The sequence below is a fragment of the Methyloversatilis discipulorum genome, assembly GCF_018780585.1.
Lineage (GTDB): Bacteria > Pseudomonadota > Gammaproteobacteria > Burkholderiales > Rhodocyclaceae > Methyloversatilis > Methyloversatilis discipulorum_B.
In genome coordinates, this window is sequence record NZ_JADMJL010000005.1 from 1 (window position 1) to 47,266 (window position 47,266).

The window sequence follows — 47,266 nt, forward strand, 5'->3', positions numbered from 1 at the left end:
CCTCGTGCCGGCCTGACTTGACCCAACGGGCCTCCTCGAAGGCCGCGACGGTTCATGCGACTGGCCCAAGTCTCGATCTTGTGCAGTCGATGCTGGAGTGCACGTCGGACACGTAGCCTTACCACTCGGCCAGATGCAGCACGGGACGGAAGAACTGGAGTGCGACATCGGTATCGAGCAGACCGTCGCGATTAATGTTTAAGACGGTGCGGCCGCACTCCATACCGTGCATACCCAGGGCAACGAACCAGCGGAACAGAAACCAAGCTTTTGGGGCTTCTCACCAATGTGTCAGGGATGGCCGGATTACTTGTCGGTTCGCGTGATGAATCGTCTCGCGGTTCATTGCTTTCTGCATATGGAGTGCACACCCGGCGTTGGGGCGGGCCCAAAGGAGGTCTACCCGATCCAACTTTCTTTGTAGTCGGCCCCTGTGGGTCGTGCACATTCTGGATACCGATGGGCAACGGTTTCGACTTAACATGACAGCGCGCGACCGATTGTTATTAATTTTTAATCCTAATGCGATCAATTTAAGTTCGCGACGAGATTAGATGCATGTGATGGCAGTGGCGCATATTCGACGGAGCTTGTGTTTGCGATTCGGGTTCGTTGTGTTGATTCCGATTTCGATCTTGAATGGATTGTAATATGAGGAAAGGGGTGGGGATGTCTTTCGACCTGCATTTGAAAATTGGTGAAAAAGTGGCGGGGCTTGGTTTTCTATCCGAGGGTGCTCGTTTTCTGTGCCGTCCCGCAGCTTTTAGCGGTCTTTGTGTTCTTGCGTCCGTGCTGTTTTCGGCTGGGTATTCGGCAGATTCAAAGGCTGCTGCGGATGCTTATAAGCAGAAGACCTTGCTGGCTGATGGTAATGACGCAGAGTGGTTGTTGCGCGGTCGCAACTACGCGGAGCAAAATTACAGTCCGCTAAGTCAAATCAACGATAAAAACGTTTCTAAGCTTGGGTTGCTTTGGTCGCTTGATATCCCAAGCAAAGACGGTTTGTCCGCGACACCAATCGTGGCCGACGGCATCGCGTATTTGAGCGCGCCCTTTTCGAAGGTTTATGCGATTGATGTTCGGTCTGGAAAGCTGGTTTGGAGTTACGATCCGAAAGTCAAGCTCGGAGGGAGCTTTTCCAGTACATGGTCAGCTCTTAGAAACCGAGGGGCCGCTTTTTGGGATGGCAAGGTATTTGTTGGAACTGCTGACTGCCGTCTTGTTGCAATAGATGCAAAAAGTGGAGCTTTGAAGTGGGAAGCGCAGGCGTGCGATCCGTCAAAAGAGAATGGGATTGCTGGTGCCCCAATGGTTGCAAATGGAAAGGTGTACATCGGTAACGGTGTGTCGGATTTCGGTGCTCGAGGATACCTTGCATCTTTTGATGTAAATACCGGAAAAGAGGTTTGGCGGTTCTACACTGTCCCAGATGATCCTGCGAAAGGGCCGCAGTCTAAAGCGCTCGAGTTTGCATCGAAAACTTGGAAGGATGGGTGGGCAAAAAACGGCGGTGCAGCTCCATGGGGGGCGATTGTGTACGATCCGGAAATGAATTCGGTGTATTTTGGAACGAACGCCGCAACCCCGATACACGCGGGTGTCAGGAACCCCTCTGGGCTTGAGAATCTTTTTGCAAACTCGATTGTAGCGGTTGATGCTGATACGGGAGAGTACAAGTGGCATTATCAAGTCGTCCCAAATGATGCGTGGGATTTCGATGCGACTATGCATATAATGCTGGGTGAGTTGGAGGTGGGTGGAAAAAAAAGAAAGGTGCTAATGCAAGCGCCGAAAAGCGGGTTTTTTTATGTAATCGATCGGGAGAGTGGTAAGCTGATCTCGGCCGATAATTATGTTCCCGTTTCTTGGGCATCTCATTATGATTCGCAGACGGGAAAGCCTGTGGAAAAGGAAGGTGCTCGGTACTATAACAACGCTGATGGCGCTGCGATAGTCTCGCCTGGAGTCTGGGGCGCTCGCAGTTGGATGAGTATGAGTACGAATCCTGCAACCGGGCTTGTCTACTTCAGTGCGTGGAATCTAAGCACTCGATTTGCGTCAGATCCTAACGCGCTGCTTGGGGGCGTTCTTGCGGATAATTACGCCGCCGGAACGGATCCGGAAACTATTAAAGGGCGGGGGAGTCTTGTTGCATGGGATCCTGTTCAACGTACTGCACGGTGGAAGATTCCACAGGACCTTCCGATTAACGGAAGTACCCTTTCGACGGGAGGAAATCTCGTTTTTCATGGCACTTCCTCTGGAAAGATAAATGCTTATCGCGCGGACAACGGCCAGATTTTGTGGTCGCAGCCAACTGGGTCGGGCGTGCTGGCTGCTCCGATTACCGTCACGGTTAATGGTCAACAGATTCTCCTCGTAACCGTTGGCGCACCGGCGTTGGTGAGGAGCGCCATGGTGGCGTACGGTGTAGGGAGAGAGTCTCGCGGGCCGAGCCGAATAATGGCTTTTTCTCTCGGTGGAACCGGGAAAATTCCTAAGGTGGATACCTCTCTCCCCAAGATTGATGAGCCGCCAAAGATGGAAGTTTCAAAAGCCATGCTTGAGAAGGGCTTCAATCTATATAATTCGGGATCGTGCTGGCTTTGCCATGGAGATAGAGCAGATAGTATCGGTGGGAGCGCTCCGGATCTTCGCCGTTCTCCGATCATTAAGTCCAAGGATGCGTGGTATCGAGTGATCGTGAAGGGCGCTTTAAAAGATGGCGGGATGTTGGGGCAGGACTTTTCTGCCGATGATGCGGAGGCGATTCGTGCCTTTGTAGTTGAGCAAGCTTGGAAAGAGTATCGCCAAGTGAAATCGGAGGAAAAAAAGAACTGAGTCGGAGTGGTTTAGATTTATTGTAATGGTAGTCAGTCGCTCCAATCATTTTCGTAATTTGCACGTACTTCTTGATTGCGAGCGGCTGGCGCCCAAAGTTTTTATTGTTTGCGTAATTGCCATACCCCATGTCGCGGACCTTCTAGCAGGCTGGTGTGAATCGCCCCGGGTTTTCTAGACACCAACCTGCCTCAGAATGAGGCTTCATGGAGGTGTCGATGGAAACGAAGCAGTCACAGCAACGCTTCACCGAGGAGTTCAAGGTCGAAGCGGTCAAACAGGTCACCGAGGAGGGCTTCGCAGTGGCCGAAGTTGCAGTGCGCCTGGGCGTGAGTGCCCATAGCCTGTACAGTCGGATCAAGCGGTATTCGGTGTCTGCGCCGGTCAGAGCTCAACAGGACAGCCAGGCCGATGAGATCAGGCGGCTGAAGGCTGAGCTTCGGCGCGTGACCGAGGAGCGCGACATCCTAACAAAGGCCGCCGCGTACTTTGCCAAGCAGTCCGGGTGAAGTACGCCTTCATTGACGAGCATGTCGAGCAGCATCCGGTGCGCCGTCTGTGCTCGGTCATGCAAGTACATCCGCGTGGTTACTACGCCTTGGAGCAGGCACCGTTGTGCGATCGGGTGAAGGAGTACGTACGGGTGTCCGCCCTGATCAGCCGAGCTGGGAAGGCAGCGGCCGGGTGTATGGCTATCGCAAGGTGGACAACGACCTGCGAGACATGGGCGAGCGTTGCGGCAAGCATCGGGTGGCGCGCCTGATGCGTCTGGCCGGGCAACGCTCGCACACGGGCTACAAGCGCCGCCCGGGCAAGTACGGTGGGCGTCCCGCGGTGGTGGTGCCCAATCATCTGGACCGTCAGTTCGAACCGGCTGAGCCGAACAAGGTCTGGGCGACCGACATCACCTACATCCGCACCCACGAAGGGTGGCTGTATCTCGCGGTCGTGCTCGATCTGTTCTCGCGCCAGGTGGTGGGCTGGTCAATGGGGGAACGCATGACCCGGGAGTTGGCGATCAGCGCGCTGCTCATGGCCGTCTGGCGGCGCAAACCGATGACCGGGGTGATGGTGCATTCGGATCAGGGCAGTCAGTACAGCAGCCATGACTGGCAGGATTTCCTGAAGGCGCACCGGTTACAGCCGAGCATGAGTCGCGGCGGCAATTACCACGACAACGCCGTGGCTGAGAGCTTCTTCCAGTTGCTCAAGCGCGAGCGCATCCTCCGCCAGATCTACACCACGCGCGCTCAGGCACGCTCGGACGTGTTCGACCACATCGAAATGTTCTACAACCCGAAACGCCGCCATGGATACACCAACCAGCTATCCCCGGTAGAGTTCGAACGGCAGTACTTTTTGAACAACAGAACCGTCTAGAAAACCCGGGGCGATGCAGCTTCAATGGGACAGCGATCAGTGCCTGCAGATGGCGCTGTCACAGCCGGGAAAACCTTGGCAGAACGACACCAATGAGCGTTTCAATGGCAAGTTCCGCGACGAATAACAGAGCCGGTCAATTCCATGCTGCGTCACCAAGAGGAGGTGGCGCAGCTCGGACGCGTACGGGCCAACCGCGGTTCACCACGCACGCGCCGCATTTGTGAAACGCTCTCACGGTTTGATCGCGATGCCACGCAGCGCTTCGCCGGAGCCGACCTTGCCGATACGCGTCGCCTTGCCGGTCTTCAGGTCGATTTCGTAGAACTGGGCGGCGGCGTCCTTTGCCGTGCCAAGTACCGCGAAGGCGGCGTTGTTCAGGTCGGCGATGTCGAAGTGGGCGTCGGTCAGTCCGGCGACGCCGAGCGAACCCACGGTGTAGAGCTTGCCCAGATTGGGCGATACGACGGGCTGTTCGCCCTCGACCGAGCCCTGGCGCACCAGTGCGCCGGTGGCGGCGTCGATCGCGTAGTTGGTGGTGATCTTCTCGTTGTCCTTGTTGTAGGTGTAGCCGGCAGCCAGCACCCGCGGCGTCACCTTCTCGTTTGCGTCGCCGGCGGCGTAATGCAGCGTGCCGTCCGCCTGCAGGCCCGGTGCATCGGGCGAGGCGTCGACCAGCGCGCCGGTGTCCGGGTGGGCGCGCAGGTTCTGCCGCGTGTCCGACACGATGCGTATGCGGTCGGCTGCCGGATTGAAGTCGAAGCCGAACTGCCCGCCGTTCAGCGGCTGCGCGAATTTCTCGTTGCCCACCGGCGTCAGCTGGCCGCTCGCGGTGTCGACCCGGAACACGCGCCCGCTGCTGCCGAGCGCGTACAGCTCGCCGCGGGCGACCCGGTAGTCGATGCCGAGCACTGTTTCGCCCGCCGCCAGACCCTTCAGTGCGACGTCGGACAGCAGCCGGCCGGGTTGCCCGGCGTTGAAGCTGACCAGATGGTGCGACTGCGTGACCGCGCGAACGATTTCCTTGCGCGGCGTACCGCCGGCGTCGGACAGACCGGCGCAGCCGGTGGCGAGCAGGGTGAGGCCGATCGCGGCTGCGGGAAAAGCAAGAGCATATTTCATCGTGAGCATCCGTATGTCGTTGTTCGAGTGCGGGGCGTCTCGGCGGCGCGATCCGCATGGTGTACCGGTCTGACCAAGGCTGTGCAGGCCCGGTCCTGAGACAGCTGTCTCGTCCGTCTCGCCCGGTCGGATGAGATGCCCGCCTCAAGGGGCCGGGGCGATGTCCGTTAATCAAGCAGTCATCGATCAAAGCGAACCGCCGTGCCCTGCGCCGTCATCGTGTTTCATCATTTCCGTCGTGTCCTGCTCGTCGCCGTCGTCCTGGTGGGCGCCGGCCTGCCTGCGCAGGCCGCCACGGTCACGATCAAGGCCGGCGACGGATCGGGCAATGCGCTGGACAGCGTCGTCGTGTCGCTGGTTCCGGTTTCGCGCGGCGGCATGCCTGCAGCCAGACCGGCGCAGATCGAGCAGCGCAACAAGACCTTCCTGCCGGCGATCAGCGTCGTGCAGACCGGTACCGCGATCGAGTTTCCGAACAACGACACGGTGCGCCATCACGTCTATTCCTTCTCGGCGGCCAAGGTTTTCGAGCTGAAGCTCTACGCCGGCAAGCCGGAAAAGCCGGTGGTGTTCGACAAACCGGGCGTCGTCGTGCTGGGCTGCAACATCCACGACAAGATGGCGGCTTACGTCGTCGTGGTCGATACGCCGTGGTCGGCGATTTCGCAGAGCGACGGCGTGGCCCGCATCGCCGACGTGCCGGCCGGCGACTATCAGCTTCAGCTGTGGCATCCGCGCCGCCTCGGCATGCCCGACGTTCCGCCACGGCCGCTGCGCGTCGCTGGCGACCAGACCGAAGTGGTCAAGCTCGAACTGAGGCCCTGAGTCGATGCGCTTCAGCCTCAAATGGAAGATCGCGGCCTGGTGTGCCGCGCTGCTGCTGGTCACGCAGATCGGCGGGCTGCTGCTGTTCGGCGAGATCGGCCGCGGCAGCGCGATGGCCGATGCCCAGGCGGACCTGAAGACGGGCGACCGCGTGTTCGCGCGCCTGCTCGACGAACGGGCGTCGCAGCTGACCCAGGCGGCGCGCGTGCTGGCGGCGGACTACGGCTTTCGCGAGGCGCTGCTCAGCCAGGACAGGGAAACGATCGAATCGGCGCTGGCGAACCACGGCGGGCGCATCCGTGCCGACGTGATGCTGCTGCTGGCGCTGGACGAGTCCATCGTTGCCAGCTCGTCCTTCAATCCGGGGCGCACGCCCGAGCGTCTGCGCCAGCTGATCGAGGGCGCGCGCAGCGGCGCACACAGCGGCGGCTTCGCCGTGGTATCCGGCATGCTCTACCAGCTGGTCGTGGTGCCGGTGATGGCGCCGGTGCCGGTCGGCTGGGTGGTGATGGGCTTCAGCGTGGACAAGAGCCTGGCCAATGACCTGAAGGGTGTGACCGGCCTCGAAGTCAGTTTCGTGCGACGCAGCGGCGACAAGGGCTGGATGCTGGCGTCGAGCACCTTGAACGAGCCGCTGCAGAGCGCGCTGCTCGGTGAGTTGTCGGCGAACGGCGCGCTGCAGGACGAGGCACTGACGCTCGGCGACCGCGATTACGTCAGCCTGATGCACGCGATCGACGCCGGCCCGCAGCAGCAGGTCGGCGCCGTGCTGCAACTGTCGCTGGAGCGCGCACTCGCGCCGTGGAACCGGCTGTACCGCGACTGGACCGGGCTTACGCTGATCGGCACGCTGCTGGCGCTCGCCGTCAGTGCCTTCATGGGCCGTTCGATCGCCTCGCCGGTGGTCCGGCTGGCGGAATTCGCGCGCCGTGTCGAATCCGGCGAGTACGGCGCGCCACCTGCAGTGGCACGCGGCGACGAGATCGGCCAGCTCGCCAATGCTTTCGTTCACATGACCGACGCCATTTCGCTGCGCGAAACGCGCATCAGCGAACTGGCCTACTACGACGTGCTGACTGGCCTGCCGAATCGCGCCTACTTCACCGAAAGGCTGGAAGAATCGCTGCGCACAGCGGCCGCCGACGGCAGCGACCTGGCCGTGGTGTGCCTGGACGTCGACCGTTTCAAGATGGTGAACGACACGCTGGGACACGAACTGGGCGATCTGCTGCTGCGCGAGGTGGCGCGACGGCTGCGCGAAACGCTGCGCGACGTGCGCGATCAGGTGGCACGACTGGGTGGCGACGAGTTCGCGGTCATGCTGCCGGGCGCCGACGCGTCGAAGGCGCTGAGCGTGGCCCACCGTATCGCCGAAGCGATGAACCGGCCGATGAATCTCGACGGCCAGATGGTCGACGTCAGCGCCAGCATGGGTGTGTCGGCCTGTCCGGCGCACGGCAACGATGCGCAGTCGCTGCTGCGTCATGCCGACGTCGCCATGTATCTGGCCAAGCGTCACAACACGATGGCCGAAATCTACGACCCCAGGCATCACGACCAGAACGTCGAGCGGCTGTCGCTGCTGAGTGAGCTGCGGCTGGCGGTCGAGCGCGACGAACTGGTGCTCTATTACCAGCCCAAGGTGTCGACCGCGCCGGACGCGGTTCATCACGTCGAGGCGCTGGTGCGCTGGATACACCCGACGCGCGGTTTCGTGCCGCCTTTCGAGTTCATCCCCTTCGCCGAGCAGACCGGCTACATCAAGGCGATCACGCTGTGGGTGATGAACGCGGCGATCCGCCAGTGCGGGCAGTGGCTGCGGCAGGGGCTGGAGGTGAACGTGTCGCTGAACATTTCCGCACGCGACCTGCTGAACCCCGAATTGCCGGCGCTGTTCGCGGGCATGCTGGAATGCCATGGCTGTCCGGCACGCCTGATCACGCTCGAAATCACCGAGAGCGCGGTGCTCGACGACCCGCTGCGCGCGCTGGCCAATCTGCAGGTGCTTCGCGAGACCGGCTGCGCACTGTCGATCGACGACTACGGCACCGGCTACTCGTCGCTGTCCTACCTGCGGCAGATGCCGGTCAGCGAAATGAAGATAGACCGCAGTTTCGTGATGCACCTGCTCGACAATCCGAACGACGAAATCATCGTACGTTCGACAATCGAACTGGCGCACAACATGGGCCTGAAGGTGACGGCCGAGGGGGTCGAGAGCGAAGGCGTGCTGGAGAGGCTGCGCCTGCTCGGCTGCGATCTCGCCCAGGGCTATCTCATCAGCAAGCCGATTCCGGCCGAAGCCCTTGAAAAATGGTTCCGCGAGTCGCACTGGGCGCAGGGCGCGGTCGGGTCCTCTGCTGCCGCCGTGATGTTGGACGAGCCGGTCGGCAGGGCTGCCACCCGGACCGTCGCAGTCTGAGTATTTCCGTGTCGTGGTTGCCGGCCCGATACATGCTTCAGGTTACAGTGTCGGGAACCTGCAGGAGCGAATAACAATGATGAAGCGTCACGGACCACTGGAAGTCATTACCCGCACGCCTCACGTCAGGTCGCGGCCGGTGCCGCTGCTGTTCGTGCATGGCGCCTACACGGCCGCCTGGTGCTGGGACGAGCACTTCCTGCCCTGTTTTGCCGAGGCCGGCTACGAGGCGCACGCGCTGTCGCTGTCCGGCCACGGCGGCAGCCCGGGGCGCGAGTACCTCGACCTGATCAGTCTCGACGATTACGTGCGCGACGTGCTCGAAGTGCTGGACCAGTTCGACACGCCGCCGGTGCTGATCGGGCATTCGATGGGCGGCATGGTGGTACAGAAGTGTCTCGAGCTGAGACAGGTGCCCGCTGCCGTGCTGATGGCGTCGGTGCCGCCGCAAGGCCTGTGGGCGTCGGCAGTTGGCCTGGTGATGCGCAAGCCGGACCTGATGTCGGAACTGAACAGCCTGCTGGCCGGCGGCGCGACCTCGCTCGACGCACTGCGCGAAGCCCTGTTCGCGCAACCGGTGTCGATGGAGCGCCTGCAGCAGATGGCCAGCCGCGTGCAGCCTGAATCGGCGCGGGTGATCTGGGACATGACGCTGTTCAACCTGCCGCGGCCGGCGCGCATGCATCGTCCGCCGTTGCTGGTGCTGGGCGCTGAGTGCGACCCCATCATTCCGCCGGCGCTGACCGAAATGACCTCGCGCGCGCTCGGTGTGCCGGCCCACGTCTTCCCGGGCATGGGACACGGCATGATGCTGGAGGCCGACTGGCGCAAGGTGGCGCAACGCATGCTCGACTGGCTGCCGGGCGCCCTGTCTGCGATTCAGCCAGAGGCCCAGGGCTGCAACGCCGGCGCCTGAATGGCTGACATCCGGTCCGTCACGCGGCGGACCGGATGTCAGAGCTTACGAACCCCGTGGTCCCGGTGCGGCGTACCGCTGCAGATAGGCGAGGATGTCGGGCAGGCGCAGCTGCGGTTCGCCCGGCATCGCCCGCGAGCCGACCACGCGGTTCATCCACGCCATATTCCTCTCCATCCGCGCCACCACGCGTCGCCACTCTCCAGCGGTGCGGCTCGACGGTTCCGGCAGCACGTGGCACTGGTCGCAGGCGTCCCGGAAGCTGCGACCGCGCGTATCGAGGTCGGGATAGCGCGCTGCATCGATCGGCTTCTGTGCATTACGTCGCAGGTAGCCGATCAGCATGTGTACTTCTTCCTCGTCCGGCGCCTTGACGCCGCCCATCATGTCCTTCATCAGCGCCCCACGGTTTCCGTGTCCGCGCATGCGCACCACCATGCGGTCGACGATCTTCGGCCACTTGTCCGGGTGATGCATCGCCGGATTCGGAACGTGGTGGCACTGAACACAGTAGCGCGCCAGCAAAGCGGCGCCGCGCGATCCGGGTTCCGGCAGCGAGGCGGCGTCGAGCGAGGGCGGCAGGATGCGCGCAAGCCAGCCGGCCTGCGGCGATCCTTCCCAGCGCGCACGTGCGGCGTCGATCGCCGCCTGGTTCGCCAGCGGACCGTCGCCGGCTGTAACGGTGCCGTAAGCAAACAGTGCGATCAGTAGCGCGATGCCGTGATGAAACATGTGTGCGGGGAGGAGGTCAGACCTCTCCAGAGTAGTCCAGCAAGACGGCCGACAAAAGCTTGCCACGAGCTTTTCACGAGGCCGCGAACGCAGGTGCTGCAGCATGGATTTGTGAAGTTTCGATGCATCTCTGCATCGGCCCTTCGGACGATTCAAGCCGGCAGTGCTGTCCGCCGTTAGCCAAGATGTCGGGTACGGGAAGAGAAAGATGGATCTGTTCGATTTCATGACCGGGAAGTCGCTGGGCCGCGCCCAGGACTACGGAGACGAAGTGCTCAACGCGGGCTGGTTGCCGCAGCTCGAAGCCGCCGCAGCCGGCCGTCGTGTGCAGGCGGTACGCCAGCGCAGCGCGGTGGCCGACCCCGACGCCTTCCTGCGCGACATCTACCGCAGCCAGGAGTAAGCGGGTCTGACCGGATGAGGTGCGAGACGCGTGCCCGAGGGCATGTGTCTTCACTTGCGCCGATACGCCGGTCCGCATTCCGATCCTGCATATTGCGCAGCCGGCGCAGGTAATATCGCGCTCATGGCCTGCACCCCTGTTCCAGTCTCCCGTCCGATGCCTGCCGCGCGCCGCGGCCTCCGCCCTGCGGAGCGGTCCGCATGAGCGATGCCGTGCGCAAGCTGGGGCGTTACGTGCTCGGCCGCGAAATCGGTCGCGGCGAGCGCGGCGCCGTATTCGAAGCCACCGAGGCCGGCAGCGGCCGACTGCTGGCAATCAAGACCTTCCGTACCGATCTCGCCGCCGACCCGGCGCACTATGTGCGCAAGCTGGGCGAAAGCCTGCTTGCCACGTCCTCGCTTCAGCACCCGGGCATCGTCCGCATCATCGAACAGGGCGTGGCCGACGACGGGCAGCCCTGGGCGGCGGTCGAGCGGCTGGACGCGCGCTCGCTGCGTCAGTTGCTCGATGCGCTGCCGCGCATGGCCTTCGACTGGGTACGCAGCATAGGCAGCCAGGCGGCCGACGCACTGGCTCATGCGCACGCAGCCGGCGTCGTGCACGGAGGATTGAAGGCGTCGAACATCCTGGTCGATGGCGACGGGCGCGTGTTCGTCACCGATTTCGCGCTGCCGTCGCCGTCGCCGGATGCGCTGCCGGCGATGCCGCAATACCTGTCGCCGGAGCAGGTGCAGGGCCTGCCGCCGGATGCGCGTTCCGACGTGTTCTCGCTCGGCGCCATCCTGTTCGAAATGCTGGCCGGCCGCCCGCCTTTCGGCTCGCCGCTGACCGGATCCTTGTCTACCGTGCTGGAGAACATCGCCTACGCGCCGACGCCGACGCCCAGTGCGATTGATCCCGACGTGCCGCCGGATCTCGACATGGTCGTGATGAAGGCGCTGGCGAAGTCGCCGATCGAGCGCTACGCTGACGCGTCGGCGCTGGCCGAAGCGCTGCGCGGCGTGCAAGCCGCGCCGGTCGCACGCGACGCAGACCCGCTGCCCGACGTGCTGTCGGTCGATGCCGGGCCGGCACCCATCCTGCGTCGCGGGCAGTCGGGCAGACCGAAGGCGCCGGTCGAGGACGTGCTGGCCGAACTGGCGGCCGACATCGACGCCTTCGCCGCGCGCGGCGCGCCGCAACCGTCGATCGGGCAGGCGGCGTCCGCCTCCGCGCAGCGACCGCTGCGCGAACAGGCGCCGCCTGCCGTTGCCTTCCCGACGCTGCACGAAGTGCCGGCGCCGCTGCAAGCGCCACCGACACCGGCGCCGGCCGTGCAACGCGCAGCGCAGGCGCCCGCCGATCCGCCGGCCGCGGCAGCGTCGTCGCTGCTGGCCGACCTTGCCGGCGAGGCGCAGCGCATCCGTGCGCACACGGCGCAGATGCAGCGTGGCGAGCGTGCAGTCCGCACCGAAGCGGAACAGGCGCTGTCCAACCGCCTGCTGCTGGTGCGCGACTACTTCACCCAGTTGAGCGCCCAGCTCAATGTGATCAAGCCGCAGGTGGCGCGCGACTATCCGCTGCTCGGGCTCGGCGTGCTGCGTGGCCTGGCCTGGCAGGCGTCGGATGTGAACACCCGCAACCGCGGCGCCGAGGCGCCCGACCAGCTGGTGCGCGTGTCCTTGTCCTGGCTGCTGCGCGGCCAGGCGGTGCTGCGCTGCGAGCGCGATCCGCTGGCGGCGGATGCGCTGCGTCTGGCGCTGCGCGAGCACGGTCTGCGCTTCGAGGAACAGCCGGCGCGCGACGAACTGAACCGGCTGCGCGCGCAGATTTTCGACGTCGCGCCCGAGGTGCGCGGCCGGGTCGAACTGAATGCCGACTACCGGACGCTGACGCTGCGCCTGACGCTGCAGAACGTCGAGCGCTTCGGCCTGGTCGATTACGTGCCGCCGGCCGAGGACCGCGGCAGCGAATGGCTGGACGAGCTGGTGCGACTGCTGCTCGGCCAGCCCAGCCGTTTCCCGACGCTGGCCAAGCTCATCGTGCCGTCACCGATGTGACGTGGCGCGGATGATGCTTCGTTTCAGTCGGGTGTGTGCCGGCCGTTCAGTTTCCGGTCGGCCGGGACGTTGAATCATGTGACGGACAGCAGGAGGCGAGCCATCATGGACGGGGCGGACATTCGGATTCCCCTGGCGGAATGTCGCGAAATCTACGACGTGGGTGATGTGGACCGGGCGATGGAGTCCGGCAGCGGAGCGCGCAACGAGGCGCTTACCGCCTTCTACGGAAAGATGAAGACGCTGGGCGGCGTGCGCTACGTGGTCAAGCCGTCCTCCTTCGACGGCCTCGATCCGCTGTATGCCCGCTGCCCGAACTTCACACCGGTGCTGGACGACCTTAAGCGCTATCTGGCGCTGGCGGTGGCCGGCAACGAGCCGATGAACTTCACGCCCATCCTGCTGCTCGGCGAGCCGGGCATAGGCAAGACCCATTTCGCGCGCCAGCTGGCCAATGTGCTCGGCACCGGCTTCGAATTCGTGTCGATGTCCTCGCTGACCGCCGGCTGGATACTGAGCGGCGCCTCGTCGCAGTGGTCGCACGCCAAGCCGGGCAAGGTGGCGCAGGCGCTGGTGTGCGGCGACTACGCCAACCCGCTGGTGGTGCTGGACGAGGTCGACAAGGCCGGCGGCGACGCGCGCTACGACCCGATGGGCGCGCTGTACGGCCTGCTCGAACAGGACACCGCGCGTCAGTTCAAGGACGAATTCGTCGAGGTCGACATCGACGCCAGCCACATCATGTGGGTGTCCACCGCCAACGACGAGCGTTCGATTCCCGAACCCATCCTGAGCCGGATGAATGTGTACACCGTGCCGCGGCCGGATCACGATCAGGCCTGCATCATCGCGCGCACGCTGTACGAGGAACTGGTGGCGGCGCACGACTGGGGCTTCGCGCCGGAGGCGCCGGAAGACGTGATCGACCGCCTGGCCGGCGTGCCGCCGCGCGACATGCGCAAGGTGCTGCTGGCCGCGTTCGGCAACGCCAAGCTGGCGCACCGCGACCACCTGCTGCCGGCCGACCTCGAAGCGGGGCGGGCGACGCGGCAGAAGAAGATCGGTTTCTGAGCGGCCGACCCTAGAGCGTGTGGCTGCGGTCGCCGCGCATGAAGCCGGTCAACGGCGCATCGATGTCGCGCGTCATGCAGATCACCTTGAACAGCTCGCCCATCTCGGCCGGCGAGGTGAGCTGATTCAATGCCGCGTTCTGCTTCGCCCGGCTCAGCGCGTCGGCGTCGCGGTCCAGCAGTTCGAGCACGCCACAATTCAGCAGGAAGTTCGCCTGGCTGGTGTAGCCGGCCAGCGACATGCCGGCGTCGAAGGCGGCCTGTGCGACGGCGGTGAAATCGACGTGCGCAGTCAGGTCGTTGAGTCCGGGCATCCACAGCGCATCGGTGTGCGCGTGATGGCGGTAATGACACATCAACGTGCCGCTGCGCCGGTCAGGATGGTAGTACTCGGCCTGCGGGAAACCGTAGTCGATCAGCAGCAGCGCACCGCGGCCGATGCGTCGCGCCCACTCGGCCACCCAGGCGCGGGCGGCGAAGTTGATTTCGCTGTCGTAGCCGTCGGTGAATCCGAGCGCGCGGGCTTCGTCAGCCAGCGCCGCGGGCGCCGGCCGCCAGTCCAGCGCCGGCTGGCCGGACGGGTCGAGCGCCAGACCCGCCTGTTCGATCCGGCCGGCCGCGTTGCGCAGGCGCTCGACCGGCATCGCGTCGAGCACCTCGTTGCCGATCACGACGCCGTCGAACGCGTCCGGCAGACTGTCCAGCCAGCTCACGCGAGCGCTCAGATGCGGCAGCTCGGCGGCGATCAGCGCCTGCTGGCGGGCGCGCAGGTCGGCCGACAGTTCGAGGATGCGATAGCTCTGCGGTGCGGCGCCCAGGCGGTCGAGTTCGGCCAGCAGATCGGCGGCGAGGCGACCGCTGCCGGCGCCCGCCTCGATCAGGTGGGGCGCGCTCAGCGCCATCAGTTCCGCCAGCTGGCGGGCGAGGCTGCGGCCGAACAGCGGCGTCAGCTCCGGCGCGGTGACGAAATCGCCGTCGTGGCCGAACTTTTGCAGCGCGCCGCTGTAATAGCCGAGCCCCGGCGCGTACAGCGCGCACTCCATGTAGCGGCTGAACGGCATCCAGCCGGTGCGGGCGATCTCGTCGCGGATCTGTCCGAGCAGGCGCTGGCTGTGCTCGACGGCGTCTGAATCGGGCTGGGGCAGTGACATGGCACGGGTGTCCGGTCGCGGGGTCCGCGATAATGCGACATCGCGTCGCGACAGACAAACAGGTGGACAGGAAAGCGATGGAAAACGGCAAGGTTGCACTGATCACCGGCGCGGCGCGGCGCCTTGGCGCGCAGATGGCGCGCACGCTGCACGACGCCGGCTGGCGGGTGGCCATCCACTACCGGCAGTCGGCGGAAGAGGCACTGCTACTGCTCGACGAGTTCAATGCGCGCCGCGCGAAAAGCGCCTGCTGCCTGTCGGCCGACCTGCTCGATACCGCCCGTCTGCCCGAACTGGTCGACAAGACGCTGGCGAAATTCGGGCGCCTGGACGCGCTGATCAACAACGCCTCGTCCTTCTACCCGACGCCGATCGGCACCATCATGCAGCGCGACTGGGACGACCTGACCGGCAGCAACTTCCGCGCGCCGCTCTTCCTGTCGCAGGCGGCCGCGCCAGCGCTGCGCGACAGCGGCGGCTGCATCGTCAATATTGCCGACATCCACGCCGAACGACCGCTGCCGGGCTATGCGCTGTACAGCGCCTCGAAGGGCGCACTGGCGACGCTGACGCGAGCGCTGGCCATCGATCTGGCGCCGCGGGTGCGCGTCAATGGCGTGGCGCCGGGGCCCATCCAGTGGCCGGAGAACGACCTGTTCGATCCGGAAGAACGCGCCCGCATCGTGCGGCATACCCTGTTGCAGCGAGAAGGCGACCCACAGGACATCGCACGTACGGTACGCTTCCTGATCGAGGACGCGCCCTACATCACCGGTCAGATCATCGCCGTCGATGGCGGGCGCAGCGTGCACCTGTGACGCATCCGTCAGACCTTCGTCGGATTGCCGGCGCGTCGTCGCACGTATATCGTCGGTAATTGTAAAATGACGTAAATGCCTGACGTTGAAGCACTGACCTCGGGCCCTGACGTTGAAGCCCTATGCCACCCGGCCTGCCATGAGTTCCCAACCTAAATCTGTGTGCGTGCTGTTCGCCGACGTCTCCGGCAGCACCCGGCTCTACGAGAAGCTGGGTGACGCCGAAGCGCTGCGCGCCGTGGAACGCTGCCTCAATCGCATGCGGCGCGTGGTCGACGGGCATGGCGGCAAGGTGATCAAGACCATAGGCGACGAGGTGATGACCACCTTCCCCAATGCCGACGCGGGCATACAGGCCGCCTGTGAGATGCAGCATCGGGTGACCGATCTGCCGCCGGTGTCGGGCGTCAAGCTGGCGATCCGTGTCGGCTTCCACTTCGGACCGGCGATCGAGGAGAACGACGACGTGTTCGGCGACACCGTCAACACGGCGGCGCGCATGGCGGGCCTGGCCAAGGCCGGGCAGATCATCACCACCGCCGAAACGCTGGCTGCGGTGACGCTGTCGATGGGGCCGGAAGTGCGCGAGATCGACGCACTGACGGTGAAGGGCAAGGCCGAGGATGTGCGCGTCTGCGAAGTGCTGTGGCAGGAGGGCGCCGACCTGACGATGAAGGCGTCGAGCATTGTCGCCACCTATAACGTGGCGCGGCTGCTGGTGCGCTACCGCGATACCGAACTGACGGTGGACAACGCGCACGGCCCGCTCACTCTGGGCCGCGACATGAGCAACGAGGTCGTGATCAAGGACCAGCGCGCGTCGCGCAATCACGCGCGCATCGAGCGCCGGCGCGACAAGTTCGTGCTGGTCGACCAGAGCACCAACGGCACTTTCCTGCGCATCGAGGGCGAGAACGAGGTGGTACTCAAGCGCGAGGAGATCATCCTGCGCGGCCAGGGCACCATCGGCTTCGGCCACAGCGCGCTCGAGCAGGGCATAGACCTGATGAGCTTCGAAGTGCTGGAGTGAGGGGCGTAGCCCTTACTGGCACCTGAAGCGTGGTTCCGCGGTCGCCGCCGGCTGGCACGGCGGCCCGCGGCGGTCAGATGCTGATGCGCTTGCGCAGTTCGGGGCTGTGCACCACCGCTTCACGCCGCGACGGCGAGGCTTCCATCAGCCCGGCCGGCGGCAGGGTCTGCAGCTTCGCCACCATGTCCGGCGCGGCGCAGGCCGGGTCGAAACTGAGCGTCACGGCGTCGGGCGTGCTCGACGCGACGCTGAGGCAGTTGCGGCCCAGCTTGCGCGACAGCGGCATCAGAATGCCAGCCTGTACGTTCTGGCCGGCGTCGGCGAGGCCGCCCGACATGTCGACCACGAATTCCGCGCGCTCGCTGCCCAGCGACTTCACTTCAGTTGCCAACACCGCACGCAGCGACGCGATTTCGCGCAGCAGCGAGCCGGCGACTTCCTCGCCCGGCAGGCCGGTGAGTTGCAGCGCCACCTTGCGGGCGGTGAAATGGAAGTGGCTGAGGAAAAACTCGCGACTGAACTGTTCGCCGACGCGCTTGCCGATATCGGCCAGCGCCTTCTCCTCGGACGTCCAGCTGGTGCCTTCCGGCACCTCGGTGTTCAGATAGACCTCTTCGCCGGACTTGCGGTCGGTGCAGCGCACCGTCCATGAGGTCAGCACGACCTTGTCGATCACCAGACCGGATGCCGCCAGCCGGACGCTCAGCCGCTTGAAGCGCACCTCGCCGTCGATCGCGAAGTCGGCGTTCTGGCCGGCGCCGGCCTCGTCGTTCCAGGTGCGGAAGCCGAAGCCCTGGATGTGCTGCTTCAATGTGTTCTCGGCCAGTTGAGAACGCAGGGGAGGAACGGTCGGATCGCCGTCCGGCCACAACGACGACACGGCGACCGCGATCTTCGGGTCGCCGTTGTTGCGGATGAACTCGACCCGTTCGTCCTGCGACATCTGGTTCAGCGACTTCTGCACCTGGCGCACGCGCACTGCCGCACGCACTTCGCCGGACATCAGACCGTCCTTGCCCAGTTGCGCCGGACCTTCTTCCAGCACCGCCTGTATGAAGTCGCCGCTGCGGTCGAGCAGGCGCGCCTGCAGCACGTCGTAGTGCGCGTTCACCGACTTCGGGTCGACGAACAGCGCAACCGCCTTTTCCAGTATCTGGCGGCGCGCGTCGTCGCGCATGGCCTGGTTCAGCGCGTTGCGGTCATTGGCCAGCCTGGGGTCGCCGGGATCGGCCAGTCCGATGGCGCTGATGATGGCGACACCCGGATCCAGCGCTGCCGCCGGTGCCGCGGGCGGTGGCGCTACGGCGACGGGGGCCGTGTCGGCTGCGAGCGGCGCGGGCGTGGGTGCGGACGGGGTCGGCTCGGAGCCGCCACCGAGGTAGGTCCAGGCACCGCCGGCAATCAGCAGTGCGGCGACGCCGGCCGCGATGAGCATCGGATTGCGCTTTGCCGCCACCGGCGGCGTGGCTGGAGACGCCGTTTCGGCCGTCGTGCGTGCCGTTGCCGGTGCGGGCTGGGGGCGCGGCGCGGGCTCGACCGCTGGCGGCGCCGGCATGCGCGCGGTCTGCAATGTCGCGTCCGGCGTCGCCGACAGCACCGTGGCGTCGTCGTCGTCCAGGCTCACGACGGTGGCGTCGTCGTCGGCAACCGGCGCCGACAGCGCCGCGTCGAGTGCACGGCGGAATTCGGCTGCGCTCTGGAAGCGGTCCTCCGGCCGTTTGGCCATCGCCCGCTTGACCACCGCGTCGATGCGCGGCGACACATGGACGTTCAGCACCGACGGCCAGGGCGGATCTTCCTTCAGCACCTTGTGCATGATGGTGGTGAGCGCGCCGGTAAAGGGCTTCTCGCCGGTCAGCAACTGGTACAGCACGACGCCGGCCGAGAACAGGTCGCTGCGCCCGTCCACCGTCTGTCCCATGAACTGTTCGGGCGACATGTAGGACGGCGTGCCCATCACGGTGCCGGCCTGGGTCAGGTTCGACGATTCGATGCGGGCCACGCCGAAGTCGGCCACCTTCACCGTGCCGTCGGCGAGCAGGATGATGTTGGCCGGCTTGATGTCGCGGTGGGTGACACCGTTGCGGTGGGCGTGCTCCAGCGCGTCGAGCAGCTGGTCCATGACGCGGCCGACGGTGGACAGCGGAATGCGCTCGTCGGAGTCGAAGGCATCCTTCAGCTCGCGTCCCTGCACGAATTCCATCGCGATGAAGGCGGTACCGTCCGCCTCTTCCCCATATTCGTAGATGGCCACCACGTTCGGGTGGTTGAGCCGGCCGGCCGCCTGTGCCTCGCGCTTGAAGCGGGCGATCACCTCGTCCGCCTCGCTGCGTTCCAGCTGTTCGCGCTTGAGCGTCTTGATGGCGACCCGGCGGTCGATCACCGGGTCACGCCCCTCATAGACGATGCCCATCGCGCCCTGGCCCAGTTCGCGCAGGATGTCGTACTTGCCCAGTCTGGCAGGAATGCTCACGAGGCGTGCTCCGGCGGCGTTGGCGGGGAATTACTTGTACTTGGCGTCGATTTCCCAGACCGACTTCTGCACCAGACGCTGCACCATGCCGTCGAGCGTGATGCCGCCTTCCTGACTGCTGGACACGCCGAGGATGGAGCTGCCCTTGGCGCCCACTTCCATCTTCTCTTCGGTATAGCCCTGCGCCAGCTGCTCGGTGGTGTTGGCGTCCATGATCTTGTAGCGCATGCCGATGATCCAGACGCCGGCTGCGGCGCCGGTTTCGACCGAACCCACGGCCTCGCCGGCGGCATAGCTGCCGCGGCTGCCGCCAAGGATGCCGATGATGTTGCCGAGGGTACGGCCGCTGACGCCTTCCTTCGCGGCGGCGACCTGCTCTGCCTTCAGGATGTCGAACTTGACCACGTACTTGGTCGTCTTGAACTTGCCCTTCTGCAGCATCTTGCGCGCGGAACCGGGATCGCCCATCGAGTAGGCGAGCTGGAACTCGTTCAGCAGCGGACCCATGTCCGAACGTTCGAGCACCTTGAAATTGGCCTGCGACAGTTCCAGCTCGCCGAAATCGGCGATGTTGTTCGACGCGAACTTCTGCGTGAACGTGGCGTTGTTGCTCTTGATCTCGCCCGGCACGACGACCACCGTGGGGCCCGGCTTGTTCTTGTTGCTGTATTCGACAGCCTTGTACATCGCCTTGTCGGCGCTTTCGTTGGCCTTCTGCGACACGCTGTCGCCGGCGGTCGGCGAAGCGCTTTCGAACGTGGGCTGGGCGTACGCCAGCGGCAGCAGGCTGCCAACGGCAGCGGCAAATGCCGCGGATTTCAGTGCGCGATGCAAGGTGAAGTTCATGGAGGTCCCTTTCTCTGAAGATTGCTGGGACGCCTGCGCCCCGTTATGTGTCCGCGCGGTCGGGCCGCGCGGTGCCTATTTGCTTTTCTTCTTGCCGCTTGCGGGCGGATTGGCCGCGCAGTAGCCGCCGAGCAGCGTGCTGACGACGGCGTCGGCCTGTTCTTCGATCAGCGTGCCGGCCATGCCGAGCGTGTCGCCGCCGGAATACGATTCGGCTTTCGCGCTGGCTTCGGAAATCAGCTTTCCGCCCGGGGTCATCAGTACGTACGCAATCGAAACATAGACCTCCGGAATGCGCAGCACAGGGTTGATCGCCGAACGGGAGTCGATCGTGCCGCGCATCACCAGCTGCGCACCCATCTTCTTCGATGCGGCCAGCGCTGCGTCCGGGTCGTTGCGGAAGTAGGCGTCGACCTCGGCCTGCGCGATCTGCGCGCGAATTTCCTGCTGGGAATAGGTGCGGATGCCGTGCTTGAGCAGGCGCTTGTTGATCGAGTTGAAATGGGGACTGAAACGGGCCTGCTCGGCAGTGACTCCTTCGCCGGTCCGCTCGCCCATCACGATCATGATTTTCCGGCGCCGCAGTTCGTCGAGGCAGGCCGGCGGCAGCGACAGCACATGCGCGGCAGCGGCGGCGCGGGCTTGCTCGTCCGCGGCGGCGTCCTTCTTCGCGTCTTCGGAGAAGCTGAAGGCAAGGGCGCCGGGGGTCGCGATGGCGAGGACAGTGGCGAGCAGAGCGGGGCGCAGGAATCGGTCGCGCAACATCGGGCAACTCCGACGTTCGAAGACGATCGACTATACCAAAAGGCTTTTGCCTGTCCGGCAGGCCCGGGGCGCCTTTCGGGGACGTCTTGTTGCATAGCGCACGAAAGCGGGTGCGACCCGCCACCGGGGGCGGGTCGATGCCGCCGGGTTCAGGTCTTCGAGCACTCGCTGATGAAGGCCTTGCGCTCGTCACCCTTCAGCGATTTGGCGCTGGCTTCGGCGCGACACTGCTTCTTGCGCGCTGCAGCATCGTCGGACGCCTCTGCTGTCCGTGTCGCCTCGCTCTTTCCGGACGACAGGCAGCTGCTCATGAAGGTCTTTCGCTCGTCGCCCTTCAGCGACTTTTCCTTCGCCTCCTTGTTGCAGGCACGCATCCTGTCCTGCTGCGGGCCGGCGACGGCGGCATGCGGGAAGGTGGCGAGCAAGGTGATGCTGAAGAGTGTGCAGCTGAGCGTACGGCGGGTATTCGGCATGACTGAGCTCCTGGCTGTGCAGCATGAAATGACAATACCGACGGCAGCCCCGGCGGGCTGCCGTCGTGCATGTTATGCATATGTCATCATCATGTACAGTCGCCGGGTCAGCCGTCCTCCCCGCCCAGGGCGCGGCGCTGGCGTTCGACGAATTCGAGCGTCGAATCGATGCCGCGGAAACTCAGTATCGTGGTGCGCACGGCGGCTTCGACCAGCACCGCCAGGTTGCGGCCGGCGGCAACCGGGATGACCACTTTGCGTATCTTGACGCCGAGGATGTCCATCACTTCGTTGTCCAGCGGCATGCGCGTGGCTTCGGGCAGACCGGTCACCTGCTTCTGCAGATGCACGACCAGTTGCAGCTTCATCTTGCGCCGACAGGCGGTTTCGCCGAATACGGTGCGGATATTCAGTACGCCCAGCCCGCGCACTTCGAGGAAGTCCTTCAGCAGTTCCGGGCAGCGTCCTTCGAGCACATTGGGCGCGATGCGCGAAATGTCGACGCAATCGTCGGCCACCAGGCCGTGACCGCGCGAAATCAGTTCCAGCGCCAGTTCGCTCTTGCCGACGCCGGAGTCGCCGGTGATCAGCACACCCATGCCCAGCACGTCCATCGACACGCCGTGCAGCGTGGTCTGGTCCGCCAGTTCACGCGCGAGATAGGCGCGCAACTGGTCGATGACCGAGGCTGCGCTGCGCTGCGTGGTCATCAACGGGATGCCGCGGCTGGCGCAGCCGCTGCGGATGGTGGGCGGTGGATCGGCGCCATCCGCGACGATGAAGGCAGGCGGCCGGGCGTCGAGCAGGGTATCGACGATGTCTTCGACCTTGCGCGTCGAGACGCTCTCCGCCCACAGGATTTCCGGCACGCCGACGACCTGGATGCGTCGGGTGTGGATGGTGTTCAGGTGACCGACGAGGTCGGCTGGCGACAGGCCGATCTGGTCGGCGACGATCAGCGTTTCACCGCTGCCGCACTGCCATTGCAGGCGCAGCCGGTCGCGATTGTCCTCAAACAGCCGCGCGACGCTGAGTTTCCGCATGCGCGGGCTGCCAGGCTGTGAACAGGGTATGGATGGCGGGTACGTCGGCGGCCTGCATCAGCTGTTCGCGGAAGGCCTTGTCGGCAAACATCTGTGCCAGCTCCGACAGGATCTGCAGATGCAGTTCGGTCGCCTGCTCCGGGACCAGCAGCACGAACAGAAGATTGACCGGGCGGCCGTCCGGCGCGTCGAAAGCGACCGGGTTTTCCAGTCGCACGAAGCCGCCGATGGCTTCCTTCAGGCCCTTGATGCGGCCATGCGGAATGGCCACACCCTGGCCGAGGCCGGTCGAACCGAGCTTTTCGCGCGCGAACAGGCTGTCGAAGACCTGGCTGCGGGCGATGCCCTGGTTGTTTTCGAAAAGCAGGCCGGCTTGTTCGAACACACGCTTCTTGCTGCTGGCGTCGAGGCCGAGGCAGATGTTCGAAACGGGCAACAGCTTTGCGATGAGCGTCATGTCAGGGGCTACTCCGAACACGCGGCGGGCGCGGTACCGAGGTTAACGGTCGCCGCGCCGGAAAAGTTGATTGCACTGCAACAAGGCCGCGGATTATACGCCCCTGGCAGCGGGCAATCGTTTCATTCTGCCGCCTGGTGCTTCAGTGCCTCACGGGTGTGTTCGCCGGACTTCTCCTTGTGCTTCAGCACCTGGCGATCGAGCTTGTCGATCAGGTTGTCGAGCGTCGCGTACATGTCCTCGCTTTCGGCTTCCACGAAGATGTCCTTGCCGCGGACGTGCAGCGTGACTTCCGCCTTCTGTCGCAGCTTCTCCACCGACAGGATGACGGAAACGCTGGTCACGTGGTCGAAATGGCGAATCACGCGGTCGAGCTTCGTTTCGACGTATTCGCGGATGGCCGGGGTGACTTCGAGGTGATGGCCGGTGATGGTGAGGTTCATGCTGCCTCCTTTCGTTACGGGACGAAAAATGCGTGGCGATCGGGTCGGTCGATGTGATCGGTCTCAGATCGCCTTGCGCACGCTGACCGGCGGGATGTTCAGGGACTCGCGGTACTTGGCGATGGTGCGCCGCGCAACGACGATGCCCTGCTGGCCCAGTATTTCCGCGATGCGCGAGTCCGACAGCGGACGCTTGGCATCCTCGGCGCCCACCAACTGGCGGATGAGCGCGCGGATCGCGGTGGCCGAACAGGCCCCGCCACTTTCGGTCGCCACATGGCTTCCGAAGAAATACTTCAGTTCGAACAGTCCGCGCGTCGTCGCCATGTACTTCTGCGAGGTGACGCGCGAAATGGTGGATTCGTGCAACTCGAGCGTTTCGGCGATCTCGCGCAGCGTCAGCGGTCGCATCGCCACCTCGCCGAACTCGAAGAACTGGCGCTGCCGTTCGACGATGGCCTGCGACACGCGCAGGATGGTGTCGAAGCGCTGCTGCACGTTCTTGATCAGCCACTTGGCTTCCTGCAGCTGACCGGACAGGCCGCTGCCGCGCTGGCCCTGCAGGATTTCCGCGTACAGGCGGTTGATGCGCAGGCGCGGCATCGCGTCCGGGTTGAGCAGGGCCGTCCATTGGCCACGCACCTTGCGCACCACCACGTCGGGCACGATGTAGCGGGCGTCGATCGGCGCGAACTGGGCACCCGGGCGCGGGTTCAGCGAGCGGATCAGGGTCTGGGCGGCACGCAGCAGCTCTTCGTCGCAGCCGACGGCGCGGCGGATCTTGGCGAAATCGCGTGCGGCCAGCAGGTCGATGTGCTGGTCGATGATGATGCGCGCGAGCGTTGACACCTCGTCGGTGGGCAGCGCATTGAGCTGCAGCAGCAGGCATTCGCGCGGATCGCGGGCGCCAACGCCGACCGGGTCGAAGTTCTGCAGCTGGCGCAGCGCGATCGACAGGTCGTCGAGGTCGATGTCGGCCTCTTCCGGCAGCAGCTCGACCAGTTCGGTCAGTTCTTGGTTCAGGTAGCCGTCGTCGTCCAGCGCCTCGATCAGCAGGCGGATCAGGTAGCGGTCGCGCTCGCTCATCTGCGACAGCGCAAGCTGACCACACAGGTGGTCGCGCAGCGAGGTGCCGGCGGCCTGCACGTCCTGGTAGTCGCCGTCCTCGTCGTCGCCGCCGCTGCGCGAGCCGTAGCTGCCGCTTTCACCGGACCAGTCGTCCATGTCGGCGCTGCTGGCGCTTTCCTGGGCGCGCTGCTCTTCCTGCTGCGCGTCCGCGCTCTCCTGCGGCGTGCTGTCGCGCGTCTCGCCCATGCTGTCCTGCGGCGGCTGGTAGTTCGCGACCGGCTCGCTGTCGTCGCGCTCGAGCATCGGGTTCTCGTCCAGGAAGCGTTCGATCTCCTGGTTGAACTCGATGGTCGACAGCTGCAGCAGCCGGATGGACTGCTGCAGTTGCGGCGTGAGCGCAAGATGCTGGGAAAGTTTGAGTTGCAGCGACTGCTTCATGGTGTGCAAATTTCGGCGGTCTAGAGGCGGAAGTGTTCGCCGAGATAGACCTTCCTGACGCTCTCGTTATACACGATTTCTTCAGGCCGGCCGCTCGCCAGTACCTCACCGGCGTTGATGATGTAGGCGCGATCGCAGATGCCCAGCGTCTCGCGCACGTTGTGGTCGGTGATCAGTACGCCGATGCCCCGCTCCTTCAGGAAACGGATGGTTTTCTGGATGTCGATGACGGCGATCGGGTCCACGCCGGCGAACGGTTCGTCGAGCAGGATGAAGCGTGGCGATGTGGCCAGCGCACGGGCGATCTCGACGCGGCGTCGCTCGCCGCCGGACAGCGCCGCGGCCGGACTCTTGCGCAGGTGACCGATGCCCAGTTCCTCCAGCAGCTCGTCCAGCCGGGCTGCGCGCCTGGCCGCGTCCTTCTCGTTCAGCTCGAGGATGGCGAGGATGTTCTCCTCGACGTCCAGCTTGCGGAACACCGAATTCTCCTGCGGCAGATAGGACAGCCCCTCGCGTGCGCGCTGATGGATAGGCAGGTGGGTGAGCCGCTCGCCGTCGAGATGGATCTCGCCGCCGTCGGCGCTGACCAAGCCGACGATCATGTAGAAACAGGTGGTCTTGCCCGCGCCGTTCGGGCCCAGCAGTCCGATCACCTCGCCGCTGCCGACCTCGAAGGACACGTCCTTCACCACCGGGCGCGACTTGTACTTTTTGCGCAGCCGCTCGACCTTGAGCCGGCTGGTGGTCCGGTTTTCACTCATCTTGTTCGGGTTGTTCGCGCAATACCTTGTGAATGCTATCGGCGGAAAAGCCGCGGGATTGCAGAAATCTTGCCTGTTTCGCCCAGCTTTTGGCATCCGACGGCCGGGCGTCGAACTTGCGTGCCCACACCGCGCGGGCGCGGGCGGCTTCGTCGTCGCCGACGGTGGCCAACGCATCGGCCACATCGGCATCGGCCACGCCGCGCTGCTTCAGGTCGTACTGCAGCCGGCGGGTGCCGAAGCGGGCCGCGCGGGACGATACGAATTGCCCGGCGAAGCGGCTATCCGACAGCAGTCCGCATTCCTCAAAACGGACAAGCAGTGCGGCAATCTCGTCCTCGTCGCCGTCCTCGCGCAGCTTGCGCGCCAGTTCCGCGCGGCTGTGGTCGCGCCGCGCGAGCAGGCGCAAAGCCTTCTCGCGCAGCGCGGCGTTCACGCGGCGTCCGCCTTGCTGTCCGGCGCGATCACCGCCAGTTCGGGCATGCCGCAGGCGACGCGCACCTTGTTCTCGATCTCGCGCGCCATCGCCGGGTTGGCGCGCAGGAATTCGCGCACATTGTCCTTGCCCTGGCCGATGCGGTCGCCGCTGTACGAATACCAGGCGCCGGATTTCTCGACGAACTTGTGCAGCACGCCCAGTTCGATGATTTCGCCTTCGCGCGAAATGCCCTCGCCGTACAGGATGTCGAATTCGGCCTGCTTGAACGGCGGCGCCACCTTGTTCTTGACCACCTTGACCCGGGTTTCCGAGCCGACCACTTCTTCGCCCTTCTTGATCGCGCCGGTGCGGCGGATGTCCAGGCGGACCGAGGCGTAGAACTTCAGTGCGTTGCCGCCCGTCGTCGTTTCCGGGTTGCCGAACATGACGCCGATCTTCATCCGGATCTGGTTGATGAAGATGACCAGCGTGTTGGTGCGCTTGATGTTGGCGGTCAGCTTGCGCAGCGCCTGGCTCATCAGGCGGGCCTGCAGGCCGGGCAGCGAGTCGCCCATCTCGCCTTCGATTTCTGCCTTCGGCGTCAGTGCGGCGACCGAGTCGATGACGATGATGTCCACACCGCCCGAGCGCACCAGCATGTCGGCGATTTCCAGCGCCTGTTCGCCGGTGTCCGGCTGCGAAATGAGCAGGTCGTCGATGCGCACGCCCAGCTTGCCGGCGTACTGCACGTCAAGTGCGTGCTCGGCGTCGATGAAGGCCGCGGTGCCGCCGAGCTTCTGCATTTCGGCGATCACCTGCAGCGTCAGCGTGGTCTTGCCGGACGATTCCGGGCCGTAGATCTCGACCACGCGGCCGCGCGGCAGGCCGCCGATGCCGAGGGCGATGTCCAGCCCGAGCGAACCGGTCGACACCGCCTGGATGTCGTTTTCGAGCTGGCCGTCGCTCATGCGCATGATCGAGCCTTTGCCGAACTGCTTCTCGATCTGCGCGAGCGCTGCGGCGAGCGCCTTGGCCTTGCTGTCGTCCATGCTGAATCCTTTCCTGGGTATGCGGTCGATTATGGCACAGTTCTTGCCACAGGGTCTTTTGGCGTGCCTCCCAGCAAAGCCAGGAGCACGGCCAGTGTATGACATGCGGATTGCCGGCGGACCGCTTGGCGGTCGCCGTCGAAATGCAGGGTTTCGCTGCGGCTGCGGCCGTCGGCCAGGGCCCAGCCGAAGCAGACGGTGCCCACCGGCTTGCCCGGCACCGCGCCGCCCGGCCCGGCGATGCCGGTGATCGACAGCGCGACCGTGGCGTCCGAATGCGCCAGCGCGCCGCGCGCCATCGCCAGCGCCACGGCTTCGCTGACCGCGCCGTGCGCCTTCAGCGTGGCTTCGGGCACGCCCAGCATGCGCTGTTTGGCCGCGTTCGAGTAGGTGACGAAACCGCAATCGAACCAGGCCGAACTGCCGGCGGTCGCGGTGACGATCTCCGCCACCCAGCCGCCGGTGCAGGATTCGGCGGTTGCCAGCACCGCACCGGCCGCTTTCAATGCGGCGCCCACCTCGATCGACAGCGTCTGCAGATCGGCGTCCATCAGAAGAGACGCACGACCAGCAGGTGCAGCGCCGCGATCGACGCCGCCGCGAACAGTGCGGCGATCACGTCGTCGAGCATGACGCCGAAGCCGTTCTTCATGTTCACGTCCACCCAGCGCGCCGGTGGCGGCTTGAAGATGTCGAAGAAGCGGAAGGCGAAGAAGGCGGCCAGCTGCCACCAGAAATCGACCGGCGTCACCCACAGCACCAGCCAGAAGGCGACGATTTCGTCCCACACGATGGCGCCGTGGTCGGCCACGCCGAGCGCGCGACCGGTGCGCTGGCAGCAGGCGCTGCCGAGCGCGAAGGCGATCAGCAGGAACAGCGCGAAGGCCCCATCGGAAAACGAGGGCTTGATCAGCAGATAGAGCGGCCAGGCGGCCAGCGTGCCCCAGGTGCCGGAGGCGAAGGGGATCAGGCCGCTGCCGAAGCCGCAGGCCAGCATGTGGGCCGGGTGGACGAGGAAGCCGGGGCCGGGGTAGGGCGCTCTGGTTTTCATGATTCAGGCGAAATGGTCATAACCGCGTCGGCCGACCGGCAGTTCTGCGCCGGCGGCGTCGACCAGGCGCACGCCGTCGCCGGACTGCATCGCGCCGATGCGGGTGAGGGGCAGCGCCAGTCGCATCGACAGCGCGGCGAGGGCGTCGTCGGCTTCGGGTGGTGCGCAGAACAGCAGTTCGTAATCGTCGCCGCCGGCCAGCAGCGCGTCGCGCACCGCCTTGCCGTCGGTGCAGGCGGCGTGCAGTGGCGCCCAGGGCAGCGCTGCGTCATCGACCACGGCGCCGAGACCGCTGGCATGGGCGATATGGCCAAGATCGGCCAGCAAGCCGTCGGACACGTCGATCATCGCCGTCGCCAGGCCCTGCAACGCAGCGCCGAGAGCGATGCGCGGCTGCGGCTGTTCCAGCGCCGCGACGCAGTCGTCGTGTGCACTGCCGTGCAGCCGGACCTTGCCCAGCAGGTCGGCCAGGCCGAGCGCGGCGCGACCGGGCTGGCCGGACACCCAGATGCCGTCGCCGACGCGTGCGCCGCTGCGGCGTATCGCGCGGCCAGCCGCGACCTCGCCGAAGGCGGTCACGCACAGGTTGAGCGGGCCGCGCGTCGTGTCACCGCCGATCAGATCGACGCCGAAGGTATCGGCGCAGTCGAAGAAGCCGGCGGCGAAGGCGGCCAGCCAGTCGTGATCGATCTGCGGCAGCGACAGCGCCAGCGTGACCCAGCGCGGCACGGCGCCCATCGCGGCGACGTCCGACAGGTTCACCGCCAGTGCTTTCCAGCCCAGGCGTCGCGGGTCGGTGTCCGGCAGGAAGTGGGTGCCGGCGACCAGCATGTCGCTGGTGATTGCCAGTTCGTGGCCGGGCGACGGTGCGACGACAGCGCAGTCGTCGCCCGGGCCGAGCGCGGCCGCGCGCATCGGCCGCACGAAGTGGCGGCGGATCAGGTCGAACTCGGGCGTCATTCGGCGTCGGTGCTCATGCAGCAAGTGCCATGCACGCCGTGCGCATATATATATGCAGCGTGCGGACGACGCTCAGCCGCGCGGACGGTTGCGTGCCGCCTCGACCTCGACCGCGCGCAGCTGCGGCGCCAGCTTGTCGAGCACGCCGTTGACGAACTTGTGGCCGTCGGCGCCGCCGAATTCCTTGGTCAGCTCGATCGCCTCGTTGATCACGACGCGGTAGGGCGTCTCGATCATGTTGGCCAGTTCGAAGGTGGCCACCAGCAGGATGGCGTGCTCGACCGGCGACAGTTCCTCCACCTTGCGGTCGAGGTGGGCGCCGAACTGCGCGCGCAGCGCCTCGGCGTTGTCCAGCGCGCCTTTCAGCAGCGTGCGGAACAGCTTGTGGTCCACCTTGGAAAAGCCGGCGTCCTCGCTCAGGTGGGCGATGATGTCCGGCGCCTCGTTGCCCGAAAGCAGCGACTGATAGATGCCCTGCACCGCGTATTCACGGGCGAGGCGGCGGCTGGATTTGCGCGGAGCTTCGGGCTTGGCGTCCATGGTCAATCCGTCAGTCTGGCGAGCAGGCGCGCCATTTCGACCGCGGCGCGACCGCAGTCGGCGCCCTTCTCGTGCATGCGGGCGATCGCCTGGTCGTCGTCCTCGGTGGTCAGCACGCCATTGGCGATCGGCACGCCGGTCTTCAGCTGGATGTCGGCCACGCCGCGCGCCATTTCATTCGACACGATCTCGAAGTGGTAGGTCTCGCCGCGGATCACCGCGCCAAGCGCGACCAGTGCGTCGTACTTGCCGGACAGCGCCAGACGCTGCAGCGTCAGCGGCAGTTCGAGCGCGCCGGGCACGGTCACGATCAGCGTGTCGGCGGGCGCCACGCCCAGCTTGCGCAGTTCGGCGCAGCAGGCCGACAGCAGGCCGTTGCCGATGTCCGGATTGAAGCGGGCCATCGCGATGGCGACGCGCAGGCCTTTGCCGTCGAGGTTCTCCTCGATTTCGGGAATGTCATTGAAGCGGGGCATGGATATCTCGTCCGAGGTGTTCAGTGCTGCAGGTAGCCGGTCAGTTCGAGGTCGAAGCCGGCCATGCTGGGAATCTTGCGCGGGCTGGCGAGCAGCCGCATCTTGCGCACGTTCAGCGAGCGCAGGATCTGCGCGCCGACACCGAAGGTACGGGCGTCCCAGCGCGCGGCAGGTGCGTCGGTGGGGTCGATCAGCAGCGCGCGCATGCCGGCGTCGGTTTCGTTCCGGCGCAGCATGACGATGACGCCGCTGCCGGCGTCGTTGATGATCTGCATCGCGCGGTCGATGCTGAAACTGTGGCGCGGATTGTCGGCGTCGAGGAAGTCGAGCACCGAAATCGGCTCATGCACGCGCACCAGCGTTTCGGTGTCCGGGTCGATTTCGCCCTTCACCATCGCCAGATGGATTTCGCCGGTGGTGGTGTCCTCGAAGCCATGCAGCGTGAACTGGCCGTAGGCGTTGCGCACCTCACGCTTCGACACCTCGCGCACCAGCGCTTCGGTGGCGGCGCGGTAGGCGATCAGGTCACGGATGGCGCCGATCTTCAGGCCGTGTTCCTTGGCGAACTCGATCAGGTCCGGCAGCCGCGCCATCGTGCCGTCGTCCTTCAGGATTTCGCAGATCACCGCCGCCGGCTCCAGGCCGGCCAGCTGGGCGAGGTCGCAACCGGCTTCGGTGTGACCGGCGCGGATCAGCACGCCGCCCTTCTGCGCGGTCAGCGGGAAGATGTGGCCGGGCATCACGATGTCGTCCGGCTTCGCGTTGCGTGCCACCGCCACCTGGATGGTGCGCGCGCGGTCGTGCGCCGAAATGCCGGTGGTCACGCCCGTTGCGGCCTCGATCGACGCGGTGAAGGCAGTGCCGTGTGGCGTGCGGTTGTGGCGCACCATCTGCTCCAGCCCGAGCTGGCGGCAGCGCTCGTCGGTCAGCGTCAGGCAGACCAGGCCGCGGCAGTGCTTCACCATGAAATTGATCGCTTCGGGCGTCACGAACTCGGCGGCCAGCACCACGTCGCCCTCGTTTTCGCGGTCTTCCTCGTCAACAAGGATGACCATGCGGCCGGCCTTGATGTCGGCGATGATGTCCTTGACCGGCGCCAGTGCGCTCATCTGTATCAGTCCTCTGCAGCCATCATGCGCTCCGCGTAGCGGGCGATGAGGTCGATTTCAAGATTGACCCGGCTGCCTGCCTTCAGGCTGCCGAGCGTGGTGACCTGTACCGTGTGCGGAATCAGGTTGATCGAAAATTCGCAGCCATCCTCGACGTCGGCCACGCGATTCACGGTAAGGCTGACGCCCTGCACCGTGATCGAACCCTTGCGCGCGATGTAGCGGGCCAGCGGCTTCGGCGCGACGATGACCAGCTCGTGCGATTCGCCGACGCGTTCGAAGCTGCGCACCGTGCCGACGCCGTCGACGTGGCCGCTGACCAGATGGCCACCCAGCCGGTCGGACAGGCGCAGCGCCTTTTCCAGGTTCACCTCGCCGGGTGCGTCGAGGCCGGCGGTGCAGTTCAGCGTTTCCTTCGATACGTCGAACTGCGCGTTGCGGCCGTCGATGCCGATCACCGTCAGGCAGACGCCGTTGTGGGCGATCGAGTCGCCGAGTGCGACGTCGTCCAGGCCGAGTCCGGCGGTGTCCACGGTCAGACGGAGGCCCTGTTCGAGCGGATCAATGCGGGTGATGCGGCCGACGGCGGCCACGATGCCGGAAAACATGGGGAAGGGTGCGCAACGGAAAGATGCGCGATTTTACGCGATCAGCGCGCGCTGCTGGCAGCGATTACGCGATCGAGACCGGCGGCGAAGGCGTCGGCCGGTACGAAACCGACCGTACGAGCGCTGTCGATCTCGCGCCCGTCGGGGCCGAAGAACAGGATGCCCGGCGGTCCGAACAGGCCGAAACGTTTCAGCAGCGCCTGATGTTCGGCGTCGTTCGCCGTGACGTCCGCCTTTAGCAGCGTGAAGCCGGCAAGTCGGGCGGCCACCTTGGGGTCGGCGAAGGTGAAGCGCTCCATTTCCTTGCAGCTCACGCACCAGTCGGCGTAGAAATCGAGCATGACCGGGCGCGTCGCCGCGGCCAGCCGGGCTTCCAGCTCAGCCACGCTGCGCACCGGTTCGAACACCGGTTTCGCCTCGGCCGCCGCCGCACCGCCGCGCAGCACCGACAGCGGCTGCAGCGGGTCGCGCGAGCCGGCCGCGGCGCCGATCAGGATGCTGGCGCCAGCCAGCAGCGCGATCACGCCAACGCCCTTCCACAGCTTGTGCCAGCCTTTCGCATGCGCCGGCAGCGGGTCGAGCGCGTGCAGGTAGATGCTGCTGGCGATCAGCAGCGCCGCCCAGGCCAGCATCGCCAACAGGGCCGGCAGCACCGGCTGCGCGATCCAGATCGCGGTGGCCAGCAGCAGCACGCCGAAGAAGCGCTTGACGCCTTCCATCCACGGACCGGTGTGCGGCAGCAGCGAGCGCGAGGCCACGCCGACCGCGATCAGCGGGGCGCCCATGCCCAGCGCCAGCGCGAACAGCGCCAGCCCGCCGAGCGCGGCGTCGCCGGTCTGCGCAATGTAGAGCAGCGCACCGGCCAGCGGCGCGGCGACGCAGGGGCCGACGATGAGCGCCGACAGCGCGCCCATCGCGACGATGCCGCCGTAGGAGCCGCGCCGGTGGTTGGCCGTGTCGGACAGGCGCGACTGCAGTGCGGTCGGCAGCTGCAGTTCGTAGAAGCCGAACATCGACAGTGCGAGCACGACGAACACCAGCGCGAAACCGCCCAGCACCCAGGCGTTCTGCAGCGCCGCCGACAGCAGCGTGCCGGACAGCCCCGCCGCCACACCGGCGATGGCGTAGGTCACCGCCATGCCCAGCACGTAGGCGAGCGACAGCGCGAGCGCGCGGCCGCGCGAAATGTCGGCGCCGTGGCCGACGATGATGCCGGACAGGATGGGCACCATGGGCAGCACGCAAGGCGTGAAGCTCAGCGCCAGACCGAAGCCGAAGAAGGTGATGGCGACCAGCCACAGATTGCCGCCGCGCAGCAGGCCGGCGGCGAAGGAGCCGTCATCCGGCTGCGAAGCGCCGGTTGCCGTCGAGTCGGTCGCCGCCGGAGTGTCGGTTGCCGGCGACGAGGTGGCTGCAGCGGCGCGGCCGCGCAGCCGGTCGAGCAGTCCGCCGCCTGCGCTGTCGCCGTCGAGGCCGGCTGGCCACACGCGTACGCCGGGCTGTGCCGGGTCGAGCAGCACCGTCTGTTCGCTCGGCGGGTAGCACACGCCGGCGTCGGCGCAGCCCTGCGACGCCACCTTCAGCGTCACCACCTCGCCGCTCGCGCTCAGCGGCAGGCGTATCGGCAACTGACCGCGATGGACTTCGACATCGCCGAAGATTTCGTCCTTCTTCATCTTGCCCGGCGGGATGTCCGGCGTGCCGAGTGCCGCCTGCTCCGCGGCGAAGCCCAGCTTGTCGCGGTACAGGTAGTAGCCATCGGCGATGTCGAAGTGCACCTCGACCGTATTGCGGTCCACCACCTGTGCCGACAGCCGGAAAGCCTGTTCCAGCGGCAGCAGTTCGGGTTCGGCGCGCAGCGGTGCGGCGGCCAGCAGCGCCAGCCAGACCAGCGCGGCATACAGGATGCGGATCATCGGGTTTCCGTGTACGTATTCGTCATTTCGCCCACCCATTGCAGATAGGCCGGCAGACCGCGGTCCACCGGCAGTGCAACGATTTCGGGCAGGTCGTAGGGATGCAGCGCACGCAGCGCGGATTCGAGCGCGTCGTAGGCGGCGACGGTGGTCTTGATCGCCAGTGGCACTTCGTCCGCCTCCTCGATCGCGCCCTGCCACGTGTAGATGGACCGGACCGACGCACCGATGCTGACACAGGCGGCGTGTCCGGCCTCGACCAGCGATCGCGCGATGCGTTGCGCGGTCGCTGCGTCCGGCAGCGTGGTGAGCACCAGCAGCACGTCGGTCATTGCCCGGTCGGCGCGGTGGCCCGCCACCAGCGTTCTATCAGCACGCGCAGCACGTGCAGCTTGCCGTGGAAGAAGTGGCCGCTGTCGCCGAGCACCGCGACCGGCAGGTTCTGCGGCGCCGCCCAGGCCAGCACATTGGCCAGCGGCACGACCTGATCGCGCTCGCCGTGGATCACCAGCGCGTCGTCGCGCACCGGGCCCGGCTCGTAGTGACGGATGCCCTCGACGCTGCCGGCGGCCAGGCCGACCAGCACCATGCCGGCCACCGGGCGGCCGTTCTCCGCCAGCCGGTCGGCGACGCGCGTGGCGACGAAGGCGCCGAAGGAAAAGCCGGCGACGATGACCGGCAGGTCGCCATAGGCATTCAGGCCGTGCTCGATCACCACCAGCTGGTCGTCGGTCTCGCCGCGGCCTTCGTCGTGCGTGCCTTCGGTGGCGCCGACGCCGCGGAACTGCGAACGCAGCGTGACGCAGCCCAGTTCGCGCAGCGCCCGCGCGACGGTCACCACCACCTTGTTCTCCATGGTGCCGCCGAACAGCGGGTGCGGGTGGCCGATCAGTGCGAGCGCGCGCGGGGCGTGATCGGGGCGCTCGGCCAGCACCTCGATGCCGCCGACCGGGCCGGCGATGACCGTGCGTTCCGACTGGATGCGCGTATTCATCAGACCTTCAGCCGTTCGACGACGCGGCCGTGCACCAGGTGCTCGTCGATGATCTCGTCGATGTCCTCGCGGTCCACGTAGGTGTACCAGACCGCCTCCGGGTAGATCACCATGACGGGGCCTTCGCCGCAGCGGTCCAGGCAGCCGGCCATGTTTACCCGGGTCTTGCCCTCGCCGGACAGGCCCAGCGCCTTGACGCGCTGTTTCGCGTAGTCGCGCAGCGCGGCGGCGCCCAGCGCGGCACAGCACTGTTCGCCCTCGGCGCGCTGGTTGCAGCAGAAGAATACGTGGTGCTTGAAGTGGCTCATGCGAGGTTCGGATGCGGACAAAGACGTGATTATCGGTGATCGTGGGCGGCATGGCGGCCGCGGCTTTCGCGCAGTTGCAGCGCCATCAGGTAAGGCAGCGCGAAATACGGCCACAGCGCGGACGCCAGTCGGGTCAGACCGCTGAAATTGAAAAAGTGCCCGGCCCGCCAGGCATCGGACACCGCCGACGGGTAAGGGTTGTCGGGCGCCAGATTCACCAGCGCCACACCGGCGAGCAGAGCCAGCGCCGCGACGCCGAAGCGCAGCGTGACCGGCAGCCACAGCGCGACGCGCAGCGCGACAGCGCCGCCGGCCAGCCCGGCCAGCGCGCCCGGCGTGGCCCACAGCCAGGCACCGCCGGCCGGCACCAGCACCGCGCCGGAGCCGGCCTTGATCGCCAGCGCGACGACGAAAGTCGAGCCGAGCAGCCAGAAGCTGCGCGCGCGCATGCTGTGCCAGCCGATCACGCCGACGCTCACCATGGCGCAGATGCAGGCGCCGATCTCCACTGCGCGGTAGCGCCGTTCGGTGAAATCGACCGGTGCTTCGAGGCCGAACACCCAGCGCAGGTCGCCCAGACCGAACAAGGGCGTGTCCGGATCGATCTGCGCCAGCCACCACAGCACGAGCAGCACCAAGGCGAATTCGCCGGTGTGGCCGCGCACGATGCGGCGCGCGCGCCAGCGCGCCAGCGCGCCGCCGTCGCCCAGCATGCCGCCCCAGCGCGCGCCGAGAAGTGCGCCGCAGGCGGCGCCCAGGGCATTCGACGCGACGTCGAGATTGGACGGCACGCGGGTCGGCAGATAGTGCTGCAGAACTTCGAGCCCGATAGACAGGCCGGTCGCCAGCAGGCAGGCGAGCAGGAAGGCCGGCAGACGGCGCAGCCAGGGCGACGCGGCCGGCACCAGCAGGAAGCCCAGCGGCAGGTAGCCGAGCGCATTGGCGATGACGTCGAAACGCGTCCAGTAGCGCGGCCACGGCGCGCTCAGAAAGCCGAGCAGATCGCCGCCGCCCTCGCGGAAGTCGCCCAGCGGATGCAGGCTGGCGTAGGCGATCAGCAGTGCCCACAGCAGCGCGAGGTGGCGCGCGAGGTGGGTGGCGTGGCGACTGTTCTTCATGCCATCAGCCCGGCGATGGCGAGGTAGCGGGCGCCCTTGCCGATTGCCATCATGACGCCGCTGCGCAGCGGCGGCAGGCGCAGCCAGCCGGCGGCGATGCACAGCGCGTCGCCGATGAGCGGCACCCACGACAGCAGCAGCGCCGGCGTGCCATGCCGCTGCAGCAGCGCCAGCCGGCCCGGCAGTTCCTTGCGCGGGATGAAGCGCCCCATCGCGTAGCTCACCATGCCGCCGGCGGTGTTGCCGGCGGTGGCCAGCAGCAGCGCGGCGTCGCGTTGTTCCGGGTGGGTGGCGAGCACGGCCAGCAGCGCCGCTTCCGAGCCGCCGGGCAGCACGGTGGCCGACAGGAAGCTGGCGAGCGTCAGTCCGGCCAGGCTGGCTTCGGCCCCGGGCATGAAATCCATGCTCAGCGCGCGTCCGTACCGGGCGCGATTTGCCCCCGGGCTGTGCGCGCTGCTAGGCTTGCGTGCTTGCGCATCGGCCATTCCGGCGCCGGTGCGGGCTGCGCTGTGTCCTCATCATGCAAACCGACTACCTCGAAAGAATCCTCAACGCGCAAGTGTACGACGTCGCGGTCGAAACGCCGCTCGATGCCGCACCGAACCTGTCGCGGCGCATCGGCAACACCGTACTGTTCAAGCGTGAGGACATGCAGCCGGTGTTCTCGTTCAAGCTGCGCGGCGCCTACAACAAGATCGCCCAGCTGTCGGACGAGGCGCGCGCGCGTGGCGTCATCTGCGCGTCGGCAGGCAACCACGCCCAGGGCGTGGCGCTGTCGGCGGCCAAGGTGGGTTGCCGTGCGGTCATCGTGATGCCGACGACGACGCCGCGCATCAAGGTGGACGCGGTGGCGGCGCGCGGCGGCGAGGTGGTGCTGGCCGGCGAGTCCTACGACGAGGCCTATGCGCACGCACGCAAGCTGGAAGCCGAACAGGGCCTCACCTTCGTGCACCCCTTCGACGATCCGGACGTGATCGCCGGCCAGGGCACGATAGGCGTCGAAATCCTGCGCCAGCACCCGAAACCGATCGACGCCGTGTTCTGCTGCGTCGGCGGCGGCGGGCTGATCGCCGGCGTGGCGGCCTACATCAAGCGACTGCGCCCGAACACCCGCATCATCGGCGTCGAGGCGTCCGACGCCGACGCGATGGCGCAGTCGCTGAAGGCGGGCAGGCGCATACAGCTCGACAGCGTCGGGCTGTTCGCCGATGGCGCCGCGGTCAAGCTGGTCGGCGAGGAAACCTTCCGGCTGGCGCAGCAGTACGTCGACGAAATGGTGCTGGTCGATACCGACGCCATCTGCGCCGCGATCAAGGACGTGTTCGAGGACACCCGCTCGATATTGGAGCCCGCCGGTGCGCTGGCGGTCGCCGGGGCCAAGGCCTGGGCGGCGCGCAACAACGTGAAAGGCAAGACCCTGGTCGCCGTGGCCAGCGGCGCCAACATGAATTTCGACCGCCTGCGCTTCGTCGCCGAACGCGCCGAGATCGGCGAGTCGCGCGAAGCGGTGCTGGCGGTGACGCTGCCTGAGCGCCCGGGCGCCTATCGCGAACTGGTGGCGCTGTTCGGTCGCCGCAACATCACCGAACTGAACTATCGCTACAAGGACGCCAGCGAGGCGCATGCCTTCGTCGGCGTGCAGGTATCGGGCCGCGCCGAGGCCGCCGAACTGGTGAAACACCTGGACGCCAACGGCTACCCGGCGCTGGATCTGACCGACGACGAAATGGCCAAGCTGCACGTGCGCTACATGGTGGGCGGCCGCAGTCCCGACGTCGGTCACGAACAGGTGTATCGCTTCGAATTCCCGGAACGTCCCGGTGCGCTGATGAAATTCCTCGACTCGATGAGCCGTGACTGGAACATCAGCCTGTTCCACTACCGCAACCACGGCGCCGATTACGGCCGCGTGCTGGTGGGCATGCAGGTGCCGCCGGGCGATGCCGAGGCGCTGCAGCGCTTCCTCGACACGCTGGGCTATTCCTGGCGCGAGGAAACCGCCAACCCGGCGTACAAGCTCTTCCTCGGATGAGGCGCTTCGCCGTCCTGCTGGCGCTGTGCGCCGCCGCGACCTGTGCCTCGGCCGGGCCGCTGGCTTACATCACGAACCAGGGCTCGCACGAGGTGACGGTGGTCGACGTCGACGCCTCGACCATCGTTGCCCGGCTGCCTGCCGGCAAGTCGCCGGCCGGTGTATGGGTCAGCGAGGCGGCCGGCAAGGCCTTCGTCAGCGCACCGGACAGCGCGACGATCACGGTGATCGATCTGGCAAGCCGCGCGGTGGTGGGCGAAATGAAGGCCGGTCGCAGCCCGGTCGGCATCACCGTGACGCCGGACGGCCGGCGCGTGCTGGTGGCCGACTGGTTCTCGCACCGCGTGCTGGTGTTCGACGCGGCGAGCCACGCCGCGCTCGGCGAGATCGCGGTCGGCAATGCGCCGGCCGGACTGGTGGCGTCGCCCGACAGCCGCACCGCCTACGTCGCCAACCGCGACGACAACGCGGTCGGGGTGCTCGACCTCGATGCGATGAAGCAGACCGGCGTCATTGCCGTCGGCAACCATCCGTTCGCGCTCGAACTGTCGGCGGACGGTCGCACGCTGTACGCGCTGAACGTGTGGAGCGACGACGTGTCGGTGGTCGACCTCGCACAGTCACGCACGGTCGCTACACTGCCGGTCGGCAAGGCGCCCTATGGCATCGCCTTCTCCGATGACGGCACGCGTGCTTACGTGACGAACCAGAAGGGCGACAGCGTATCGGTCATCGACACCGTCGAACGGCGCGTCATCGCGACCTGGCCCTCGGTCGTTTATCCCGAGGGCGTCGCGGTGGCCGGCACTAAACTGCTGGTCGTGAGCTGGATGGACGATCTGGTCGGCGTGTACGACGCGCGGACCGGACAGTCGCTGGGCAGCATCGAACTCGGGCGCAACCCGCGCGGATTCGGGCGCTTCATGCACAAGCCTGCGGCGGCACGTTGATCGCGACCGTGCTTGCCGCTATCTTCACCGCCTTTTTTCGTCGCCGACTTTTCAACCCAACCATTCTGACAACGAGGAGATTCAACCCATGCGTTTTGTATCGGCATTCGTCATGATGCTGGCCGCGTCGCTGGCGGCATCGTTCGCCCACGCGCACGGCCCGACCCGCCAGAAGGCGTTCGAAACCATCACCATCAAGGCCAGCCCGGATGCGGTGTGGGCCAAGGTGAGCGATTTCACCCAGCTGCAGGGCTGGCATCCGGCGGTCGAGAGCAGCACCGCCACCAATGGCAGCAACGTCGGCTCGGTGCGTACGCTGAAGCTCAAGGGCGGCGGCGAACTGGTGGAGACGCTGGAGTCCATCGATCCGGCGGCGAAGAAGTTCTCCTATCGCGCCAAGGATGGCGGCGCGCTGCCGGTGACCAACTACAGTTCCAATCTGACGGTGAAGGCCGGCGACGGCGGCACCTCGGTGGTCGAATGGCGCGGCGCCTTCTATCGCAAGTACATGAACAACGACCCCCCGAAGGGTGAAGACGACGAAGCCGCGCTGACCGCGGTGACCGGCGTCTACAAGAGCGGTCTGGAAAACCTGAAGAAGGTGATGGAGAAGTAAGCGCCCGCAGGACGCACAGAACCGGGCCAGCGCGGCCCGGTTTTTTTTCGCCTACGGAAACACCGGAATGTCCGGGTCGGCGCCGTGCGGCTGCACCTGCGGATGCAGGGCGCGTACCCGTTCGGTGATTTCCTCGACCCGCGTGCGCGGTACGTCGAGCATGACCAGCATCTGGCCCTGTTCGATCGCGTCCTCGAAGGCCTTCAGGTGCGTGTTGCCGGCGGTCAGCCCGACCATGCCGCCGACCCAGGCGCCGGCACCGGCGCCGCCCAGGCCGGACGCCAGCAGGATGCCGCCGGCAATCACCGCTGCGCCCGGCGACAGCGCCAGTCCGATCAGTCCGCCGAGTATGCCGACGCTGCCGCCCATGGCCAGTCCGCGCTGCACCGCTGGCGAGAAGTCGGACTTCTGCAGCATGGTCGCTTCCGGCAATTCCTCCAGTGGCGTACCGCGCCGCGCCAGGATGTGGATGTGCTTCTCGGGAATGCGCGCCACCAACATGTCGTTGACCACGGTGCGTGCGGTGTCGATGCCGGGTACCAGGAAATAGATGCGTTTCATGCCGTCCTCCTCCGTGCAGGGCCTTGCAGGCACGCACCTCGCTGCAGGCAGGCGCGCGATCAGGTCGGGACTGCTTCCAGCATAGACGGCCGGCGGCGCGCTGCCCGGCCGCTCAGCGGTGCGACGCGAAGGTGTCGGCTTCGGTGACGATCCAGTCCATCGGCAGGTCGTGCGGCTGCGGTTGCAGGTCGTCGAGGCGACCGTCCTCGATCGCCACGCCGACCGCCAGCGGCGTCGGTTCGAGCGCGGCCAGCGTGCGGTCGTAATGGCCGGCGCCGTAGCCCAGCCGGTAGCCGCGCGCGTCGAAACCGTTGCACGGGATCAGCAGCAGTTCGGGCACCACCGGTTCGCCCTCGGCCGGATAGGGGATGCCGTAGCGGTCGGTCGCCATTGCGGTCTCCGGCGCCCAGCGGCGGAAGCTCATCGGCTGGCCCTTTTCGCCCACCACCGGCAGCGCGGCCCAGCGCGCCGGGTCGGCGGCCAGCCAGTGGCGCATCAGCGGCAGCGCGTCGAATTCGCCGCGATACGGCCAGGTGAAGCCGATCGAGCGCGGTGCCAGACGGGTCAGCAGCGCCTCCAGCCTTTCGTTCAGCGCGGCGTGCAGCGGCGCCAGGGTGGCCGGGTCCATGGCCAGGCGGCGGCCGACCAGTTCGAGTCGCAGCGCCTTGCGGCGTGCGCGATCATCGGGAACATTCATGTGCGGGCGGTATCATTCGTGCAAACCTGGAAACACTAGCAGATGCCCACACGATTCCCGCTCCACACCGTCCGCACGCTGTTCATCGGCGCCTGCATGACTGTCGCTGCCGTCGCGCACGCCAATGACGACGCGGCCTTCCTCGCCGCGCGCGACGCTTTCTCCGCCGGCAACCGCCAGGCCTTCGAACGCCACGCCGCCGGCCTGCAGTCCCACCCGCTGGCGTCCTACATCGATTACTACCGGCTGCGCCTGGACATCGACCGCGCCTCGCCGGACAGCATTGCGGTGTTCCTCGAACGCAATGCCGACACGGTGGTTGCGCAACGCTTGCGCAGCGACTGGCTGCGCCAGCTGGCGAAGACCGAGCAGTGGGCGGCTTACCGCACCGAATACGCGAAGCTGCCGCAGAAGAATCCGTCGCCCGAGAACGACCTGCGCTGTCACGCCGCGCGTGCCGGCATGGTGGCGGGCGACGCCGCGGCAGTCGATGAGGCGCGCGCGCTGTGGGACACGCTGGACGACGCCCCGTCGGCCTGCAATCCGGTGTTCGCCGCGCTGTTCGACGCCGGCCGTCTGAGCGAGGACGACGTCTGGGCGCGTGCGCGCCGGCAGATGGAGGCGAAGCGGCCGGGTCAGGCGAGCAGCGTGCTGGATCTGCTGCCGGCGGCCGAACGGCCGGGCCGGGTGCTCGACGACATCGTCGCCAATCCGGCGCGCTGGCTGGTCCGCCAGCCGGCCAACTTTTCGATCACCCGCCGCGGCCGCGAGCTGGCGCTGATGGCGGTCGCCCGCATGGCGCGCAACGACGTGCGTGCGGCCGAGCGCAGCCTGGAGGTGATCGCCGCCCGTCTGAGTCCGCAGGAACGCGCCTACGCCTTCGGTCAGCTCGGCTGGCAGGGCGCGATGCGGCACGACCTGCGCGCGCTGCAGTGGTGCCGCTCGGCCGACGACGCGATGGATGGCGACGAGGTGTTCGCCTGGTGCGCGCGCGCCGCGATGCGCGACGGCAAGTGGAAGGTGCTGCGCGACATCGTCGAGCGCATGCCCGAAGCGCTGGCGTCGAAGCCGGAATGGATCTACTGGGGTGGGCGCGCACGCGGCGCGACCGGTCATGTCGATCAGGCGCGCGAACACTACCGCCGCATTGCCGACCAGCCGAACTTCTACGGTCTTCTGGCGCGTGAGGAACTGGGCCAGCCCTACCAGCTGCCGCCACAGGCGGCCGAGCCGTCGCCGGAGGACATCCGTCGCGCCGAACTGATGCCGGCCATCCAGCGCGCGCTCAAGCTGTTTGCGCTCGATCTGCGGACCGAGGCGCTGCGCGAGTGGAACTGGGCCATCCGCGAGGCGGACGACCGCACACTGCTGGCGGTCGCCCATTTCGCGGTGAAGAAGTCGTTGTGGGACCGCGCCATCGCCAGCGCCGACCGCACGGTGGCCGAGCACGACTACGCGCTGCGTTATCTGGCGCCGATGCGCAGCGAAGTCGAACCGCACGTGCAGGCGCGCGCGCTCGATCTGAGCTGGGTGTACGGCCTGATGCGGCAGGAAAGCCGCTTCATCATGAACGCGAAGTCGTCGGCCGGCGCCCAGGGCCTGATGCAGGTGATGCCGGCGACGGCAAAATGGGTGGCGAAGAAGATCGGTCTGAACGGCTACCAGCCGTCGCAGATCGCCGACACCGACACCAATCTGCTGCTCGGCACCAGCTACATGCGTCTGGTGCTGGACAGCCTGGACGACCATCCGGTGCTGGCCAGTGCCGGCTACAACGCCGGGCCGGGGCGCGCCAAGAAGTGGCGTGCTGCCAAACCGCTGGAAGGCGCCATCTACGCCGAAACCATTCCGTTCACCGAAACGCGCGACTACGTGAAGAAGGTGATGGCCAACGCAGTCATGTACAACCTCGTGTTCGGCCGCAAGGAGGTGGGGCTCAAGCAGCGCCTCGGCACCATACAGCCCGGTCCCGGCGCGCTGCCGGACGATCCGATCTGATCCAGAAACAGAGTCTCGAACAACAGACCCGGAGTGCATCCATGTTTCCGAAAACCGTCCTCCTGATCGGTGGCGCCGGCTTCATCGGCAGCCACGTCGCCAGCCAGCTGGCCGCCCGCGACGTGCGCGTCATCGTGCCGACGCGCCGCCGCGACCGCGCCAGGCATCTGATCCTGCTGCCGACGATCGACGTGGTCGAGGCCGACGTGCACGACCCGGCCACGCTGGCGCGTCTGATGACCGGCGTCGACGCCGTGGTCAATTTCGTCGGCATCCTGCACTCGCGCGGCGGCAGTCCCTGGGGCCGCGACTTCGAGCGTGCGCACGTGGCGCTGCCCAAGGCCATCGCCGCCGCGGCGAAGGCGGCAGGCGTGCAGCAGCTCATCCAGGTCAGTGCGCTCGGCGCGTCCGAGGGGGCGCCGTCGGAGTATCTGCGCTCCAAGGCGGCCGGTGAGGCGGCCATCCGCGCCGGGGGCGTGGACTGGACGATATTCCGTCCGTCGCTGGTGTATGGCGACGGCAAGTGCTTCCTGTCGATGTTCGCAGGTCTGCTGAAGATGTTCCCGGTGTTCCCGCTGGCCGGTGCCGACACCCGCTACCAGCCGGTCGCGGCACGCGACGTCGCGCGCTGCATCGTGCATGCGCTGGGCGACGAGACGGCGGTCGGCCAGACCTATGCGCTGTGCGGCCCCAAGGTCTACACGATGCGCGAACTGGTGAAGATGACCGGCCGCGCCATCGGCGCCGAACGCTGCGTCATCGGCCTGCCCGGACCGCTGGCGTCGCTGCAGGCGCTGGCGCTGGAACTGGCGCCGGGGCCGACGCTGATGTCGCGCGACAACCTGCGCTCGATGCAGGTCGACAGCGTGTGCGATACCGGCTGCACGCTGCCTTTCGATTTCGTCCCGCTGGCGCTGGAGAGCGAGATCGACGCCTGCCTGGCCGATTTTCGCCCGACCGACCGCTTCGAGCACGCGCGCTCGAAAGCGCACAGATAGATGAAGATCTACCGCGTCGGCGGCTCGGTCCGTGACGAGCTGATGGGGCTGCCGGCCGGCGACCGCGACTGGGTGGTCGTCGGCGCCACGCCGGAAGACATGGTGGCCGCCGGCTACACGCCGGTCGGCCGCGATTTTCCGGTCTTCCTGCACCCGCAGACGCACGAGGAACACGCGCTGGCGCGCACCGAGCGCAAGACCGCGCCCGGCTACCGCGGCTTCGTGTTCCACGCCGACCGTACGGTGACGCTGGAGCAGGACCTGCAGCGGCGCGACCTCACCATCAACGCGATCGCACGCGCCGACGACGGCACGCTCATCGACCCGTGCAATGGCCGCGCCGACATCGCCGCGCGCGTGCTGCGCCACGTCAGCGCCGCCTTCGCGGAAGACCCGGTGCGGATACTCAGGCTGGCCCGCTTCGCTGCGCGCTTCCACGACTTCACGGTGGCGCCGGCAACGGTGGCGCTGATGCGCGACATGGTGGATTGCGGCGAGGTCGATGCACTGGTGGCCGAGCGCGTGTGGCAGGAAGTGTCGCGCGGGCTGATGGAGGCGAAGCCCTCGCGCATGATCGAAGTGCTGCGCGAGTGCGGCGCGCTGCGCGTCGTGCTGCCGGAGGTGGACGCGCTGTTCGGCGTGCCGCAGCCGCCGCAGCACCATCCGGAGATCGACACCGGCATCCACCTGATGCAGTGCCTGGACTGGGCGGCCGCGCACGGCGCTTCGCTGGCGGCGCGCTGGGCGCTGGTGGCGCACGACCTTGGCAAGGGCACGACGCCGAAGGAGGAATGGCCGCGCCACATCGCGCACGAGGCGCGCAGCGCGAAGCTGGCGCGCGAGCTGGCAGAGCGGCTGCGCGTGCCGGTCGATATCGCCGACATCGCGCGGCTGGTGGCGCAGGAGCACACCAATGTGCACCGCGCCGCAGAGCTGCGTGCCGACACCATGGTGAAGCTGCTGGAGCGGCTGGACGTGATGCGCAAGCCGGAACGGCTGGCCGACATCCTGCTCGCCTGCGAAGCCGACGCGCGCAGCCGCCCCGGCCGTGACGAGGCGGGTTATCCGCAGGCAGCGCGGGTGCGCTCGGCCGCGGAGGCGTTCCGCTCGGTCGATGCGGGCGCCATCGCAAGCCGGCTGGCGGCGTCGGGCAAGGTGTCCGGCCCGGCGATCGCACAGGCGGTGCACGCGGCGCGCGTGCAGGCAGTCGCGGCGCGCTAGGGTCTGTTGCGGCGGGTCGTCACCACCAGTGCGATGCCGCCCAGCGTCGCGACCGAGGCCAGCAGCAGGCGCAGCGTCAGCGCTTCGGACAGCAGCAGTGCGCCACCGATGGCCGCGATCACTGGCACCGACAGCTGCACGCTGGCCGCCTGCGTTGCGGTGAGACCGCGCAGCGCGCTGTACCAGATGGCATAGCCGACGCCGGACGCCAGTGCGCCGGACAGCGCCGCATAGACGAAACCCAGCGCATCGATGCGCGCCTCGGCAGCGGCAATCATCGACAGACCGATCGCCATCGGCACCGCGCGCACGAAGTTGCCGGCGGTCATCGCCAGCGGCGTGCCGCGGGCGCGCCGGCCGCGCAGCGAATAAACGCCCCAGGCAATACCGGCCAGCGCCATCAGGATAGCGGCCTCGGCCGGTGGTGCGCTGACGCCGGGTGCCAGCAGCACGCCCAGCCCGGCCAGCGCCAGCAGCAGCCCCACGGTCTGCAGCGCGCGCAGCCGTTCGCCCTTCAAAAGGCCGGTGCCTATCATCGTTACCTGCACGGTGCCGAACAGCAGCAGCGCGCCGGTACCGGCGGACAGTTCGCGGTAGGCGTAGGAGAAGGCGGCGGCATAGACGAACAGCGCGGCTGCGCCCGCCCAGTCGCCCGCCAGTCGCCCGTCCTGCTGGCGACGGACCAGCGCCCACAGCACCAGGGCGCCGGCGGCGATGCGCACCAGCGTGAAGCTGGCGGCGTCGATTGCGGTATCGGCCAGCGCCAGGCGGTTCAGCACCGAATTGGCGGCGAAGGCCAGCATCGCCGCCGCGGTCAGGGCGGCGATGCGGCCCGGCGTCGGGCCTGCGCTCAAGAGCGGCGCAGCTGGCTCAGGTCGCGCACGGCGCCGGTGTCGGCGCTGGTGGTCATCAGCGCATAGGCCTGCAGCGCGGCCGACACGACGCGTTCCCGCGCGTGTGGCGTCCAGGCTGCGGCGCCGCGGTCCTCTTCCGCTTCGCGACGGTGCGCCAGTTCGGCGTCATCGACCGCGAGGTGGATGGTGCGGTTCGGGATGTCGATCTCGATCACGTCGCCGTCCTTGACCAGTGCGATCAGCCCGCCCTGGGCCGCTTCCGGCGAGGCGTGGCCGATCGACAGGCCGGAGGTGCCACCGGAGAAGCGGCCGTCGGTCAGCAGTGCGCAGGCCTTGCCCAGGCCCTTGGACTTCAGATAGGTGGTCGGATACAGCATTTCCTGCATGCCCGGACCGCCCTTCGGGCCTTCGTAGCGGATCACCACGACTTCGCCCGGCTTGACCTGATCGCCGAGAATGCCGGCGACCGCGTCGTCCTGGCTCTCGAACACCTTGGCAGGGCCGGAGAACTTCAGGATCGAGTCATCGACGCCGGCCGTCTTCACGATGCAGCCGCGCTCAGCGATGTTGCCGTACAGCACGGCCAGCCCGCCGTCCTGGCTGAAGGCGTGTTCCTTGTTGCGGATGACACCGTTCTCGCGGTCGAGATCCAGTTCCGGGTAGCGGCGGTCCTGCGAGAAGGCGACCTGGGTCGGGATGCCGCCGGGCGCGGCACGGTAGAAGGTGCGGACGGCCTCGTCCTCGGTGCGCACGATGTCGTACTTGTCGAGCGCTTCGCCCAGCGTGGCGCTGTGCACGGTCGGCAGGTCGCGATGGATCAGGCCGGCGCGGTCCAGCTCGCCGAGGATGGCCATGATGCCGCCGGCGCGGTGCACGTCTTCCATGTGCACGTCCGACTTGGCCGGCGCCACCTTGGACAGGCAGGGCACGTGACGCGAGATGCGGTCGATGTCGGCCATCGTGAAATGGACGCCGGCTTCCTTCGCCGCGGCCAGCAGATGCAGCACAGTATTGGTCGAGCCGCCCATCGACACGTCGAGCGTCATCGCGTTCTCGAAGGCCTTGAAGCTGGCGATCGAGCGCGGCAGCACCGAGGCGTCGTCGCCTTCGTAGTACTTGCGGCACAGTTCGACGACCAGCTGGCCGGCGCGCAGGAACAGCGCCTTGCGGTCGGCGTGGGTGGCCAGTACCGAGCCGTTGCCCGGCAGGCTGAGGCCCAGTGCTTCGGTCAGGCAGTTCATCGAATTGGCGGTGAACATGCCGGAGCAGGAGCCGC

The 47,266-nt window shown here is 66.7% G+C and carries 46 protein-coding genes and 2 pseudogenes; 17 read left to right on the top strand and 31 right to left on the bottom strand.

Translation table 11 applies throughout. The features are described from left to right. The first annotated feature begins 669 nt into the window (after positions 1 to 669). The 3 genes and pseudogenes from IV112_RS01205 to IV112_RS01215 form a co-directional block, all read left to right on the top strand. Positions 670 to 2,841, top strand: coding sequence for a PQQ-dependent dehydrogenase, methanol/ethanol family (locus tag IV112_RS01205; protein ID WP_304000584.1), 2,172 nt, complete (start codon positions 670 to 672; stop codon positions 2,839 to 2,841). 218 nt (positions 2,842 to 3,059) lie between these two features. Next, a pseudogene (locus tag IV112_RS01210) lies at positions 3,060 to 4,221 on the top strand (IS3 family transposase). 46 nt (positions 4,222 to 4,267) lie between these two features. Continuing rightward, positions 4,268 to 4,345: pseudogene (locus IV112_RS01215) on the top strand (integrase core domain-containing protein); the annotation flags it as partial. Positions 4,346 to 4,455: 110 nt separating this feature from the next. Here the strand turns inward: IV112_RS01215 and IV112_RS01220 are convergent. Further along, positions 4,456 to 5,343 carry a DUF4394 domain-containing protein gene (locus IV112_RS01220; protein ID WP_304000585.1) on the bottom strand — a complete coding sequence of 296 codons (888 nt, stop codon included), beginning with the start codon at positions 5,341 to 5,343 and terminating at the stop codon, positions 4,456 to 4,458. A gap of 219 nt (positions 5,344 to 5,562) precedes the next feature. On the opposite strand from IV112_RS01220, the gene IV112_RS01225 reads away from it, so the two are divergent. The 3 genes from IV112_RS01225 to IV112_RS01235 all read left to right on the top strand — a co-directional run bounded on the left by IV112_RS01225 (position 5,563) and on the right by IV112_RS01235 (position 9,506). Further along, positions 5,563 to 6,168 carry a methylamine utilization protein gene (locus IV112_RS01225; protein ID WP_438362224.1) on the top strand — a complete coding sequence of 202 codons (606 nt, stop codon included), beginning with the start codon at positions 5,563 to 5,565 and terminating at the stop codon, positions 6,166 to 6,168. Positions 6,169 to 6,172: 4 nt separating this feature from the next. Beyond that, a complete protein-coding gene (locus IV112_RS01230; protein ID WP_304000587.1) occupies positions 6,173 to 8,590 on the top strand; it encodes a putative bifunctional diguanylate cyclase/phosphodiesterase in 2,418 nt (805 codons plus the stop codon). Between the two features lie 76 nt (positions 8,591 to 8,666). Beyond that, the gene (locus IV112_RS01235; protein ID WP_304000589.1) at positions 8,667 to 9,506 is read left to right on the top strand and encodes an alpha/beta hydrolase; all 840 of its coding nucleotides are present in this window, start codon (positions 8,667 to 8,669) and stop codon (positions 9,504 to 9,506) included. Positions 9,507 to 9,551: 45 nt separating this feature from the next. Here IV112_RS01235 and IV112_RS01240 read toward each other — a convergent pair whose 3' ends face one another. Beyond that, the gene (locus IV112_RS01240; RefSeq protein ID WP_304000590.1) at positions 9,552 to 10,238 is read right to left on the bottom strand and encodes a hypothetical protein; all 687 of its coding nucleotides are present in this window, start codon (positions 10,236 to 10,238) and stop codon (positions 9,552 to 9,554) included. Between the two features lie 208 nt (positions 10,239 to 10,446). Here IV112_RS01240 and IV112_RS01245 point away from each other — a divergent pair, with 208 nt between their 5' ends. From IV112_RS01245 to IV112_RS01255, 3 genes are all read left to right on the top strand, one after another. Then, positions 10,447 to 10,641, top strand: coding sequence for a hypothetical protein (locus IV112_RS01245; RefSeq protein ID WP_304000592.1), 195 nt, complete (start codon positions 10,447 to 10,449; stop codon positions 10,639 to 10,641). A gap of 200 nt (positions 10,642 to 10,841) precedes the next feature. After that, positions 10,842 to 12,680: a serine/threonine protein kinase gene (locus IV112_RS01250; RefSeq protein ID WP_304000593.1), complete on the top strand. Its 1,839-nt coding sequence runs from the start codon at positions 10,842 to 10,844 to the stop codon at positions 12,678 to 12,680. Between the two features lie 105 nt (positions 12,681 to 12,785). Continuing rightward, the gene (locus IV112_RS01255) at positions 12,786 to 13,751 is read left to right on the top strand and encodes an AAA family ATPase (protein ID WP_019915590.1); all 966 of its coding nucleotides are present in this window, start codon (positions 12,786 to 12,788) and stop codon (positions 13,749 to 13,751) included. A 10-nt stretch (positions 13,752 to 13,761) separates the two neighbouring features. On the opposite strand, the gene IV112_RS01260 is transcribed toward IV112_RS01255, so the two are convergent. Next, on the bottom strand, positions 13,762 to 14,901 hold the full coding sequence (locus IV112_RS01260; RefSeq protein WP_304000595.1) for a class I SAM-dependent methyltransferase: 1,140 nt from the start codon (positions 14,899 to 14,901) through the stop codon (positions 13,762 to 13,764). 77 nt (positions 14,902 to 14,978) lie between these two features. Between IV112_RS01260 and IV112_RS01265 the strand changes: the two genes are divergently transcribed. Together IV112_RS01265 and IV112_RS01270 are read left to right on the top strand one after the other, a co-directional pair. Further along, entirely contained in the window at positions 14,979 to 15,719 is a 741-nt protein-coding gene (locus IV112_RS01265; protein WP_304000596.1) for a pteridine reductase, read from the top strand. A gap of 139 nt (positions 15,720 to 15,858) precedes the next feature. Then, entirely contained in the window at positions 15,859 to 16,749 is an 891-nt protein-coding gene (locus IV112_RS01270) for an adenylate/guanylate cyclase domain-containing protein (RefSeq protein ID WP_304000597.1), read from the top strand. Between the two features lie 73 nt (positions 16,750 to 16,822). Here IV112_RS01270 and IV112_RS01275 read toward each other — a convergent pair whose 3' ends face one another. From IV112_RS01275 to IV112_RS01390, 24 genes are all read right to left on the bottom strand, one after another. Beyond that, positions 16,823 to 19,222, bottom strand: coding sequence for a serine/threonine-protein kinase (locus tag IV112_RS01275; RefSeq protein ID WP_304000598.1), 2,400 nt, complete (start codon positions 19,220 to 19,222; stop codon positions 16,823 to 16,825). Between the two features lie 30 nt (positions 19,223 to 19,252). Then, complete coding sequence (locus tag IV112_RS01280) at positions 19,253 to 20,068, bottom strand: hypothetical protein (protein ID WP_020163172.1); 816 nt, start codon at positions 20,066 to 20,068, stop codon at positions 19,253 to 19,255. Between the two features lie 75 nt (positions 20,069 to 20,143). Beyond that, a complete protein-coding gene (locus IV112_RS01285) occupies positions 20,144 to 20,833 on the bottom strand; it encodes a hypothetical protein (protein ID WP_304000600.1) in 690 nt (229 codons plus the stop codon). Positions 20,834 to 20,982: 149 nt separating this feature from the next. Further along, complete coding sequence (locus IV112_RS01290; protein WP_304000601.1) at positions 20,983 to 21,306, bottom strand: PsiF family protein; 324 nt, start codon at positions 21,304 to 21,306, stop codon at positions 20,983 to 20,985. A gap of 107 nt (positions 21,307 to 21,413) precedes the next feature. Continuing rightward, a complete protein-coding gene (gene hprK / locus IV112_RS01295; protein ID WP_019915579.1) occupies positions 21,414 to 22,349 on the bottom strand; it encodes an HPr(Ser) kinase/phosphatase in 936 nt (311 codons plus the stop codon). Then, entirely contained in the window at positions 22,318 to 22,806 is a 489-nt protein-coding gene (gene ptsN / locus IV112_RS01300; RefSeq protein WP_020163176.1) for a PTS IIA-like nitrogen regulatory protein PtsN, read from the bottom strand. Before ptsN ends, hprK begins: the two co-directional genes overlap by 32 nt. A gap of 122 nt (positions 22,807 to 22,928) precedes the next feature. After that, a complete protein-coding gene (gene hpf, locus IV112_RS01305) occupies positions 22,929 to 23,249 on the bottom strand; it encodes a ribosome hibernation-promoting factor, HPF/YfiA family (protein WP_019915577.1) in 321 nt (106 codons plus the stop codon). A gap of 63 nt (positions 23,250 to 23,312) precedes the next feature. Beyond that, entirely contained in the window at positions 23,313 to 24,755 is a 1,443-nt protein-coding gene (locus tag IV112_RS01310; protein ID WP_304000603.1) for an RNA polymerase factor sigma-54, read from the bottom strand. A gap of 20 nt (positions 24,756 to 24,775) precedes the next feature. Continuing rightward, entirely contained in the window at positions 24,776 to 25,516 is a 741-nt protein-coding gene (lptB, locus tag IV112_RS01315) for an LPS export ABC transporter ATP-binding protein (RefSeq protein ID WP_304000604.1), read from the bottom strand. Continuing rightward, positions 25,509 to 25,952 (bottom strand): recombination regulator RecX, encoded by a 444-nt coding sequence (gene recX / locus IV112_RS01320; RefSeq protein WP_304000605.1) that lies wholly within the window; start codon positions 25,950 to 25,952, stop codon positions 25,509 to 25,511. Before recX ends, lptB begins: the two co-directional genes overlap by 8 nt. After that, positions 25,949 to 26,983: a recombinase RecA gene (gene recA / locus IV112_RS01325; RefSeq protein WP_019915573.1), complete on the bottom strand. Its 1,035-nt coding sequence runs from the start codon at positions 26,981 to 26,983 to the stop codon at positions 25,949 to 25,951. Before recA ends, recX begins: the two co-directional genes overlap by 4 nt. Positions 26,984 to 27,012: 29 nt before the next feature. Beyond that, positions 27,013 to 27,534 carry a CinA family protein gene (locus tag IV112_RS01330; protein ID WP_304000607.1) on the bottom strand — a complete coding sequence of 174 codons (522 nt, stop codon included), beginning with the start codon at positions 27,532 to 27,534 and terminating at the stop codon, positions 27,013 to 27,015. Then, positions 27,534 to 27,980, bottom strand: coding sequence for a phosphatidylglycerophosphatase A family protein (locus tag IV112_RS01335; protein WP_304000639.1), 447 nt, complete (start codon positions 27,978 to 27,980; stop codon positions 27,534 to 27,536). Before IV112_RS01335 ends, IV112_RS01330 begins: the two co-directional genes overlap by 1 nt. A gap of 57 nt (positions 27,981 to 28,037) precedes the next feature. Next, positions 28,038 to 28,994, bottom strand: a complete 957-nt coding sequence (thiL, locus tag IV112_RS01340) for a thiamine-phosphate kinase (protein ID WP_304000608.1) — start codon at positions 28,992 to 28,994, stop codon at positions 28,038 to 28,040. 72 nt (positions 28,995 to 29,066) lie between these two features. After that, positions 29,067 to 29,534, bottom strand: coding sequence for a transcription antitermination factor NusB (gene nusB, locus IV112_RS01345; protein WP_304000609.1), 468 nt, complete (start codon positions 29,532 to 29,534; stop codon positions 29,067 to 29,069). Positions 29,535 to 29,536: 2 nt separating this feature from the next. After that, positions 29,537 to 30,010, bottom strand: coding sequence for a 6,7-dimethyl-8-ribityllumazine synthase (ribH, locus tag IV112_RS01350; protein ID WP_020163184.1), 474 nt, complete (start codon positions 30,008 to 30,010; stop codon positions 29,537 to 29,539). Positions 30,011 to 30,030: 20 nt separating this feature from the next. After that, complete coding sequence (ribBA, locus tag IV112_RS01355) at positions 30,031 to 31,119, bottom strand: bifunctional 3,4-dihydroxy-2-butanone-4-phosphate synthase/GTP cyclohydrolase II (protein ID WP_304000610.1); 1,089 nt, start codon at positions 31,117 to 31,119, stop codon at positions 30,031 to 30,033. 5 nt (positions 31,120 to 31,124) lie between these two features. Next, entirely contained in the window at positions 31,125 to 31,727 is a 603-nt protein-coding gene (locus IV112_RS01360; RefSeq protein ID WP_304000612.1) for a riboflavin synthase, read from the bottom strand. Between the two features lie 41 nt (positions 31,728 to 31,768). Further along, on the bottom strand, positions 31,769 to 33,643 hold the full coding sequence (gene dsbD / locus IV112_RS01365; RefSeq protein WP_304000613.1) for a protein-disulfide reductase DsbD: 1,875 nt from the start codon (positions 33,641 to 33,643) through the stop codon (positions 31,769 to 31,771). Further along, complete coding sequence (gene cutA, locus IV112_RS01370) at positions 33,640 to 33,975, bottom strand: divalent-cation tolerance protein CutA (protein WP_304000614.1); 336 nt, start codon at positions 33,973 to 33,975, stop codon at positions 33,640 to 33,642. Before cutA ends, dsbD begins: the two co-directional genes overlap by 4 nt. Further along, on the bottom strand, positions 33,972 to 34,637 hold the full coding sequence (locus IV112_RS01375) for an alpha/beta hydrolase (RefSeq protein ID WP_304000615.1): 666 nt from the start codon (positions 34,635 to 34,637) through the stop codon (positions 33,972 to 33,974). Before IV112_RS01375 ends, cutA begins: the two co-directional genes overlap by 4 nt. Continuing rightward, entirely contained in the window at positions 34,637 to 34,945 is a 309-nt protein-coding gene (locus tag IV112_RS01380; protein ID WP_019915560.1) for a (2Fe-2S) ferredoxin domain-containing protein, read from the bottom strand. Before IV112_RS01380 ends, IV112_RS01375 begins: the two co-directional genes overlap by 1 nt. A 29-nt stretch (positions 34,946 to 34,974) precedes the next feature. Further along, on the bottom strand, positions 34,975 to 36,063 hold the full coding sequence (locus IV112_RS01385; RefSeq protein ID WP_304000616.1) for a VanZ family protein: 1,089 nt from the start codon (positions 36,061 to 36,063) through the stop codon (positions 34,975 to 34,977). Further along, the gene (locus IV112_RS01390) at positions 36,060 to 36,467 is read right to left on the bottom strand and encodes a YqaA family protein (RefSeq protein WP_304000618.1); all 408 of its coding nucleotides are present in this window, start codon (positions 36,465 to 36,467) and stop codon (positions 36,060 to 36,062) included. Before IV112_RS01390 ends, IV112_RS01385 begins: the two co-directional genes overlap by 4 nt. A gap of 116 nt (positions 36,468 to 36,583) precedes the next feature. Here IV112_RS01390 and ilvA point away from each other — a divergent pair, with 116 nt between their 5' ends. The 3 genes from ilvA to IV112_RS01405 all read left to right on the top strand — a co-directional run bounded on the left by ilvA (position 36,584) and on the right by IV112_RS01405 (position 39,661). Continuing rightward, on the top strand, positions 36,584 to 38,095 hold the full coding sequence (ilvA, locus tag IV112_RS01395) for a threonine ammonia-lyase, biosynthetic (RefSeq protein ID WP_304000621.1): 1,512 nt from the start codon (positions 36,584 to 36,586) through the stop codon (positions 38,093 to 38,095). Then, complete coding sequence (locus tag IV112_RS01400; RefSeq protein WP_304000622.1) at positions 38,092 to 39,045, top strand: cytochrome D1 domain-containing protein; 954 nt, start codon at positions 38,092 to 38,094, stop codon at positions 39,043 to 39,045. Before ilvA ends, IV112_RS01400 begins: the two co-directional genes overlap by 4 nt. Before the next feature lie 88 nt (positions 39,046 to 39,133). After that, on the top strand, positions 39,134 to 39,661 hold the full coding sequence (locus tag IV112_RS01405) for an SRPBCC family protein (RefSeq protein ID WP_304000624.1): 528 nt from the start codon (positions 39,134 to 39,136) through the stop codon (positions 39,659 to 39,661). 51 nt (positions 39,662 to 39,712) lie between these two features. Here the strand turns inward: IV112_RS01405 and IV112_RS01410 are convergent, their stop codons facing one another. Both IV112_RS01410 and IV112_RS01415 read right to left on the bottom strand, forming a co-directional pair. Further along, positions 39,713 to 40,222: a DUF1269 domain-containing protein gene (locus IV112_RS01410; RefSeq protein ID WP_304000626.1), complete on the bottom strand. Its 510-nt coding sequence runs from the start codon at positions 40,220 to 40,222 to the stop codon at positions 39,713 to 39,715. A gap of 112 nt (positions 40,223 to 40,334) precedes the next feature. Beyond that, positions 40,335 to 40,919: a 5-formyltetrahydrofolate cyclo-ligase gene (locus IV112_RS01415; RefSeq protein ID WP_304000628.1), complete on the bottom strand. Its 585-nt coding sequence runs from the start codon at positions 40,917 to 40,919 to the stop codon at positions 40,335 to 40,337. Positions 40,920 to 40,961: 42 nt separating this feature from the next. On the opposite strand from IV112_RS01415, the gene IV112_RS01420 reads away from it, so the two are divergent. The 3 genes from IV112_RS01420 to IV112_RS01430 are packed head-to-tail and all read left to right on the top strand — an operon-like array spanning position 40,962 to position 45,136. Beyond that, the gene (locus IV112_RS01420; RefSeq protein WP_304000630.1) at positions 40,962 to 42,917 is read left to right on the top strand and encodes a lytic transglycosylase domain-containing protein; all 1,956 of its coding nucleotides are present in this window, start codon (positions 40,962 to 40,964) and stop codon (positions 42,915 to 42,917) included. 41 nt (positions 42,918 to 42,958) lie between these two features. Beyond that, positions 42,959 to 43,915, top strand: coding sequence for a complex I NDUFA9 subunit family protein (locus IV112_RS01425; RefSeq protein WP_304000631.1), 957 nt, complete (start codon positions 42,959 to 42,961; stop codon positions 43,913 to 43,915). Then, complete coding sequence (locus IV112_RS01430; RefSeq protein ID WP_304000633.1) at positions 43,916 to 45,136, top strand: multifunctional CCA addition/repair protein; 1,221 nt, start codon at positions 43,916 to 43,918, stop codon at positions 45,134 to 45,136. Here the strand turns inward: IV112_RS01430 and IV112_RS01435 are convergent. Both IV112_RS01435 and ilvD read right to left on the bottom strand, forming a co-directional pair. Beyond that, the gene (locus tag IV112_RS01435; RefSeq protein ID WP_304000635.1) at positions 45,133 to 45,990 is read right to left on the bottom strand and encodes a DMT family transporter; all 858 of its coding nucleotides are present in this window, start codon (positions 45,988 to 45,990) and stop codon (positions 45,133 to 45,135) included. The genes IV112_RS01430 and IV112_RS01435 overlap by 4 nt on opposite strands. Continuing rightward, on the bottom strand, positions 45,987 to 47,266 hold a 1,280-nt coding region (gene ilvD, locus IV112_RS01440; protein WP_304000637.1), incomplete at its 5' end, for a dihydroxy-acid dehydratase. The genes ilvD and IV112_RS01435, both read right to left, overlap by 4 nt.

Bases quoted from the DNA above. Each gene is read 5' to 3' on its own strand.
- IV112_RS01205 (WP_304000584.1), top strand. From the start codon at position 670: ATGTCTTTCGACCTGCATTTGAAAATTGGTGAAAAAGTGGCGGGGCTT.
- IV112_RS01220 (WP_304000585.1), bottom strand. From the start codon at position 5,343: ATGAAATATGCTCTTGCTTTTCCCGCAGCCGCGATCGGCCTCACCCTG.
- IV112_RS01230 (WP_304000587.1), top strand. From the start codon at position 6,173: ATGCGCTTCAGCCTCAAATGGAAGATCGCGGCCTGGTGTGCCGCGCTG.
- IV112_RS01235 (WP_304000589.1), top strand. From the start codon at position 8,667: ATGATGAAGCGTCACGGACCACTGGAAGTCATTACCCGCACGCCTCAC.
- IV112_RS01240 (WP_304000590.1), bottom strand. From the start codon at position 10,238: ATGTTTCATCACGGCATCGCGCTACTGATCGCACTGTTTGCTTACGGC.
- IV112_RS01245 (WP_304000592.1), top strand. From the start codon at position 10,447: ATGGATCTGTTCGATTTCATGACCGGGAAGTCGCTGGGCCGCGCCCAG.
- IV112_RS01250 (WP_304000593.1), top strand. From the start codon at position 10,842: ATGAGCGATGCCGTGCGCAAGCTGGGGCGTTACGTGCTCGGCCGCGAA.
- IV112_RS01255 (WP_019915590.1), top strand. From the start codon at position 12,786: ATGGACGGGGCGGACATTCGGATTCCCCTGGCGGAATGTCGCGAAATC.
- IV112_RS01260 (WP_304000595.1), bottom strand. From the start codon at position 14,901: ATGTCACTGCCCCAGCCCGATTCAGACGCCGTCGAGCACAGCCAGCGC.
- IV112_RS01265 (WP_304000596.1), top strand. From the start codon at position 14,979: ATGGAAAACGGCAAGGTTGCACTGATCACCGGCGCGGCGCGGCGCCTT.
- IV112_RS01270 (WP_304000597.1), top strand. From the start codon at position 15,859: ATGAGTTCCCAACCTAAATCTGTGTGCGTGCTGTTCGCCGACGTCTCC.
- IV112_RS01280 (WP_020163172.1), bottom strand. From the start codon at position 20,068: ATGAACTTCACCTTGCATCGCGCACTGAAATCCGCGGCATTTGCCGCT.
- IV112_RS01285 (WP_304000600.1), bottom strand. From the start codon at position 20,833: ATGTTGCGCGACCGATTCCTGCGCCCCGCTCTGCTCGCCACTGTCCTC.
- IV112_RS01290 (WP_304000601.1), bottom strand. From the start codon at position 21,306: ATGCCGAATACCCGCCGTACGCTCAGCTGCACACTCTTCAGCATCACC.
- hprK (WP_019915579.1), bottom strand. From the start codon at position 22,349: ATGCGGAAACTCAGCGTCGCGCGGCTGTTTGAGGACAATCGCGACCGG.
- ptsN (WP_020163176.1), bottom strand. From the start codon at position 22,806: ATGACGCTCATCGCAAAGCTGTTGCCCGTTTCGAACATCTGCCTCGGC.
- hpf (WP_019915577.1), bottom strand. From the start codon at position 23,249: ATGAACCTCACCATCACCGGCCATCACCTCGAAGTCACCCCGGCCATC.
- IV112_RS01310 (WP_304000603.1), bottom strand. From the start codon at position 24,755: ATGAAGCAGTCGCTGCAACTCAAACTTTCCCAGCATCTTGCGCTCACG.
- lptB (WP_304000604.1), bottom strand. From the start codon at position 25,516: ATGAGTGAAAACCGGACCACCAGCCGGCTCAAGGTCGAGCGGCTGCGC.
- recA (WP_019915573.1), bottom strand. From the start codon at position 26,983: ATGGACGACAGCAAGGCCAAGGCGCTCGCCGCAGCGCTCGCGCAGATC.
- IV112_RS01330 (WP_304000607.1), bottom strand. From the start codon at position 27,534: ATGGACGCCGATCTGCAGACGCTGTCGATCGAGGTGGGCGCCGCATTG.
- IV112_RS01335 (WP_304000639.1), bottom strand. From the start codon at position 27,980: ATGCTGGCCTGCGGCTTCGGCAGCGGCCTGATCCCCTTCGCCTCCGGC.
- thiL (WP_304000608.1), bottom strand. From the start codon at position 28,994: ATGACGCCCGAGTTCGACCTGATCCGCCGCCACTTCGTGCGGCCGATG.
- nusB (WP_304000609.1), bottom strand. From the start codon at position 29,534: ATGGACGCCAAGCCCGAAGCTCCGCGCAAATCCAGCCGCCGCCTCGCC.
- ribH (WP_020163184.1), bottom strand. From the start codon at position 30,010: ATGCCCCGCTTCAATGACATTCCCGAAATCGAGGAGAACCTCGACGGC.
- ribBA (WP_304000610.1), bottom strand. From the start codon at position 31,119: ATGAGCGCACTGGCGCCGGTCAAGGACATCATCGCCGACATCAAGGCC.
- IV112_RS01360 (WP_304000612.1), bottom strand. From the start codon at position 31,727: ATGTTTTCCGGCATCGTGGCCGCCGTCGGCCGCATCACCCGCATTGAT.
- dsbD (WP_304000613.1), bottom strand. From the start codon at position 33,643: ATGATCCGCATCCTGTATGCCGCGCTGGTCTGGCTGGCGCTGCTGGCC.
- cutA (WP_304000614.1), bottom strand. From the start codon at position 33,975: ATGACCGACGTGCTGCTGGTGCTCACCACGCTGCCGGACGCAGCGACC.
- IV112_RS01375 (WP_304000615.1), bottom strand. From the start codon at position 34,637: ATGAATACGCGCATCCAGTCGGAACGCACGGTCATCGCCGGCCCGGTC.
- IV112_RS01380 (WP_019915560.1), bottom strand. From the start codon at position 34,945: ATGAGCCACTTCAAGCACCACGTATTCTTCTGCTGCAACCAGCGCGCC.
- IV112_RS01385 (WP_304000616.1), bottom strand. From the start codon at position 36,063: ATGAAGAACAGTCGCCACGCCACCCACCTCGCGCGCCACCTCGCGCTG.
- IV112_RS01390 (WP_304000618.1), bottom strand. From the start codon at position 36,467: ATGGATTTCATGCCCGGGGCCGAAGCCAGCCTGGCCGGACTGACGCTC.
- ilvA (WP_304000621.1), top strand. From the start codon at position 36,584: ATGCAAACCGACTACCTCGAAAGAATCCTCAACGCGCAAGTGTACGAC.
- IV112_RS01400 (WP_304000622.1), top strand. From the start codon at position 38,092: ATGAGGCGCTTCGCCGTCCTGCTGGCGCTGTGCGCCGCCGCGACCTGT.
- IV112_RS01405 (WP_304000624.1), top strand. From the start codon at position 39,134: ATGCGTTTTGTATCGGCATTCGTCATGATGCTGGCCGCGTCGCTGGCG.
- IV112_RS01410 (WP_304000626.1), bottom strand. From the start codon at position 40,222: ATGAAACGCATCTATTTCCTGGTACCCGGCATCGACACCGCACGCACC.
- IV112_RS01415 (WP_304000628.1), bottom strand. From the start codon at position 40,919: ATGAATGTTCCCGATGATCGCGCACGCCGCAAGGCGCTGCGACTCGAA.
- IV112_RS01420 (WP_304000630.1), top strand. From the start codon at position 40,962: ATGCCCACACGATTCCCGCTCCACACCGTCCGCACGCTGTTCATCGGC.
- IV112_RS01425 (WP_304000631.1), top strand. From the start codon at position 42,959: ATGTTTCCGAAAACCGTCCTCCTGATCGGTGGCGCCGGCTTCATCGGC.
- IV112_RS01430 (WP_304000633.1), top strand. From the start codon at position 43,916: ATGAAGATCTACCGCGTCGGCGGCTCGGTCCGTGACGAGCTGATGGGG.